General features: G+C 58.9%; 44 protein-coding genes and 2 pseudogenes (2 of these 46 running past the window's edge). 31 read left to right on the top strand and 15 right to left on the bottom strand.

The features are described 5' to 3' along the window. A protein-coding gene (locus EJ997_RS03160; protein WP_126703295.1) for a DUF6270 domain-containing protein crosses the window boundary here: on the bottom strand, positions 1–39 show its 5' end (the start). Its footprint begins 789 nt before the window's first position; 39 of the gene's 828 nt are visible here — the first part of the coding sequence; it begins with the start codon at positions 37–39; its stop codon lies off the left edge, out of view. 305 nt (positions 40–344) lie between these two features. Between EJ997_RS03160 and wecB the strand changes: the two genes are divergently transcribed. Together wecB and EJ997_RS03170 are read left to right on the top strand one after the other, a co-directional pair. Continuing rightward, positions 345–1,505, top strand: a complete 1,161-nt coding sequence (gene wecB / locus EJ997_RS03165) for a non-hydrolyzing UDP-N-acetylglucosamine 2-epimerase (RefSeq protein WP_126703296.1) — start codon at positions 345–347, stop codon at positions 1,503–1,505. Positions 1,506–1,763: 258 nt separating this feature from the next. Further along, entirely contained in the window at positions 1,764–3,851 is a 2,088-nt protein-coding gene (locus EJ997_RS03170; protein ID WP_126703297.1) for an acyltransferase family protein, read from the top strand. Positions 3,852–3,978: 127 nt separating this feature from the next. Here the strand turns inward: EJ997_RS03170 and EJ997_RS03175 are convergent, their stop codons facing one another. From EJ997_RS03175 to EJ997_RS03195, 6 genes are all read right to left on the bottom strand, one after another. Continuing rightward, the gene (locus EJ997_RS03175) at positions 3,979–5,049 is read right to left on the bottom strand and encodes a glycosyltransferase family 4 protein (protein ID WP_126703298.1); all 1,071 of its coding nucleotides are present in this window, start codon (positions 5,047–5,049) and stop codon (positions 3,979–3,981) included. After that, positions 5,046–5,510, bottom strand: a complete 465-nt coding sequence (locus EJ997_RS03180) for a hypothetical protein (protein ID WP_126703299.1) — start codon at positions 5,508–5,510, stop codon at positions 5,046–5,048. The genes EJ997_RS03175 and EJ997_RS03180 overlap by 4 nt, the downstream gene beginning before the upstream one ends. Positions 5,511–5,536: 26 nt before the next feature. Further along, positions 5,537–5,698, bottom strand: a complete 162-nt coding sequence (locus tag EJ997_RS12845) for a hypothetical protein (RefSeq protein ID WP_164719754.1) — start codon at positions 5,696–5,698, stop codon at positions 5,537–5,539. Further along, positions 5,695–7,647: a glycosyltransferase family 2 protein gene (locus EJ997_RS03185; RefSeq protein WP_164719756.1), complete on the bottom strand. Its 1,953-nt coding sequence runs from the start codon at positions 7,645–7,647 to the stop codon at positions 5,695–5,697. The genes EJ997_RS12845 and EJ997_RS03185 overlap by 4 nt, the downstream gene beginning before the upstream one ends. Further along, complete coding sequence (locus EJ997_RS03190) at positions 7,644–8,147, bottom strand: hypothetical protein (RefSeq protein WP_126703301.1); 504 nt, start codon at positions 8,145–8,147, stop codon at positions 7,644–7,646. Before EJ997_RS03190 ends, EJ997_RS03185 begins: the two co-directional genes overlap by 4 nt. 104 nt (positions 8,148–8,251) lie before the next feature. Further along, positions 8,252–10,942, bottom strand: a complete 2,691-nt coding sequence (locus tag EJ997_RS03195; RefSeq protein ID WP_164719757.1) for a glycosyltransferase — start codon at positions 10,940–10,942, stop codon at positions 8,252–8,254. 1,217 nt (positions 10,943–12,159) lie between these two features. Between EJ997_RS03195 and wecC (EJ997_RS03200) the strand changes: the two genes are divergently transcribed. Genes wecC (EJ997_RS03200) through EJ997_RS03210 form a run of 3 tightly spaced genes read left to right on the top strand, consistent with a single transcriptional unit; the run spans position 12,160 to position 17,099 of the window. Continuing rightward, on the top strand, positions 12,160–13,413 hold the full coding sequence (wecC, locus tag EJ997_RS03200) for a UDP-N-acetyl-D-mannosamine dehydrogenase (RefSeq protein WP_126703303.1): 1,254 nt from the start codon (positions 12,160–12,162) through the stop codon (positions 13,411–13,413). A gap of 36 nt (positions 13,414–13,449) precedes the next feature. Beyond that, positions 13,450–15,582 carry a glycosyltransferase family protein gene (locus EJ997_RS03205; RefSeq protein WP_126703304.1) on the top strand — a complete coding sequence of 711 codons (2,133 nt, stop codon included), beginning with the start codon at positions 13,450–13,452 and terminating at the stop codon, positions 15,580–15,582. 8 nt (positions 15,583–15,590) lie between these two features. Then, on the top strand, positions 15,591–17,099 hold the full coding sequence (locus tag EJ997_RS03210; protein WP_126703305.1) for a hypothetical protein: 1,509 nt from the start codon (positions 15,591–15,593) through the stop codon (positions 17,097–17,099). 165 nt (positions 17,100–17,264) lie between these two features. Here EJ997_RS03210 and wecC (EJ997_RS03215) read toward each other — a convergent pair whose 3' ends face one another. The 6 genes and pseudogenes from wecC (EJ997_RS03215) to EJ997_RS03240 form a co-directional block, all read right to left on the bottom strand. Continuing rightward, complete coding sequence (gene wecC / locus EJ997_RS03215; protein WP_126703306.1) at positions 17,265–18,530, bottom strand: UDP-N-acetyl-D-mannosamine dehydrogenase; 1,266 nt, start codon at positions 18,528–18,530, stop codon at positions 17,265–17,267. Between the two features lie 21 nt (positions 18,531–18,551). After that, positions 18,552–20,459, bottom strand: a complete 1,908-nt coding sequence (locus tag EJ997_RS03220) for a glycosyltransferase family protein (RefSeq protein WP_126703307.1) — start codon at positions 20,457–20,459, stop codon at positions 18,552–18,554. 1,112 nt (positions 20,460–21,571) lie between these two features. After that, positions 21,572–23,689 (bottom strand): acyltransferase family protein, encoded by a 2,118-nt coding sequence (locus EJ997_RS03225; protein WP_164719759.1) that lies wholly within the window; start codon positions 23,687–23,689, stop codon positions 21,572–21,574. A 137-nt stretch (positions 23,690–23,826) separates the two neighbouring features. Further along, positions 23,827–24,999 (bottom strand): annotated as a pseudogene (locus EJ997_RS03230) (IS3 family transposase). 71 nt (positions 25,000–25,070) lie between these two features. Continuing rightward, positions 25,071–25,895 (bottom strand): annotated as a pseudogene (locus tag EJ997_RS03235) (IS481 family transposase); the annotation flags it as partial. Between the two features lie 496 nt (positions 25,896–26,391). Next, entirely contained in the window at positions 26,392–27,852 is a 1,461-nt protein-coding gene (locus EJ997_RS03240; protein ID WP_126703309.1) for an alanine/glycine:cation symporter family protein, read from the bottom strand. A 154-nt stretch (positions 27,853–28,006) separates the two neighbouring features. Between EJ997_RS03240 and EJ997_RS03245 the strand changes: the two genes are divergently transcribed. From EJ997_RS03245 to EJ997_RS03295, 11 genes are all read left to right on the top strand, one after another. Next, entirely contained in the window at positions 28,007–29,353 is a 1,347-nt protein-coding gene (locus EJ997_RS03245) for a replication-associated recombination protein A (RefSeq protein ID WP_126703310.1), read from the top strand. Between the two features lie 104 nt (positions 29,354–29,457). Next, positions 29,458–30,078: a 30S ribosomal protein S4 gene (gene rpsD, locus EJ997_RS03250; RefSeq protein WP_126703311.1), complete on the top strand. Its 621-nt coding sequence runs from the start codon at positions 29,458–29,460 to the stop codon at positions 30,076–30,078. Positions 30,079–30,142: 64 nt separating this feature from the next. Beyond that, positions 30,143–30,484 (top strand): DUF948 domain-containing protein, encoded by a 342-nt coding sequence (locus EJ997_RS03255; protein ID WP_126703312.1) that lies wholly within the window; start codon positions 30,143–30,145, stop codon positions 30,482–30,484. A gap of 126 nt (positions 30,485–30,610) precedes the next feature. Next, entirely contained in the window at positions 30,611–33,280 is a 2,670-nt protein-coding gene (alaS, locus tag EJ997_RS03260; RefSeq protein WP_126703313.1) for an alanine--tRNA ligase, read from the top strand. A 14-nt stretch (positions 33,281–33,294) separates the two neighbouring features. Next, positions 33,295–33,768, top strand: a complete 474-nt coding sequence (gene ruvX, locus EJ997_RS03265) for a Holliday junction resolvase RuvX (RefSeq protein WP_228201564.1) — start codon at positions 33,295–33,297, stop codon at positions 33,766–33,768. Beyond that, positions 33,752–34,984, top strand: a complete 1,233-nt coding sequence (gene mltG, locus EJ997_RS03270; protein ID WP_126703315.1) for an endolytic transglycosylase MltG — start codon at positions 33,752–33,754, stop codon at positions 34,982–34,984. Before ruvX ends, mltG begins: the two co-directional genes overlap by 17 nt. Continuing rightward, positions 34,981–35,814 carry a shikimate dehydrogenase family protein gene (locus tag EJ997_RS03275; RefSeq protein ID WP_126703316.1) on the top strand — a complete coding sequence of 278 codons (834 nt, stop codon included), beginning with the start codon at positions 34,981–34,983 and terminating at the stop codon, positions 35,812–35,814. Before mltG ends, EJ997_RS03275 begins: the two co-directional genes overlap by 4 nt. Next, complete coding sequence (locus tag EJ997_RS03280; RefSeq protein WP_126703317.1) at positions 35,811–36,359, top strand: prepilin peptidase; 549 nt, start codon at positions 35,811–35,813, stop codon at positions 36,357–36,359. The genes EJ997_RS03275 and EJ997_RS03280 overlap by 4 nt, the downstream gene beginning before the upstream one ends. Before the next feature lie 29 nt (positions 36,360–36,388). Next, positions 36,389–37,591 (top strand): chorismate synthase, encoded by a 1,203-nt coding sequence (gene aroC / locus EJ997_RS03285; protein WP_206501779.1) that lies wholly within the window; start codon positions 36,389–36,391, stop codon positions 37,589–37,591. Next, a complete protein-coding gene (gene aroB, locus EJ997_RS03290) occupies positions 37,588–39,144 on the top strand; it encodes a 3-dehydroquinate synthase (protein ID WP_126703319.1) in 1,557 nt (518 codons plus the stop codon). Before aroC ends, aroB begins: the two co-directional genes overlap by 4 nt. Then, positions 39,141–39,656 (top strand): shikimate kinase, encoded by a 516-nt coding sequence (locus EJ997_RS03295; protein WP_126703320.1) that lies wholly within the window; start codon positions 39,141–39,143, stop codon positions 39,654–39,656. The genes aroB and EJ997_RS03295 overlap by 4 nt, the downstream gene beginning before the upstream one ends. Positions 39,657–39,842: 186 nt before the next feature. On the opposite strand, the gene EJ997_RS03300 is transcribed toward EJ997_RS03295, so the two are convergent. Beyond that, positions 39,843–40,226, bottom strand: a complete 384-nt coding sequence (locus EJ997_RS03300; RefSeq protein WP_126703321.1) for a hypothetical protein — start codon at positions 40,224–40,226, stop codon at positions 39,843–39,845. A gap of 583 nt (positions 40,227–40,809) precedes the next feature. Here EJ997_RS03300 and efp point away from each other — a divergent pair. The 14 genes from efp to EJ997_RS03370 all read left to right on the top strand — a co-directional run bounded on the left by efp (position 40,810) and on the right by EJ997_RS03370 (position 55,993). Continuing rightward, positions 40,810–41,373 carry an elongation factor P gene (efp, locus tag EJ997_RS03305; protein WP_126703322.1) on the top strand — a complete coding sequence of 188 codons (564 nt, stop codon included), beginning with the start codon at positions 40,810–40,812 and terminating at the stop codon, positions 41,371–41,373. Beyond that, positions 41,373–42,092, top strand: a complete 720-nt coding sequence (locus EJ997_RS03310; protein ID WP_126703323.1) for a transcription antitermination protein NusB — start codon at positions 41,373–41,375, stop codon at positions 42,090–42,092. The genes efp and EJ997_RS03310 overlap by 1 nt, the downstream gene beginning before the upstream one ends. A gap of 154 nt (positions 42,093–42,246) precedes the next feature. Further along, positions 42,247–42,783 carry a bifunctional pyr operon transcriptional regulator/uracil phosphoribosyltransferase PyrR gene (gene pyrR / locus EJ997_RS03315; RefSeq protein WP_126703324.1) on the top strand — a complete coding sequence of 179 codons (537 nt, stop codon included), beginning with the start codon at positions 42,247–42,249 and terminating at the stop codon, positions 42,781–42,783. Next, on the top strand, positions 42,780–43,736 hold the full coding sequence (locus tag EJ997_RS03320) for an aspartate carbamoyltransferase catalytic subunit (RefSeq protein WP_126703325.1): 957 nt from the start codon (positions 42,780–42,782) through the stop codon (positions 43,734–43,736). The genes pyrR and EJ997_RS03320 overlap by 4 nt, the downstream gene beginning before the upstream one ends. Then, positions 43,733–45,019, top strand: coding sequence for a dihydroorotase (locus EJ997_RS03325; protein ID WP_126703326.1), 1,287 nt, complete (start codon positions 43,733–43,735; stop codon positions 45,017–45,019). The genes EJ997_RS03320 and EJ997_RS03325 overlap by 4 nt, the downstream gene beginning before the upstream one ends. Then, the gene (carA, locus tag EJ997_RS03330; RefSeq protein WP_126703327.1) at positions 45,016–46,188 is read left to right on the top strand and encodes a glutamine-hydrolyzing carbamoyl-phosphate synthase small subunit; all 1,173 of its coding nucleotides are present in this window, start codon (positions 45,016–45,018) and stop codon (positions 46,186–46,188) included. Before EJ997_RS03325 ends, carA begins: the two co-directional genes overlap by 4 nt. Continuing rightward, a complete protein-coding gene (gene carB / locus EJ997_RS03335; RefSeq protein WP_126703328.1) occupies positions 46,188–49,472 on the top strand; it encodes a carbamoyl-phosphate synthase large subunit in 3,285 nt (1,094 codons plus the stop codon). Before carA ends, carB begins: the two co-directional genes overlap by 1 nt. Beyond that, entirely contained in the window at positions 49,469–50,275 is an 807-nt protein-coding gene (pyrF, locus tag EJ997_RS03340) for an orotidine-5'-phosphate decarboxylase (RefSeq protein WP_126703329.1), read from the top strand. Before carB ends, pyrF begins: the two co-directional genes overlap by 4 nt. Positions 50,276–50,370: 95 nt before the next feature. Beyond that, on the top strand, positions 50,371–50,682 hold the full coding sequence (gene mihF, locus EJ997_RS03345; protein WP_126703330.1) for an integration host factor, actinobacterial type: 312 nt from the start codon (positions 50,371–50,373) through the stop codon (positions 50,680–50,682). Beyond that, the gene (gmk, locus tag EJ997_RS03350) at positions 50,682–51,233 is read left to right on the top strand and encodes a guanylate kinase (RefSeq protein WP_126703331.1); all 552 of its coding nucleotides are present in this window, start codon (positions 50,682–50,684) and stop codon (positions 51,231–51,233) included. Before mihF ends, gmk begins: the two co-directional genes overlap by 1 nt. 31 nt (positions 51,234–51,264) lie before the next feature. Next, positions 51,265–51,534 carry a DNA-directed RNA polymerase subunit omega gene (gene rpoZ / locus EJ997_RS03355; protein WP_126703332.1) on the top strand — a complete coding sequence of 90 codons (270 nt, stop codon included), beginning with the start codon at positions 51,265–51,267 and terminating at the stop codon, positions 51,532–51,534. Continuing rightward, positions 51,534–52,775 (top strand): bifunctional phosphopantothenoylcysteine decarboxylase/phosphopantothenate--cysteine ligase CoaBC, encoded by a 1,242-nt coding sequence (coaBC, locus tag EJ997_RS03360; protein WP_126703333.1) that lies wholly within the window; start codon positions 51,534–51,536, stop codon positions 52,773–52,775. The genes rpoZ and coaBC overlap by 1 nt, the downstream gene beginning before the upstream one ends. Before the next feature lie 13 nt (positions 52,776–52,788). After that, on the top strand, positions 52,789–53,979 hold the full coding sequence (gene metK / locus EJ997_RS03365) for a methionine adenosyltransferase (RefSeq protein ID WP_126703334.1): 1,191 nt from the start codon (positions 52,789–52,791) through the stop codon (positions 53,977–53,979). A gap of 31 nt (positions 53,980–54,010) precedes the next feature. Next, positions 54,011–55,993: a primosomal protein N' family DNA-binding protein gene (locus EJ997_RS03370; RefSeq protein WP_164719760.1), complete on the top strand. Its 1,983-nt coding sequence runs from the start codon at positions 54,011–54,013 to the stop codon at positions 55,991–55,993. Between the two features lie 79 nt (positions 55,994–56,072). On the opposite strand, the gene EJ997_RS03375 is transcribed toward EJ997_RS03370, so the two are convergent. Further along, positions 56,073–56,693 (bottom strand): hypothetical protein, encoded by a 621-nt coding sequence (locus EJ997_RS03375; RefSeq protein WP_126703336.1) that lies wholly within the window; start codon positions 56,691–56,693, stop codon positions 56,073–56,075. Positions 56,694–57,026: 333 nt separating this feature from the next. Here EJ997_RS03375 and fmt point away from each other — a divergent pair, with 333 nt between their 5' ends. Then, positions 57,027–57,671, top strand: the 5' portion of a protein-coding gene (gene fmt / locus EJ997_RS03380) for a methionyl-tRNA formyltransferase (protein ID WP_126703337.1). It continues 264 nt past the right edge of the window; the window shows 645 of its 909 coding nt (coding positions 1–645); the start codon lies at positions 57,027–57,029; the stop codon falls past the right edge of the window.

Raw genomic sequence — 57,671 nt, forward strand, 5'->3', positions numbered from 1 at the left:
CCCGAGTATGGCTACTCGTGCAGGCTCGTTTGCAGTCATGGGTTATTCCTTCGAAGACCAGGTCTCAGCGAGAGCTTCTCGCGATACATCCGTTACCGTTCCGCACAGCGTTTTGGTAATCCAATTTACCCTACCAACTTTACTGCTCTGCACTGGGAAACTGCTTGGTGCGCAGGTCAACATCACCATGTATCCGAACACGTTTGCCACGGGAACGCGGCTGAGACCACAGGTTGTGGGGAACGAAGCGTGCTCGCGCGTACCTGCCGGTGAGTAGCGTAGGATCGGCGGAAGAAAGCAATCATTCTTTACCGATTGCGTGAGATGTTGAAAGGCTTGTTTGGATGAGCAAGAAGAAGATCATGGTCGTTATGGGCACGCGGCCGGAAGCGATCAAGATGGCTCCCGTCATTCTCGCGATGAAGGACTCGGACGTTCTTGATCCAATCGTTGTCTCCACCGGGCAGCACCGCGAAATGCTGGATCAAGTCAACGAGGTCTTCGGCATTACTCCCGACATGGACCTCGATATTTTCGAGCCGGGCCAGTCGCTCAACGTCATGCTGTCAAAGATCATCACCGGTATCGACACTGCGATCACCGACATCGATCCGGACGCTCTCATGGTCCAGGGCGACACCACCTCGGTGTCCGGCGCGGCCATGGCAGCCTTCTACCGCTCCATCCCCGTCATCCACCTCGAGGCAGGCCTGCGCTCTGGCGACCTGTTCGATCCCTTCCCCGAAGAAGGCAACCGCCTTATCACCGGCCAGATCTCCTCGCTGCACCTGGCACCGACCGATCAAGCCAAGCAGAACCTGGTCCGCGAGCAATTCAACCCGGACAACATTGTCGTCACCGGCAACACCGTCATCGATGCACTGCTCCATGCCACGAAGGAACCCAAGCCCTTCACCGATCCGCGCGTTGCGGAACTTGCCCAGTCCGGCAGGGACATCCTGCTCGTGACTGCGCACCGCCGCGAGAACCTTGGTGAGAACATGGAATCAATCGGCAAGGCCATTGCCGAACTCGCCACCAAGTACCCCGACAAGGCAGTGCTGTTCCCGATCCACCGCAACCCAAAGGTCCGCGAGGCCGTTCTGCCCCAGATCGAGCACCTCAACAACGTGGTGTGGACCGAGCCACTTCCGTACGGCGAGTTCTGCCATGCCCTGAAGGTCTCCCACATCATCCTCACTGACTCCGGCGGCGTCCAAGAAGAAGCCCCCTCGCTCGGCAAGCCCGTCCTTGTCATGCGCAAGACCACGGAACGTCCCGAGGCAATCGAGGCCGGCAACGCCCGCCTCGTCGGTGCACACACCGACGCCATCGTCGATGCCGTCACCGAACTGGCCCAATCCCAGGATGCCTACGAGACCATGTCCCAGGCAATCAACCCGTACGGCGACGGCAAGTCCTCCGACCGCGTGGTCGCAGCCATTGCCGCTCTACTCGGCGTGGGGGAGAGACTCCCCGAATTCGAGTACACCACAGGTCACTGATATTGAGTTGAGAAGGCCGCCGGAGACTTACGATCCGGCGGCTTTCACTGAGTAGCCGGACATGGGTTCTAGCCGATCGCATGTCTTCTCAGGAGTAAAGCACGTCAAGGAGGAGCGGTCACCCATACCGATGTAAGTTGCTTCTTGTGCTCGTCCCCTGTCTTCTCAGACACGTTTACGGGAGCGGCTTCGGCGCGATCGCGGAGCTTTGGTTAAACTCGATGAGTCCGCCAACGTAGAAATCGAGTTTTCTTTTCCATGACCCAACGTGTTGAGGATTCTAACCAGCGACTGATGAGGGGATTGCCCGAACGGCGATACCTTCCTGAACTGCACGGTGTACGCGGTGTTGCCCTGCTGGGCGTCGTTCTCTTCCACCTTTTTGGCTCGGGAAAGATCTCTGGTGGCATCGATATCTTCCTTGCGATATCGGGCTTCCTCTTCACCGGAATGCTGCTACGCGAATCCGCAGCCAAGGGCGGTCCTGTTGATCTGTTCAAATATTTTGGACGGCTGTTCCGAAGAATCGTTGCACCGGCAGCAACCGTTGCTCTCGCAACGCTTGCGCTAGCGCTCGTTATCCTGCCCGTCACGCAACACCGACAGCTGTGGACCGAGGCGCGAGCCTCGATTCTCTACTTTGAGAATATTGAGCTCATCAACTCGCAGCTGACCTATGACGCTGCTGGACCTGACACGTCTCCCTTCCAACACTTCTGGTCCCTATCCGTGCAAGGGCAGTTCTATCTGGTATGGCCGTTCGTTGCCATACTTTCGGTCCTCATTGCCCGCCTGATCAAGCGGTCCGCGGCTGGCGTCATGGCGACGCTTGCGGGGCTCATCGTTGTTGTTTCCCTGGGTTATGCCATCTACGTTGGGAGCTACAACCAGGACGAGGCGTACCTCATGACGCAAACCCGCGCCTGGCAGCTCGCCTTTGGTGCCCTTATTGCGCTGGCGGGATCAAAGATCAGGCTTCCCAGGAAACTCCGGGGAGTGGGCGGTTGGCTGGGCTTTGCCCTCATTGTTAGCTGCGGATTCCTGTTGGACGGCAGGGCTCTCTTCCCGGGACCCTGGGCATTCTGGCCGATCCTCGGGCTTACCCTCGTCCTTATCTCGGCGGGCCCAGAAGGCGGCAACAAGGATCCGAAATGGTCAGCCACGTACTTCCTTACCAACAAGGTTTTTGCCTGGATTGGTGATCGTGCCTACGGCCTCTACCTGTGGCACTGGCCGCTCCTGATTTTCTACATGGAGATTGCGGACAAACAGGCAATTAACGTCATTGATGGTCTCGGCATCCTCGCCGTTTCCTTCGTGATCGCTTCGATCATGTACAAGCTCCTCGAGCAACCGCTGTCCCGAGCGACTAAAAAGGCGAATGCGCCCGGTGGCGGACGCAGGAACAAGTACACCGTTGTTGCCGGCGTCGTCACGATTGGTCTCGTTGGTGTGGGTACGACAGCGTTTGCTCCGACACCGCCCGAGCTCAAGGTTGCGTATGAGGGGTTGGACGCGGACAAGTACCCGGGTGCTGCGCAAGCTTTCCAGGATGAACCGCCTGCCGAGGAAGAAATCTTCCCGGAAGTCGAATACGCACAAGACTATATGCCAGAGTACGTTGCACGCGGCTGTCGCCAGGAAGGGAATAACGTGCCCGGCACCGATGAGGTTCTTATCTGCGAGGACGAGGATCCGCCTGCAAATCCAACGGCCACGATTGTCCTCGCTGGCGGTTCCCATGCCGGTCACTTCGAGGCGGCGTTCAAGGCTCTGGGTGACAAATACGACTGGGAAGTCATTGTGGCAATCAAATCAGGCTGTGTCTTTGGCCTTGAAGAAAACCCGGATCACTGGATGTGTGGTCAGTGGAATGAAAACTTTATTGAATGGCTCGACACCCAAGACGTCGACCTCGTTGTCACACCCGGTAGCAGGCTCTGGCAGCCCGAGAACGTTCTGGCTGACGCCCCCTACTGGTGGGAGCAGATCACCGATACGGGTGCGGATCTTCTCCTCACACGCGGAACCCCGCGAGGCATGGAGAACGTCCCCGATTGCCTTGCGTCGGGTGGCACTGCGCAAGAGTGCGGCCTCCCCAAGGCAAACATTGCCGAGGTTAACCCGCTTTTGGAAATGGACCTGCCGGAGGGCACGCACTTACTGGATCTAACCGAGTACGTGTGCCCGGCCATTGACGATGATTCAAAGGCTAACTGCGATGCTGTTGTTGGCAATCTTCTCGTCTGGTACGACACGGACCATTTCACAGTCCCGTTCTCGCAGTCGTTGGCACCAGCGATCGAAGAAGAGCTAAGCGACACCCTTCCAACCCTCTTCAGATAGGTAAGACCCTCCGATTGACGTGGGAAGTGCCCTGTCTGAGGTGTTGTCACATGCAACAGGGACCCAGATCCGCAACGACACATCGAAGCCCTGCAGGAGCCGGCCGTCGAAAGGTTACCGCCTGGGATCAGACAATGCGTGCGAGTAGGTTCTCGAAGCTCTCGATCATGGATTCAGCCGTGTAGCACTGGCGGACCCATTCTCGTCCCTTGGCTGCTAGTTGCGCGTACGACCCTGGATTTAGGAGAAGACTCAGGTCGGCGGTGGGCTCAAAACCTTGCGGCGTGAAATAGTCGCCAAAGTTCGAGTCGGCGATCGCGTCGACGTGTGATGAGGCGAAGAGGCCAACGTACTCACGTGCTCCTACACCGATGACGGGCGTTCCAACGGCAAGGCTGTGAAGAGCAGTTCGGCCCGCGGTTAGTGACACGGTCGAATGCTCGAGCTCAGCGAGCATGTCCGGAAGACTCAGCCAGCCCGATAGTCGGTAGGTAAAGCCGCTATTTCGTTCACTCAGTTCACGCAGGCGTGAATTGAAATATCCGCGTCCACTACCGTCCCCCATGATCGTTGCGTGAACGCGCTCAACACCCTGATCAGAAAGCAGTGTCACGAGATTGTCGAGCGCTTCTAGCTGCTTAAGCTTATCGATATCGAGGCGTGACGCCATGGCGATCCGTAAGACGCCTTCTTCCATCTTGTCCTCGAAGCTAACACCCGGGCGTGCTAGCTCGGACTCCGGGACGCCGTTAGGGATAACGGCGACTTGTTCGAGCGGGACGCCACCGATTTGATGGACCATCTTTGCCAGCAACCCTGTGACTGCGACCAGGGCACCGGCTTCGTCCTTCCAGGACTGCACGTAGTCAGAATAGACCCCGTGGAATGTGGCAACGAAGGGAATTCCGGTCTTCTGATACAGGTATTGGCTGACTTCACGTGACCTCATGGGAGAGGAGACGATGACGTCCCAACCGCTCTCCTGAACCCAACCAAGGCATTCGGACAGATCGCTCTCGGCAAGATCGGAACGGAGCCCCCGGGCACCAGCTTCCTTTGCTTCGTCGATGAGCCGCTGAGTGGGTGCAATCACCCCGACGGTATACCCCTTGCTGGCAAGGCCCTGGATCAGGGTGAGAGCCCACTCCTGCACACCACCCCAGGAGGACACGGTGTGCACGATAACCAGGATTCTCACTGCCCGTACCCCGCAGTCAGCTTGAGCTGCTTCAGGGTGCTTTCGATCCGTTCGTCGAAGTCAATGACTGGTACATCGTCCCGGAGATTCAGGTGCGTCGCTTGCAGGGCGGGGGCGAAGCAACTGGCGATGGCGATTGACCCGAGTGCTTCCGAGCCTTCACCGTGCAGTCTCCTCGCCTCCATAACAGCATTCGTCGTCACCGCGATATCGAAAAGGGTGGCCAGAGTTCCATTGAACTGGTCGAGCGGCAGGACCTGGAGAACGGAATCGTTGGTTTCCCGCCGCTCCATGCTCAAACTACGCGTTGTGACTTCAAGCGAACGATGGGTTTCGGGCAGGGGCTCTTGCGTGGGGGAGAAAACAGCTGACTCCTCATTCTCCGCCACTGTGAAAGGCTGGCCCCAAATCTGTTCGGCAACGCCGCTAGTATCCTCACTGATTACAAGGTTCGTGCTCACGGGATTGTCGAGCCTCGGACCGAACATCATGAGGCTTGACCAGAAGAGGCGATCCGGGTCGAGGAGCGCGATTCTCGGGGACGGGAAAGCAGGACCTCGCCAACGGGTAGTGCTCGACCGTCCTGCTCGGTCAGCAGTTTCATCGAAAGATTGCCGTGGGTCGCTACTGCACATTCAATCCTGGTCATTCGATCTCAGCTCCGATCATCGCCATCAACTCTGTTACCGAAACGTCCTTTGACGCCAAGATACTGGGGGAAGCGATAGCTAGCCTGTCGGCTGTTGCCGTAGCTTCCCGAGCGCTACCAACTGGGACAAGTGCAGTCCATGCCTCGGTTCCGTCAAAGGTGCGAAGGTAAAGACTTGCACAACCAACGTCCGTGAAATCCGGACGAGTCGGTACATCGCCGACAAGAACCGTCGCCATTCCCATTGTCCTTTGAAGGTCCCGTAGTCGAAGCGAAACCCACTGCCGGGCCACATGCTCGAGGTCGTCAGCGGTTGACGCTTGGACTGGTTCAACGGAGTACCCGTTGAAAGCGAGATCGGCCAATGCGTCATCTGAGGGCCGCATGAGCCATGCTCGTTCGCGGACCACTTTGCCGCGATAGTCCGCTTCCGATCCGAGAATGATTTCTTGGTCGTACGTCGTGAGAATTCCGAGCTTTGAAGCGAGCGGACCGGTCACCATGATCGCCTGGGACTGCTCCTGTCCGGGAAGATACTGGGTGAAGTTCTTCTCGAGATTCGCACGCTCAGCGACCTGCGCCCACGGATGTCGCTCCTTAACACGGTGAACAGCAGTGCGCTCCGCGTCCGTGGTCGTCCCCGTGATCGCAAATTGCCGGGTTAGCAGTGCGCCGAGCTTCTGGTTCTTTACATCGACGGCGCTAACCTGCTCGGGGTGGATCCTCCGGAGGACAACGGCCTTGCCTACGTGCTTCCAGCGGACTCCGAGGAGCGCCGTGCGGGTAGCGAGGTTGTGGTCGACTGCGCTCGTCAGCCTTGTGTCGTACCGGAGCTGACGAATGATCCACGTCGGGATCAGCCAGGTGGGGTGCCCGGTTGCCTGGCTCGTTACCGAAAGCACATCAAGATTGAAGTCTTCCTTCGTCACGTGCATGATCATGTCGCCCGTGACGTTATCGAAATTCACCCACGCTCCGTAGCTAGCAATCGCGTTGTCGTGCAGCGCTTTGAGGCCAAGCTCAAGCCGGTTGGGAAGCATGAGGTCATCGGAGTCGTGCACGGCCGTAAAGTATCCGCGAGCTTGGTCCGCACCGAAGTTGCGTGCCGCGGCAATGCCGCCGTGCTCCCGCCAGAAGTATCTCACTCGCGGATCGCCGATAGATTCAACTATCTGCTGAGAGTCATCGCTACCACCGTCGTCGACGATAAGAATCTCGAAATCCTGGAATGTTTGCAGTCGAACGGAGTTGATCGCTTCTTTCAGGTAGGCCGAACGATTGCGGGTGGAGATAACAACCGAAACCAGGGGAGGAGCTCCTTGGGGCTTCTGGTTCCAGTGGGGGAGATGGGCGATGAGATCGACCCGTTCGGAAGGCATGTGGTCGGAATCGTCGTGACGGTCTTTCTCATGCTCGATGGGTTCCGCAGCGGGTCCAATGAGTGTGCAGGCAGTGCGACCAAGGTTGGCTTCCCAGCCAAGCAACTGGCAACGTAACGCAAACTCAGCCAGTGCCCTATCGAAGTTCTTGATAGCGGGATTGAAGCCTTGCACTACGCAGTACGCCTCTACTCGCAGAGCAAATGCCGTTGCCGTCTTTTCTTCATGCTCGGAGGCAGAAACATTGTCCGTCGTCTGAAAACTGCCGCCGAGAAGTGCGGACCTGGGACCCAGGCTGTTGCCGACAGTGAGGGATGTAGGCCAAGGGCCTTCGCAGACAGCAACCCATTCGCTTGTCACGTACTGCATTGCGAGCGAGAACCGGTCGGTTCTTGGGGTGGTGGGATCCACGAGAATCCAGCTGACCTCTGGTACAAATCGCTCGGAGTCGGTCTTCTGATCAGTTCTGGCGATAAGAAAAATGTCACCAATGCTGGGGAGGGATAGGTTCTCGGGTAAAGAAGCATCCCGGACTTGGGAAATATCGAGGAGCAGGCTCATTGAGGTCATGCCAGGTCCAGCCATCCTGCTACTTGCCGTCCGCTTTCTGTTGATGCGTGCCAGGGAATCCGGCTCGGTACGTCGTTCTCACGTGCGGTCTTTTGCCAGTCGACAATGCTGATCTCGACTGTTCTGACCGGCTTTGAAAATGTCAGGGGCTCAAGAACATGTGAGGCATCGTTATCGAGCCCGAGCACGTACTGGTAGTGGTTCTCGACGATTCCTGAATATGGCCACGACACGACCGTGGGTGTTTGGCCGAATGCATCCTTCGCGTCCGGCACCGTGAGGATCCAGGTTTTTTCCGGCGGCCGCCATGTGCTTGGCAAGATCAGGTAGATCTCATTCGCTTCGATTGGAAGCTTGATTGTTCCCGTGCGCTCGTGTCGCTTTGGAGGGGTCTTCTCTTCGACCGGAGGGGGCGTGGAAGTAAGTCCGACTGCGCGCAGAATCTTCCGCCACGACTGACGAGCCATACGGCGGCCCCCTTCCTCTTTGTTTATGGTCATACTCAAGATTCAACGGTTTGCTCACGTTTTCCGCCGTGAACTCTCACCATCGTGATCGTAAGTCACATTACTGGTTAGGCCCTGTGATCGGGAGCGTGAAACCCCTACAACTTCTTGCGACGTTCCCAATCTTCGATATCGGTAACCAGTCGCCGGGCTCGTGCGTCAAAGGTGTGATTGTCGATTACCTTCTGTGATGCCTCGCGGCGTCGAGCTTCTGCTTGTCCATAATCCTGCGTGATCGACTCTTCGACGAATCGGCGGATGTCGTCCGGTGTGCGATAGACGAGGACTTCCTCGCCAAACACCTTATCGAGATCCTTGACGTCGTCGGAGATCACTCGACAGCCGCTCGCCACGGCATCGAAGATCCGATTCTGGATAAAACCTTCCCGAGCCATGAGATCCCAGTGATCTGCTAGCACGAAGCGAGCATCCCGATAAACATCGGCAAGCCGGTCATTTTCAATGTAGGGGCCGCCAATCATCTCGGAGGGAACTACACCCTCCCAGCCGGGGCCATAAACCTTAAGGCGTACGCCTGATTCCACGGCATCGACCACCGACTTTCGATTGCGCTTAGCAAAATTACCGCCGACAAAAACCAGATCATTCGTGTGTGATGCTGGTGAATCTGCGTAAAAGAAACGGGTTGCGTCAGTAGCCTGTAGCAACGGACGGACGTCAATTCCGTATTCTTTGGTTGCCCACTCGGCCCAGGCGTGGGAGGCGGCGTAGACGAGGTCGAAGCCCGCGAGCTCATCGGCCGTCACTTTGTCGGGATGGCTAATGATCCACAGAACATTGGTTGCCCCCGGAATCGGGACGGTGCGGTGCAGTCCGCGGACAACGAGCGAGACATCATCGAGCACTCCGCTTGCGGAAGCGTGCGCCCCGTGCCGCAGCGTGACGACTTCCTGGTCGAGTTGTCTCAGGCTTGCCGCAAACGAGTTGATGAAATGTGTATCTCCCCATTCGTCGCCGCGCGCGCCTGGATCAGCTGGGTTCTTGATCGACCAGCGTCTGGGGGATCCGGCCTTACGTCCAAGCGTGACAGCTGCGGTGGGAGCTTCCGGCTTGAGGAGGCTACTATCAGGACCGACCCGAACGGCTTCAAACGTCGAAGTCGAGAAGAGGTCAAGATCAGTAGCGGGAAGCTCGTTTCGCCACGCTTCCATGAACACTCGCCCGTCAAGGACCAGTTGCTGATCGCTACTGTTTTGATTTCCTTTCAGGTGCGCCATGGCAACGCTCGGGACTGTACGGAAACCACCCGGTCTCAGCTTCGCGGCTCGCAGAGTAAGATCTATGTCGTGCATAGCGCTCACGTATGAGGCATCAAAGCCATGAAGAGCACGGAAGTCAACCGCCCTCATGAGAAGCCCCGTGGCGGATGCTGCGGCGAAAGTATGGTCGGTACTGTAGCGAGCATCCTCCACTGGGTGCCCCTCGAGGAACTGCAGGGGGAGGGTGCCCGGTGCAACCCAAACAGCACCGGCGGAGTGAATCGTGTCGTTCCGTTTTAGGATGACGGGATTCACGCCTGCAATGCTGTCATCGCGAAGCTTGTTAACAAGGTCAGCGATCGTTCCGCTTCTCATGCGCGTCTTATGATCGACGAAAAGCAAGAACTCCCCGGACGACTCGAAGTAGCCGTAGTTATTTCCTATGGAGTTGTAGAAATTCCGGGCAAGCCGGACGAGCCGTATGTTGTCGCGGCAGGAGAAGTACTGGATATAACGGCGGGCGTGCCGCTCAGTCGATCCACCATCAACAACGATTACTTCTATATCGTCATACCCACAGTTATCAAGGATCGATTCAACGGCATCGATTGTGCTTTGACTGTTTTCATAGGCAGGCAGAATGACAGATACTCGGCCGGGAACCCGCTCCTTTGCCTCGTCTCGCTCCCAGTCAAAGATGTTCTTCGCGAGGACAACTCCCTGCCATCTGCTGGACTCCTTGACCGTAATTCGGTCCGGCTGAATCATCGAATGATCGTAGTTGCAACCAATGAATGGGAAGAGAACCGGTGTCGATCTGGTCATGAGCCTCATGACCAGATCGAAATCCACCCAGCGCTTGATTGTCTCGTCGAATCCGCCTGCTCTTCGAATAAGGTCGGCACTGATGACCATGACATTCATGTCGATGTGGTTGCGGATGAGAAGATCCTCAATTCCGCCTTCGTAAGCCATGTATTGAACATCATCCGGGGTGTTTCCAACAAGCCGGTTACCGGAGTAGGCCCAGACGATATTTTGGGACAGCATCCCGCGGATCATGAGCTCGAGGTAGTCCGGTGTCCAGGTATTGTCCGAATCGAGAAAGGCGATGTAGTCACCGGTTGCCGTAGCCAGTCCGGTATTGCGGGCAGCTGAAACTCCCGAGCCGGTGTTCGTTAAGACGGTGATGCGAGTGTCGATGTTCGCAAGCTCTGCGAGGACCTCCGGGGTTTCATCCGTTGAGAGATCATCGACGATGAGCAATTCCCAGTTGTCGTAAGACTGCTCCCGTATCGATGCCACAGCATCCCGTACGAGGACGGGACGGTTCTTGACCGGCATGACAACCGAGACGCGTGGCCGCAACGTCTCTGGGGAGCTGAGAATGGTTTCCTTCCACGCGGCTTCGCCCGCGTGATCCCAGGTTCTGGTGAGCCGGGGGCGATTGACACGCTGCTCATCGAACAGGGCCTGGAATTGGTTCGTGACGGTATCCGCATACGATTGGGCGGTTACGCCGTGCAGTGGGGAATCAGCCGGGACTGGAAGGAGCGTCGAGGAGTCCATCCGATCCAGGAACTGCCGCAGGGGGGAGACTGGGCTTTCGGGGTCACTCGACACGAAGCTGGGGAAAAAGGCTGGGCCGAGACTATTCGACTTCTGTGAACCAAGGCAATCAAGAACGGGAAGTATCTGCCCACGCCGGATTTGATCCTGGATTTCTTGCGGGAACGTGTGGAAGTCAATAAATGGATTTGGTGGCGTCAGCTTTTGAAGGTAGTACGTGAGGTAATGTGCGGCCGCCAAATGAGCGGAGTCAAAGCTCTTTCCGCTCAGCCGTTCATAGAAGGTTTGCGAAAAGATGCGGGACTCAACAAGTGCCTTTGCTTGGGGATGATCCTTCCATGTGGGTGAGGGTTGCCTCGTGACTCCTGTCCCACTGTCTGTATCGAGCTGGCGTCGGATCCGATTGACCTGACTGATGAGCCTCCTAGCCCACTGGCGGGAAAGAATGAGGAGAATAACCGAAGAGCAGAGGGTAACCGCTACCACAACTGGAACCACGACCCGCGGTTTCCAGACACCTAAGGCAGCGACGAGCCCGATAACTACCAGTGAAGCCACCGCCCCCAGCATCGTGACTGACCGTCGGTTTCTGCGCGCTCGGGAGCTCACACATCGCCCTTTCATCATCCGACATACTTCCAGGCTCAACTGTATCTTGAACTCGCCGATTCCATGATTAAGTAGCCCCCATGTTCACGCCCCAAAGATTTCACGGTCACATGTTGGCAGGTGGCTCAGTTGGCTCCCCTCGGGGCACGGCCTAACCGCATAAACCAAGAGACCGAGAAGTAACTCCGGTGACGACACAGGCTTCCTCGGAAGCTCCTTCGCTTTGCGCACGTGCCCATTCATCGCCCGGAAATGGAGTTGTGCACAGGTAGCCCATACCTTGATTTATGTACTCTCTTTGAAGGTTCCCGAGAGGACCGGTTACTCGGTGTTACGATTTACGTGTTACAAAAAGGTTAACTAACGAGCCTTGGGTGGCGGAAGCGTGCCCTCCCTTGGCAAAGCAAAGGCGATATTTTGACAGCTGATTTCCTGTTTCAGGAGATAGGTACGACTGGCAGGTGCTCCGGAATAGTACACACTGACTTTGCCCAGCTGTCGACGAGCGATTGTGGCAACCCGGTTCGCGCAGCGGACTGTACATTTGCCTGGACTGCTACCATGATTCGCTTGATCGCTTCTCCTCCTCGTCAACGAAAGGCCTCGCAATGATGGCAACATCCACATTTCAGAGCGTCTGTGTCATCGGCCTGGGATATATCGGCCTCCCGACCGCAGCGTTTGTGGCTTCCAAGGGCATCAACGTTATCGGCGTCGACGTCAATGAAAAGTTCGTCAACCGGATTAATGCTGGGGAGGTCCCGTTCTTTGAGCCGGACTTTGCGGAAACACTCGTTGATGTCGTTGGTAGGGGCCTGCTGACGGCGACGACCGAGACCCCGGCCGCAGACGCCTACATCGTGGCGGTGCCGACCCCTTTCAATGACAAGCACGAGCTTGACCCGTCGTACATCAAGTCCGCTGCGGAAGGCATCGCCGACAAACTGTCCGGTGGTGAACTCGTCGTTCTGGAGTCGACCTCCCCGCCCGGAACGACGGAAAAGCTTGCCGATTACCTGATCTCCCTGCGTCCCGACCTCACGCTAGAGGATGGTCAGCCGAACTCGCTTTACTTTGCGCACTGCCCAGAGCGCGTCCTGCCGGGACGCATCATGGTCGAGCTCGCGTCGAATGATCGAATGATCGGTGGTCTCACGCCGCACGGAACCGAGATGGCGAGGGAGCTTTACGCAACGTTCTGCACGGGTGAGCTCCTCCTAACGGATGCGAAGACGGCGGAGATGGCGAAACTGACGGAGAACTCCTTTAGGGACGTCAACATTGCGTTCGCGAACGAGCTCTCTGTCATTTGCGACAAGCTCGGAATTGATGTCTGGGAGCTCATCGAGCTCGCCAACCACCACCCACGGGTGAACATCCTCCAGCCCGGCCCCGGAGTGGGGGGACACTGCATCGCGGTCGACCCCTGGTTTATCGTGGCTGCGGCTCCCGAAGAGGCAAAGATCATTAAGGCTGCCCGCAACATCAACGACGCGAAGCCCGGCTACGTCATCGACAAGGTGCTTGCCAAGGCGTACCGCATCAAGAACCCGACTATCGCTGCGCTTGGCATCGCCTTCAAGCCCGACATCGATGACCTGCGCGAGTCGCCGTCGCTGGCAATCGTCGAGCGGCTGGCCGGTGAACTTGAAGAAGGCGATATTCGTGTTGTTGAACCTCATGTCTCCGAACTACCGTCGCGCCTTGCGCAGTCCTCGAACGTACGGTTGCAGGGCACCCTCGAGGCCATCAACGAGGCCGACATCGTTCTGGTCTTGGTTGACCACACAAAGTTCAAGTCGATTGATCGTGCGTTGTTGGAAGAGAAGATCGTTATTGACACCAAGGGCCTGTGGCGCTGAGCCGACCGCGCTGAACTTACCTAAGAAAGGCATGTCGTGAACAACATCGTCCGCACGCTCAAGTCAAAGCGAGGACTGCTCTACACGGGGCTGGTTGGCCTTGCGACCCTGATCGCTATCATCGTTGTCGCTATTGCTGACCACGCAGAGCTGATCGCGGCAACGCTTCTGATCGGCCTTATTGGCTGGTTGATCCTCATTGCCCTCGAGCTTGTCCGCATGTGCGTGGAGACGGTTCGCAAGGACATGCGACAAACCAAGCAGCAGGTCGGCAAGATTGATTACCGCGTTGGCAACATAGCCCAGGATACGCGCAACACCGCGGGCTCGGTCGGTAAGGCCGTTCCCATGATCCGTACCGTCCACGAGGCTGCCGTGCACATGTATGCATCCGGCTTCGACGGTGAGGACGTGGGGGATTCCGGTGCCGGAATGTCGGCGCGCCCGTTCCTTGACACAAATATGATCCCCGAAAGCACCATGCCGGATGTTGCTCCGAAGCGCACGACGAAGGCCATGGTCATCGCCGATGAATTTACCCTCGCCGCATTTGCTCCCGAGTGGATTCAGTTGACTCCGACCCCGGACACCTGGAAGCAGATCATTGACGACGAGAACCCGGATCTCTTCTTCATTGAGAGCGCCTGGGAAGGTAACGACGGATCGTGGCGCTACCACCTCGTGGGAACCTCTGCTCCTCGACCCGCGGTCGTCGACGCTATTGCTTACGCAAAGTCGAAGAACATTCCTGTCGTGTTCTGGAACAAGGAAGATCCGCCGCACTTCGAGGACTTCCTCGATGTCGCAAGACTTGCCGACTATGTATTTACGACCGATGGGGATCTGGTGCCCGAGTACACGAAGCGTTTGGGCCACAACCGCATTGGACTGCTGCCCTTTGCCGCGCAACCGCTCATTCACAATCCCGTGAAGGTGAGCCGTTTTGGCAGGGCACGAAACATTGCTTTCGGTGGCATGTATTTCCGGGACAAGTATCCCGAACGTCGGGCACAGATGGACTACCTTCTTCCTGCCGCGCACGACTTCGGGCTGGAAATCTTCTCCCGTCAGCTTGGCAAGGATCCCGCCTACCAGTTCCCGGCTCCCTATGACTCGGCCGTTGTTGGCTCTCTTGCCTACCCGCAGATGATCACGGCTTATAAGCTGTACAAGGCTGTTCTAAACGTCAACTCGGTCGTGACCTCGTCAACGATGTGTGCCAGGCGAATCTTTGAGGCCACCGCGTGCGGTACGGCAGTGGTTACACCCCCGAGCCCAGCAATCGACCACTTCTTTGGCGATGCTCTGTCCGTCGTATCCGATCAGGACGAGGCGACCAGGGCGATTCGCCTTCTCACGCGCTCGTCGGAGTACCGCGACCGCAAGGTCCACGAGGCGCAGCGAATCGTGTGGGAGAAGAACACCTACTCCCACCGTGTCGATACGATCCTCGAAACAATCGGACAAGACGTTCAGGATGTTAGGGGCACCGTCTCCGTCTTCATCTCGACAAATGTGCCCGGTTCCGCCGCATATATCTCCGAGAACCTGCTCCGACAGGTCCGTCAGCCAGAGGAAGTTGTCATTGTCAGCCACGGTTTCGACTTCGATGAGAGCGAATTCGATGCTGTTCGCGAAGCAGGCATTATCGTCAAGCTGATCTTTGCGGCTCCGGAGAGTTCGCTCGGCCAGAATCTCAACCTTGCGATCGAGAACACGACCGGGGATGTGCTTGTGCGCATGGATGACGATGACTGGTACGGCAAGAACTATGTCCGGGACCAGCTGCATGCCCTCGACTTTTCGGGAGCAACCCTTGTCGGTAAGGCTGCGAGCTACATTTATTTCGAGTCAACGGACTCCACCGTCCTCACCTATCCGCAAAAGGAAAACAAGATCGACGATTTTGTTCGCGGCGCGACTTTCGTAGCCAAGCGGGAGGTCTTCCTCAAGTACCCGTTTAGTGATCAGAGCCTAGGGGAGGACTCGGCTCTCCTCCAGCAGATCCGCGCTGATGGTGGGAAGATCTATAGCACCGACCGGTTCAACTTCATTGTGAATCGTTGGGAGGACAAGGGACGCCACACCTGGTCCGTTGCCGATGAAGAGCTGTTCTCCACCGGGATGCTCCAGTACATGGGGAACGCTCAAGACCAGCTGGAGGTCTAGTAGCTACCATGACAAGCCCTTCAGATAATACGCTCCAGCAGGCATGGGACCGCTACCACGCTCGTCACAAGCGGTCTGCCACGGTTGCCGACAAGTACAGGTACGAGAACATCTTCGCCAAAGGATATATTGTCGCGAACGGTGTTATCGGAGACTACGTACCCGCGAACTGGACCCGACTCGAATTGCAGCGAGGTTACAACCTGGCGGTAGCTCCCGACCTGGGATACTCGTACCTCTCAGAACCGAACTGTGCCACTCTCATTCTCGGTCATGCCTTCCACAAGAATTCAGGAACGATGACGACAGTTGACACTGCCAGGGTGCTCCACGAAAGGTTCCTGGAGGCACGCTCGTTCGATTCGTTCGAGAAGATAATTCTTGAAATGAGTGGACGATTCGTCGCTATTGCGATTCTTGGTCGTGAGTTACGCGTCTACACGGATCCGATGGCAAGCCGAACATGCTTCTGGGGGCAAACCGGGCGTTGGAAAAGGACAACCTACTTAGCGTCACATTCGGCGCTGATTGCTCATGCGACCGGTAGCACCGAGGTGACTGAAAACCGCTGGATCATGAGGCATCCAGATTACTCAAATCCCGGTGGTAAGACGCTCCCGGCACTCATTGCACCGCACGATTGCACCACAGAAGTGATCGCGAATTGTTATTTGAGTATTCAAGGCTCGAAGGTCACCCACGTACGGTATTTCCCAAAGCACGAACTAGAATCCTTGAGTCTCGACGAGGCGACCGATGTTTTCATGGACGAGATGCGGTTCAACATGGAAGCATGGCTTGGCGTCGCCGATCATTCTTATCTGGCTCTCACTGCGGGGCAGGACTCGCGTGCAATTCTCTCAGCCAGTTTGGATCTTCTGAATCACAAGAGCGAAGACGTCACCCTGATGACGTACCATTTCTTTAAGAAGGGCGCCGCAACCACAGCGACCGACCTTTTGAAAGCGAACCAGATGGCGTTGGATGCTGGGCTCAGGTTCAAGGTGATTGATATTGATGGAGTGGCGAAGGAAGTCGGCCCACTCTACAACGCGACCTTCCCAGCGTGGGCACGATTCCCGACGCTCACTTCCTCTTTCTATGAGCAATTGCAGGCAGACTCCGCGTTGTTTATTGGTGTCGGCGGTGAAATTGGAACCGTGTTCTTCACGGGTCGAGAACAGTCGACAATCACACCCGAGTGGCTCGCGAAAAAGTACGCATATTCGAAGGTCTCAGAAGACCCGGAGCTCATCAAGAAGTTTCAGGACTACATCGAGTACACACAGTTCACGGATGACCGGCTCCACGGATACGATCTGCACGACTTGTTCTACTGGGAGCACCGACTGACGAAGTGGGCGGGAGCTTCCTACGCAGAATACGATCTTGCGGCAATCGTTGCACTACCGTTCAACTCGCGTCGGCTCATCCTCGCCATGCTGTCTCTACCGTATGAGCAACGAGTGGGCCGGGCTATCTATGCCGAAATTGTCAAGCGGTCCGGCATAAAATAGGCAACCCACGAGTCACGTGCCGCGATTAAGATTCGGCTCTCTCATAGTTAGAGTGTTCTTCAGAGTTGACATGGCGGCGAGAAATCAGTGGAGGGTGGTTCCAAACCAATCGGTTCGAATCACCCTCCGCGTCTGAGAGCTGTTTGCTCAATGAGAACTATATATTTAGCGCCACAGGCCCCTTGTGTCGATGATGACCTTGTCGCCCAGCTTTGCTCGGTCGAACTGCTTGAACGGCTTATGGTCGACAAGGACAAGAACAATGTCTGCGTCGGCAATTGCCGTTTCGAGGTCCTGGAGCTGAAGGCTGTCGAGATCTTTAAGCTTGGGCGGGAGCTCCTTGATGTGAGGCTCGACAACGCGGATGTCGCCATCTTCGAGAATCGTTGCGAGCTCACGGACGATCTCGAGCGAAGGGGATTCGCGCAGGTCGTCGATATCCGGCTTAAAGGCAATGCCGAGGGCTGCAATCGTCGGGTTCTTGATCCGAGCGGCCTTTGCTAGCACCTTGTCGATGACGTGCTCGGGCTTGCTGTCGTTCACGTTACGGGCCGCCTGAATAAGCTTCGACTCTTCCGGTGCTGCCGAGACAATAAACCAGGGATCGACCGCGATGCAGTGTCCACCGACTCCGGGGCCGGGTTGGAGGATGTTGACCCGTGGGTGGTGGTTGGCGAGCTCGATGAGCTCCCAGACGTCGATGCCGAGCTTGTCGCAGATAACGGAGAGCTCATTGGCAAAGGCGATGTTAACGTCGCGGAATGAGTTCTCGGTTAGCTTTGCCATTTCGGCCGTTGTTGCGTCGGTAAGCAGGAGCTCACCCGTGCAGAACGTGGCATAGAGAGCTCGTGCCAACTCGGTGCCGCGAGGGGTGAGGCCGCCGATGACCCGGTCATTTGCTTCCATCTCAACCATGATCCGGCCGGGCAGAACACGCTCGGGGCAGTGGGCGAAATAGACGCTGTTGGGCTTGCCGTCCTCGAGCGTCAGGTCCGGCCTCATCTCGATCAGGTGCTCCGCCATCTTCTTCGTCGTTCCGGGCGGGGAGGTGGACTCGAGAACAATGAGTTCGCCACCCGTGAGGTGGGGCGTGATCGACTCTGCTGCCGACTCGATGTAGGTGGGGTCGAGCTCGTGGTTGTCGTTGAACGGGGTGGGTACCGCAACGATGTAGGCATCGGCGTGGGGCACCTCGGAGGAAGCCTTGAGTGAGCCCTCGCTGACGACGCGAGAAAGGGTCTCCTCGAAGTCGGGCTCGAAGAACGGAACCTCGCCGGCATTGATCCGGTCAACGTAGCTCTGGTTGGTGTCCATGCCGGTGACTGCAATGCCCTTGGAGGCGATGAAAGCAGCGGTGGGAAGCCCGATGTATCCCAGCCCGATCACGCAGAGGCTCTGGAAAGAGTCCGTGGGGGAGAAGGTTTCAGTCATTTCTACCTTTCAGTTGCCGGGTTAGGCAACGACGAAGTCTGGGTTGTAGCCGGTCCCGATATACTCGCTGTTGGCGAGGAACTCGAGATCGTGGCTCTGCCACGTGTGCTGCGTGTTCCCGCGCACTTGAAGGAAGTTGAACCGGTCGGTCGAGTAGGTCTTGCCGCCCTGGTCCGCAACAAGGCGGAGGAAGGCACTGTCTTCGCCGTGGGTGCGGCTTTCGAACGGCGCGGTCCTGAACGTCTCGGTGGGGCCGAGAAGGGTAGGGCCCGCCACGAAGGTGGTCCATCGGTGCTCGCGTTCCGGGAACCGAAGAAGTGTAGCGCCCATGCTTCCCAGGTACAGATAGCAGGCCTGCTTACCAACCAGATCCGCGCCTGAATACCAGAGCGCATTGATCTGGTCACGCAAATACTGGGGTGCATAAATGTCGTCATCGTCGACCTTGGCCGCAAAGTCTCCATCGGCTACCTCGACCAGCTTGTTGAGGCAGTCGCCGAGCTTCCACGATTCATCTCCGCGGAACACCGTGACATTCTCCAATCCAAGTTCCTTTGCCTTGGACTTGAAGGCCCCAATGTCGGTGTCGAATCCGTGTGTGCACAGGGCCAACTGAACATTAACATCCCGCTGCTGAGATACCTGGGACAGGATGTGATCGAGTTGCTGGGGCCTGTTGGTGGAGACCATGGCCGTAATGGACGGCTTATTTAGAATGCTGTTCTCGACAGGCAGGCTGGCGGCACGGAACACCTGCTCGGCGCGATGCGTGTAGGTGTGGTTCTGCCAGATCCGGCGCTGGGCTTTGTGAACCATTCGGTCGCGGAACTGGGGTGAACGCAAGAGTGCCCTGATCGTCCATTCTGCTTCCTCGGTATTGTCGACGAGCGGGACCTCGTCGTGCGGGAAGAACTCCTGTAGCGCAACGGAGGGGGTCGAAACAACGGGTGTTCCCGAGGCTGCGATCTCGAAGACTCGGCGTGCGCACATGCTCGGACTATCAACAACCGAGTTCACGTTGAGGAACACCTTGTTGGTGCGGTAGGCCGTCAGCATCTTGTCGTAGGGGAGTGAACCCACCACGTGCTTATCGAGCGGTGCGGGGAACTGGTAGTTTTCGTCTGCACCTGCGAACCGCGAATAGATCGTAAAGTCGTATCCGCGTTTGCTGACCTTCGAGGCGGCGCCGAGAAGCAGATCCATCTGTTCGCGGCGCTCCGGGTACTTGTGCGCAAAATACATGCCGCCAAATGCGATGTCACCGATCTGGTGCAGCTCGGGGCTCCGAACCGGATTGTGAATCGAGGGCTGAGCGGCGAAGCTCAAGGAGTCAACGCGGTCGTGTCCGAGCTCCCGCTTGTAGTCTTCAATCTTGTTCGAGTCCGAGGTGAAGACAACGTCGAAGAGCTTGGCGGTGTCGAGAAAATCATTAAAGTGGGGCGGGTCTTCCTTGTTCCAGAAGACCGTGGGAATGTTCTTGTCCTTGCAGGTGCCAACGAGTTTCCGAAGCGGTTCGGTCGGTGCCTTCGAACCGGTGAGCTGGTACTGCCAGGCCCCACCGTTGCCGTTCCAGGCAGACTCGACAAAAAGGAGGTCGACGCCCCTATCGAGTTCGGCCTGCCAATTGTCTGGTGTCACTTGAACAGTGGTGAACTCGTGGCCCCAGGCTCGCAGGGAGAAGTCGTCCATGATGACGGCGACTCTCATGCCCTCAAAGGCGCGGGGGCGGTCAAGGTCTTGGTATTCGGGTATATCGAGCGGATCAAAAGCCGCACCCTTACGCCGTGCTCGTCCCGATCCGGGGCCCGCCAGAGAGTAGGGGCCGGAGAGCTTTTTCCGGCTCTGCCACTTCTTCAGCTGCTCCGGGCCACCGTTGCGCAGGTGCCAGAGTCCCGTGCGTACCTGCTTCGCAACAGACTTGAGATTCACCGATCAACTCTTATTCCCGCTGAGACTCGAGCCGGAGTTCTCACGGAGATGACCTGCCGGGCGGCGCTCAGCGAACGCTTATCAATAACACAGGCGAGTCTATCCCAGGTCGACACCTGATTGTTGTCGACAGACGGCTGTGATCTATGAGTTAACAGGGTTTCCACAGCCACGTTGCTACGACCGGGGCTAATACTTCTCACAGCGTATATGCGATCAGGAGTGAAATACCTTGGCCCTGTGTTGACGTGGTCTACAGGGCCAAGGATTGTCATCGTTCACCTTGGCAGGGTCAGCTCAGGTGGCCTCCGGACCCGCGCTTTAGGCCTGACATTAAGGTTCTACATGGTTGAGAAACTAAATGGATGATACTGAGGGTGTCTAGGTGTCCTATCGAATAATTTTGATGACTTGAAGGGCTAAAATGTAGTGGAGTTTATGTAGGTGATTAATAATCAACTCGGGTTGGTGCTCCTTCGAGAGACCGATGGTTTTCAGCTGTCGCTGACTCTTGACTCGTTGAGAGTCCCAAGAGAATTCGGCCGAGTCCCGCATCCCGCTGGCAAACCGGTCCACTGATGAGTTGTTCTATTCGTTCATGCATTTCCGCCCACACCATTGCCGCTGCGCCCGGATTCACCTGAGCACGAGCTTTAGTCTTAGCCTGGGTTTCAACTGCCTGCGCCCTGATCTCATCGGTCGCTGTTAGGCGATGGGCACCAAAACTAGCCCGAATCTTGCTTTCAGGGGTACGAAACGACGAGAGTATTTCGGATAGTGTGTTCAAGCATTTCGCGAGCGTCGTGAGCTCTATCGTGACTTCGGTGTCTGCCGACATCGGGTCATCGTGAAGGTCGACAATGGAATGAACGAATCTTTAACGAACAGCTCCGGCTTCTTGGAGGACGTCAGATGACTCACTGTTGGTGATGGCGGGATCGCCGCTCTCCATGGAGCCCTACAGGAATTTACCTCCGTCGCACATTCGGATAGCGGCATTCGTTAAAAGTATGAGCTAGGTACCGATTGTGGCCTGGGACGGCGAGAAACTGGTCGATTGAGATTCGCAAACGCGGACCGGCTACCATCTTCACGGCGTCTAAGCCGCCAGTTCATTCGAACAGCCAGGCGGCCTGTTGTTTGAGCTGTTCTTCAATGAGAGGTGCAAGAGTGCGGGCAAACGTGTTGGTCAGGTGCGAACCGTCGTACCAGACGACAACGTTCCCGACCACAGCCGTGCACGTGTCAGCCCCGTTCCTTCCGTCAGGGCATACACTGTCGGTCACATCGACGGTGTAGACTCCGTCCGGGAGATCGAGACCAGACAACGGGTTTGTGTCAGCGATATGAGCGCTTGATGCCCCACATTCTTCCGGTGTATTCCCGCTGGCAAGGCAGTCATTGACCATTTCCCCTGGGCGTGGGGTGCCCCTCATGAGCACGAGGTCAGTACCGGTATCGGTAATCTGCTGCCAGCGCTCGATTGCACCGTCTTCAATCTGTTCATCACTAGCGGCGAGGATGCGGGTGCCGGCTGTAACCACAAGGTCGACATCGTTTTCCTCCAGCCACTCGATGTAGTTCCCAATCCAGGCCTGGCAGTCTTTCGTGCCTTCTGAATCGCTGATTGAGAAGACGCATGCGTCCTTATTGACGACGAGAACTTCCCAGCCATAGATCGCGCCAAGCGTTTTATAGGCTTCGTACCAATGGGCGGAGTGGGAGCCGCCGGAGATCACGATCCGAGCAGTTGGGTCCTCTGGTGCATCGGGATCTTCGCACACCTTGACTTTGTCGAGTCCGGGGCCGTTGGCCATCGCGGTGACACAGCCCGTGCGATATATGTCGGCTAATTCCCGTTGGAGATCTTCCACCGCTGGCAGATAATTGGCTGCTTCTGGGGTGTCAGCATATTCGGGGGTGGTGATGAGGGCGCCGGGATAATGATCCCAATCCCAGTCAACGAAATCAGTCGCCGGACGGCTGCGCTCTTCATGAAGCACAAGTGTTGCCCCCGTTCCCGCAACCGCGAGAGCCGCGGCGGCGGCTGAGACAACAATCTTGTTGGCTCTGCGAGCGGTGTCCTGGGGGCGGCTCTGCTGCCGGTTCTTGAGCGGCAGCTCAATAAATCTGTACGTGAGCATTGCCAAGACCACGGTGATAGCGAGAATAATGACCGCGCCGCGCAGACCGAAAGAATCCCGCCCGCGAAGCTCGAGGTAGAAGATGATGAGCGGCCAGTGCCACAGGTAGAGACCATAGGCGTGGTCGCCGATCCACGACAGTGCCCTGTTTGAAAGAAAGTGTGTTGCTGACCCGACCGGATCATGGTTACCGCCCTTCTGCCCCGCGGCAATGAAGACGAGGGTGAGGCCGATCAGGGGCCACAGCGCCCATGGGCCAGGGAAGAGCTGGCGGCCATCGAGGACGATGCCGCACGAGACGATCATGGCCAGCCCAATCCACCCGGCCGGGAAGCGCAGTGGCTTTGGTAGGCGGATTGATCCGGCAGTCAGGGCTAGAAGGCCACCGAAAGCGAGCTGCCAGACACGCGTTGTCGTGAGGAGATACGCTTCGTCCTGGTTGTAGCTGCCCACATAGATCGCGTAAGCGAACGAGGCGATAAAGACGATACCGACAAGGACAGCCATGACCCGTGCCGCTGAAGTCTTGACCAGACGCGCGGCAAAGACGGCGACCATAGCCAGCACCGGCCACACGATATAGAACTGGCCCTGCACTGACAGCGACCAAAAATGTTGGAACGGTGACGTCTCAGGCCCCGCGGCCCCGTATGCGAGCTGAGAGCTGATGAGCTCCCAGTTCTCGAAATACAGGAGAGATGCGCGAGCTTCAGCCCAAAGCTGGCTATGCCGCGTCACTGGGAAGAGTGCTAGACCTACAGCAAGGGTGACAGCAATAACCAGGGCAGCAGGGACGAGGATGCGGCGTGCGAGACGACCGTAATACCTCAAAGGATCAATACGACCACCGTGCGTTGCGGCTTCCCGGAGAAGCATTCCTGTGAAGAGGAATCCGGAAACGGCGAGGAAGATATCGATACCACCAGAGACTCGCCCATTGCCGAACAGGTGGAAGACCACCACGCCGGCCAGGGCAAGACCGCGTACCCCATGGAGTTCGGGTAGGTAGCGGCGCTCGGGTAGCCGTCGTGCCAGAACGTCCTGAGAATCTTCACAATGCGGGGAAAGAGACGTCGTTCGGGCCAAGGACATTCCTAAGTGTTAAAGAATAGCAACTCATAAATTTTAGTCCAATGCACCTCTGAGCTAGTTGGAATCAACTATGACAAGTCATGCACGATTGGAATTTAGGGACTGCTGAAGGTTTGGTTGACGGTGGTGTTTCATGCTGCCAGGGTGGCGACGGGTTTCATTATGGTCATGAATTCGATCGGTGTCAGCTTGCCCAGCGCCCGCTGGTGACGCTTGCGGTGATAGATCTCTTCGATCCAGGACACAATCGCCAGGCGCAGCTCCTTGCGGGTATTCCAGATCTTGCGGTCCAGAACATTCTTCTGCAACAGAGCAAAGAACGATTCCATAGCTGCACTATCGCCAGCAGCACCGACTTGCCCCATCGACCCACACAGCTTGTGCTCGTCCAGTGTTTTCAGGAATTTCTTTGACCGGAATTGCGATCCCCGATCAGTATGGACCACCACCCCTTCGGGATGTCCCCGATGGGAGAGCGACTTCTTTAGGGCATTCACCGCCAGGTCGGCTGTCATAATGGAGTCCATGCTGTAGCCGACGATCTCGTTGCTGAACGTGTCCTTGAACGCACACAGATACAGGGTTCCCTCCCGGGTGGGGTGCTCGGTGATATCGCCCAGCCACAACCGATTGGGGTGATCGGTGCGGAACTGGCGGCGCACGAGATCATCATGAGCAGGCGGCCCGGGAACAGTATATTTCCGCCTGCGGGTCGTGATCACCGACCGGATTCCTGCGATGTGACACAGGCGCCACACTCGCTGCTCGGAGACCCGGTAGCCCAGATCAGTGAGGTCATCAGCAAGGACTCGGTAGCCGCCCTCGGGGTCCTTCTCGTGCAGGACTCGTAGGACGTTGATCAGGTGCAGTTCTTCTTCTTGCCGGGCACAGAGCGGCTTCTTTTTCCATTTATAGTACGCCTGGGTGGAAAACCCCAAGGACCCGGCACGTCACTGCGACCGGCACCCGAACAGGGACACTCGTTGCAGCAAGCTCACCAACGAGCGGGTAGATCATTGTGGGGGCGTGATGTGTGCCTGGGAGAGATAGGCGGCAGCCCTGCGTAGGACTTCGTTTTCCATTTCGAGCTCACGGATACGTTTCAGCGCAGCTACGTTCTCCTTGACCTCACTGGCATCGGCAGGCACGGTCAGGCCGCGGGAGTGGAGACGGTCGTGATTGACCCAGTTCTGCAATGAGGAGCGCGAGATCCCCAGATCGGTACAGACCTGGCGTTGAGTCATCCCTGAATTCACGAGTCCAACGGCGTCGCGTTTGAATTCCTCGGAATACATTTTCGGCATAGTTGTCATCCTTCCAGCACGACTAGAGAAAGTCATGCAATCAAAGTGACAACCAAACCCTCAGCACTCCCGTTGAATCTTTCGACCTTGCCATTGGTTTGGGGTCGGTATGGCTTGGTCCGCTCGTGCTTGATACCCTCACCGAGTGCCTGGGAAAAAGCGGCTGAGCGGTAGCAGGCACCGTTATCAGTCATGACCGCTTTGACAGTGATTCCCAGGTCGTTGAAGAATGCGTTAGCTCGCTTCCAAAAGCTGGCTGCGGTTTCTTTCTTCTTATCATCTAAGATTTCTGAATACGCGACTCGGGAGTTGTCATCAACCGCGTGGTGAAGATACCGGTATCCGCGAACTGGCACGGTTTTACGTGCCTGTAGCTTGTTCCGTTGGGCCCCATGGTGCCCCTCGCTTCCTCGGCCGTGGACCCGCCAGCCACCACCGTCTGGGATCCGGCCCTGCTTCTTAATATCGACGTGAACCAGCTCCCCTGGAGCCGCAACCTCGTAGCGTTTAGGTTTGGGCTTGCGGACGGGAAGTCCGGTGGCCTGGTCGATATCGCAGAGCCTGGGCATGTTGTAGCGCTCCAGGACATGCCCCACAGTCGAGCGTGGGATTCGCAGGTGGTAGCTGATCCGGTGTGGTCCCCACTTGCGGTTAAACCGCAGGTTAATGATCCGTCGTTCGGTCTTGGCTGGAAGTTGGTTCGGAGAGGTGTGGGGCCGGGAACTACGGTCTGTCATGGGAAGTCCGGCCCGGTAACGGTCTGCCCATCGTTTGGCGGTAGCCGGTGAGCATTGGAAGCGTTCTGCGGCTCGGCGTATCGGTAATCCACCATCAACAATGAGAACGGCGATGCGCCGTCGCCCCACCAGGCTGAAAGGTGCGTTAGCGTGAGTCATGAAGACCTCCGGGTCTGGTAGGAGTTGTGGTAACCCCATACTGCCCGGAGGCCTTCCCTAAATCACACCCCGTTCACAACCTCCCAAGGAAGTACACCTAGGGCCTTTTCCATCAGTTTTTGATGGCTAATGTGCTGAAATCCGCTGGCGTTCATGAGGGTGTTTAATGAACTCATAGAGTTCTTGCTCCTTTGAGTGGCCCATGGTCGGGTTCTCCACTGCCCGGCGCAGGTTTTCATATCAGTGCACGTCATTGACGGTCGCGCACGATGACACCGCCGGCACACCTATCGCGACTTATGGAAAACCACCGCTATTTACTAGGACGTTCCAATGTTGAAGGTGGGTGCGAGAGGCTGGGTGCTGCAAGCCGGGCGCTAGAAGCCGGGTGGAGAGCGTAGCCGTCGATCTGTGCGCCGAGGGCTCCCCTACGTAGGGGAGCTATCTCTGGTCGCTTCTCACTCGGCACCCATTTGGTCGACACCCAACCGTTTCCCTATTCGGTGAGGACCCAGCCGTTCGTGGGGAGGCGTGACGGCAGGTCAGCAGTGTCTTCGTTAAAGACCGGCTCGTTGCCCTGCTTGTGTTGCTCGTCGAAGTCTTTCAGAGCACCGGTGATCCACCGCGTTAACGCGAGGACGCCAATGAGGTTGAGAACTGTCACGAATGCCATGGCGGAGTCCATGAGTGTCCACACGAAGGGTACGGCGAGAATGGCGCCGACGCCGGAGGAGAGGACGGCAAGCGCTTGAGCGCCCCGTTCCCAGATCTTCGATGTCCAGCCGAGGAAGACCATGTTCGCATCCGCATAGGCGTAGGCACCCAGGATCGACGAGAAAGCGAAGAAGAAGATCATGATCGAGAACGGCCACGCCATCCACGTCCCCAGTGATCCCATGACGGCCTGGGATGTGAGGTAGGAGGAGGCCGTGGAGTCAAGCCCACTCAGATCCACCACACCCGAGGTGAGAATGATGAAGCCCGTCGCGGTGCTGACGATCACCGTGTCGAGGAAGACGCCAAGTGCCTGGATAAGTCCCTGAGACACCGGGTGGTCAACCGTTGCCGTTGCCGCGGCGTTCGGGTTTGTTCCCATACCGGCCTCGTTGGAGAACAGGCCGCGGCGGGTGCCGTTGAGGATGGCGGCAAAGATGCCACCGGCCGTGCCGGCGAGCGCCTCATCGAGACCAAACGCGGAACGGAATACCGCGCTGAAGAAGTCCGGAAGAGCATCGAGGTTGAGGACAATAATTGCCAGTGCCGTGACGATGTAGACGAGCGCCATAACGGGGGAGATGATCTCCGTTGCCTTGGCAATGCCCCGAACGCCGCCGATAAGAACCGTTGCCGCCGCGATCGCAATAATGGCGCCGGAGATCCACAAGGGAACATTGTGGCTGGACTGAAGCACGCCCGAGATGGAGTTCGCCTGGACCATGGGCATGGCAACAACCATGCAGAAAACCATGAACGCGGCGAAAAGCTTTGCGAGGAACGGCGACTTTGTGCCGTGAAGAATATACGTGGCGGGTCCGCCACGGAATGTGCCATCCGGGTGCCGCTGCTTGAATAGCTGGGCAAGCGTTGCTTCGGAGAACGCAGTGGCCATGCCAAAGAAGGCAACCACCCACATCCAGAACAGGGCACCCGGCCCGCCAAGAATCATGGCAAGAGCCACGCCCGTAATATTGCCGATTCCAATGCGAGTAGCCATGCCGATCGCGAAGGCCTGGAATGAGGTGATCCCGCCCTTGGCGCCCTGCCGCGAGCGCTTCAGGTGCTGGAACATGGTGCGAACGTGCCGGAACTGCACGCCCTTGGTGACGAAGGTAAGGAAGATGCCGGTGCCGACGAGGGCAATGATGACAATCCAGCTGTAGACCCAGTCGTTGACGGTGGTCAGCCACGCCGTGATCGGGTCCGTGACACCGTTGAGCCAATCCTCGAACTGTTTCATGCATTCTCCTTATAACGACAAGGGATTTTCCCACAGGGGAACCGGGACCTCGTTCGCCCTTGGTCCCCCGTATCGAAGCGTGGAACGAGTGACCTGAAGCGGGGTGTGGTTTGTGCGACGCGAGCCGCGAAAGTGTAGGGGCTACACTGACATCGTGGATTTGTTCGATAACGCTGGTATGGAAACGGTTGGTATTCCGAATGATAGCCGCGGGCCTCTTGCCGTTCGCATGCGGCCCCGTACCATCGACGACGTGCTGGGGCAGGACCATTTACTGGCTCCCGGAGGTCCGCTACGCCGACTCATCGAGTCCGACTCCGGTGACTCGGGACCGTCCTCGGTAATTCTCTGGGGCCCTCCCGGCACCGGTAAGACGACACTGTCCTATTTGATTGCCCGCTCGGGTGCCCGTAAGTTCGTCGAACTCTCTGCAGTTTCCGCTGGAGTGAAAGAACTCCGCGCGGTTATTGCCGAAGCGCGTCGGCACCTGACGACATCGGGTGCGGAGACGGTTCTCTTCATTGACGAAGTGCACCGCTTCTCAAAAACGCAGCAGGATGCTCTCCTGCCAGCGGTGGAGAACCGCTGGGTCATCCTTGTTGCCGCCACAACGGAGAATCCGTCGTTCTCGATCGTTACTCCGTTGCTGTCCCGTTCAATCATGCTGACCCTGCACGGCTTGGGACCCGAAGATATTGGGAAGCTTCTGGAACGGGCTGTGAGTGACGAACGTGGGCTGGCAGGGAAGTTCAGTCTCCCGGCGGAGTCGAAAGACATGATTGTCCGGCTGGCCGGATCGGATGCTCGCAGGAGCTTGACGGTTCTTGAGGCGGCTGCCGGCACGACCGAGGCACGCGGTGAATCCGAGATCACGGTTGAGGATGTTTCCGAAGCGATTGACGTTGCGGCAGTAGCCTACGACCGCGATGGTGATGTTCACTACGATGTAATATCCGCCTTCATTAAGTCCATTCGCGGTTCGAACGTTGATGCTGCCATGCATTACCTGGCGCGAATGTTGGAGGCGGGGGAGGATCCCCGGTTCGTTGCCCGCAGGCTCATGATCTCCGCCGCCGAGGATATTGGGATGGCTGACCCGTCTGCCCTGCAGACCGCCACGGCCGCAGCCCAGTCGGTAGCCCTGGTCGGCATGCCGGAGGCCCGGATCATTCTCGCCGAGGCAGTTGTTCACCTGGCAACCGCACCGAAGTCGAATGCGGCGTACAACGCGATCAACGCGGCGATCAAGGATGTACGGGACGGCAAGGTTGGTTCGATCCCGAATCACCTGCGCGACGGTTCCGTGTGGGCATCCCGCCAAACGGGTGCGGGGGAGGGCTACAAGTATGCTCACGACTTCCCGGGTCACGTTGTGCACCAGCAATACCTGCCGGATGAGCTGGCGGGCACCCGGTACTACGAGCCGACGGAGAATGGCTACGAGTCGCAAATCACGCCGCGTTTAGCCAAGTACCGCTCCATAGTTGATGGCGAGCAGTGATACGCTAGTTCGGTTGCTTCGGCGACATCCCTGGGGCCTTAGCCACGAGGTGGCCCCGCAGCCTCGAGATCTCGAGACTGTGCAACTTATTCGACAGGAGAAATATGTCTAACTCTCGTTCCCGCAAGCAGGTGCGCCTTTCCCGCGCCCTCGGCATCGCCCTGACCCCCAAGGCTGAGCGCTACATGCAGCGCCGCCCCTACCGTCCGGGTGAGCACGGCCGCGGCCGCACCAAGGATTCGGACTACTCGGTCCGTCTCAAGGAGAAGCAGCGTCTGCGCGCCCAGTACGGCATTCGCGAGGCACAGCTTGCCACGCTCTTCAAGGAAGCACACCGTATTGAGGGCCAGACCGGTGAGAACCTGGTTGAGCTTCTCGAGATGCGTCTTGACGCTCTCGTCCTCCGCTCCGGCTTTGCACGCACCATCGCCCAGGCTCGCCAGGCTGTTGTGCACCGCCACATCCTCGTTGACGGCAAGATCGTCGACCGTCCTTCCTTCCGTGTGAAGCCCGGCCAGACCATTCAGGTTAAGGCCAAGTCGCAGGCCTCGGACCAGTTCCTCATGGCTGCACAGGGCGTTCACCGCGACGTCCTGCCGGACGTCCCGGAGTACCTCGATGTTCAGCTTGAGAAGCTGAACGCCACCCTCGTGCGTCGCCCCAAGCGAGCCGAGGTCCCGGTTGCCTGTGACGTGCAGCTGGTCGTCGAGTTCTACTCTCGCTGATATTCAACGCAACTCCCCGGGCACGATATGCTCGGGGAGTTCGTTCTATCCGAAAGAAGCAGCCATGGAGATCACACTCGGCGGAATCGCCGCCATTATCGCCGCCCTCGCCTTTGTGGGACTCGTCGTATTCCTGGTCCGCCCGCTGACGAAGCTTGGTAAGACCTTCGACGAGCTGACGAAGTCGGTAGAGAAACTCACCGACGAGACAATTCCGGCCCTGACGAACGCGGCGGAGACCGTGGCACGGACCAACACGCAGCTCGAACGCATCGACACGATCACCACCGCTGCGGCCCGTACCGCGGAGGATCTTTCGGCCACGACGACACTCGTCACCTCGACCGTGTCGGCGCCGTTCCTTGCGGTGCGTAACGCTGTCGGAAAGCTTCGCGGAAACCGCTAGAATATTGGGCAGTCACGCGTCGCGTGAGCAGGCCCCGGAGCATTGCTCCACATCATGACAACCGCCCGCTGATCGAGTTCACTGGGCGACCATAATCCGCCCCCTCGGGCATAACGAAGAGGAACCATGCGTACTGCTGAGATTCGCACCCGTTGGCTTGACTACTTCCGCAAGCACGACCACCACATCGCCGATTCGGTGCCGCTCGTGTCGCCGGATCCGTCGATCCTGTTCACGATCGCCGGCATGGTCCCATTCATCCCCTACATCGTGGGAACCGAGAAGGCACCTTGGCCGCGTGCCGCCTCCGTGCAGAAGTGCATCCGCACCAACGATATCGAGAACGTGGGACGCACCACGCGCCACGGCACGTTCTTCCAGATGAACGGCAACTTCTCGTTCGGTGACTACTTCAAGGAAGGCGCCATCGATCTCGCATGGGGTCTGCTCACGTCGCCTGTCGACGAGGGCGGCTACGGTCTCGATGGTGACCGTCTGTGGGTGACCCTATGGGAAGAGGACGCCGAGTCCTATAACTATCTGACGAAGAACATTGGTGTTGATCCCAAGCACCTCGTGATGCTCACCCGCGAAGAGATCTTCTGGTCGACCGGCCAGCCCGGCCCCGCCGGTCCATGCGCCGAGATCCACTACGACCGTGGCCCCCAGTACGGCCCTGAAGCGGTCGGAGGCAACGTCGATCCGGGTGGCGACCGCTACCTGGAGATCTGGAACCTCGTCTTTGACCAGTTCTTGCGCGGCGAGGGAACCGGTAACGACTACCCGCTCCTCGGCGAGCTCGACCAGAAGGCCATTGATACTGGCGCCGGCCTCGAGCGCATCGCGTACCTTCTCCAGGGCAAGGAGAACATGTACGAGATCGACGAGATCTTCCCCGTCATCTCGACTACGGAAGAGATGACCGGCAAGAAGTATGGTGCCGATGCGGAAGACGACGTGAAGATGCGGATCATTGCCGACCACGTCCGTTCCTCACTCATGCTCATCGGCGACGGCGTCCGCCCCGGTAACGACGGTCGCGGCTACGTTCTGCGCCGCCTGATCCGCCGCGCAGTCCGCTCCATGCGACTTCTCGGCGTTGACGAGGTATCCCTGCCGACCCTCCTTCCTGTATCGAAGGATTCCATGGCGGCCTCGTATCCCGAGCTCGAGAAGGACTTCTCCCGGATCTCCGACATCGCTTACGCCGAGGAGGAAGCCTTCCGCAGGACCCTCGCTTCGGGCACGACGATCTTCGAAGGCGCCGTCAAGAAGCTCAAGGACTCCGGCAAAAAGCCGATCCTGACTGGATCTGATGCCTTCACCCTGCACGACACGTACGGTTTCCCGATCGACCTGACGTTGGAGATGGCGGAGGAAGCCGGTGTCGAGGTCGACGCCGACGGCTTTACTCAGCTCATGCAGGAGCAGAAGGACCGTGCCCGCGCTGACGCACAGGCGAAGAAGACCGGCCACGTCGACGTGCACGTCTACAACGAGCTGCTGGGCGACGCCGGCAAGACCCAGTTCCTCGGTTACACCGAAACCCAGACCGATGGTCGGGTTCTTGGCATTCTTGTCGACGGCCAGCCCGTACCTGCCGCTGAGGCGCCCGCCGATGTCGAGGTCATTTTGGACCAGACTCCGTTCTGGGCGGAGCAGGGCGGCCAGCTTGCCGACCACGGATTCATTTCTGTTGGCGGTGGCGGCTACGTGGACGTTCAGGATGTTCAGTCACCGATCAAGGGACTGATCGTTCACCGCGGTACCCTGACCGAAGGATCGATCGCTCTGGAGGACACCGTTCACGCAGAGATTGATGTGGACCGCAGGGGCCAGATCGCCCGCGCGCACACAGCCACTCACATGGTGCACAAGTCGCTCCACGAGTTCCTCGGTGACCAGGCTACGCAGGCCGGTTCCGAGAACTCTCCGTCGCGCCTACGCTTCGACTTCCGCCACGGCCAGCAGGTTCCCACTGACGTTCTGTCCGACATCGAGGGCCGTGTGAACGCTCGCCTCCAGGAGAACCTCCTTGTCACCGATGAACAGATGAGCCTGGACGAAGCCAAGAAGCAGGGCGCGACCGCGCTGTTTGGTGAGAAGTACGGCGACGTGGTTCGCGTCGTCTCGATCGGTGGCGACTGGTCGAAGGAGCTGTGCGCGGGAACCCACGTTCCCGAAACCGGCACCATCGGTCTCGTTTCCGTTCTTGGCGAGGCTTCGATCGGCTCCGGAGTGCGCCGCATCGACGCGCTTGTCGGCCAGGGAGCCTACGCCGAAGGCGCCAAGGAACGCGCGCTTGTCTCGCAGATCTCCTCGATTCTCGGTGCACGCCCGAACGAGCTGCCCGACCGCATCGACTCCCTCATGTCCCGCCTCAAGGCGGCAGAAAAGGAACTCCAGTCCATGAAGACGGCACAGCTCATGGCGGGTGCCGATGACATTGCGAAGTCCGCAACCCGCCACGGCCAGGTGCTCTACGCGTTCAAGGACCTCGGTGACGGCGTAAGCGGAGACGACCTGCGCACGCTCGCTCTCGACGTCCGCTCGAAGATCGCCGAGTCCGAGCCCGCCGTTGTTGCCATCTTCGGGCAATCGAAGGGGCGCCCGCTCGTTGTTGTCGCTACGAACGAGACCGCGCGCGAGAGCGGCGTGAAGGCCGGTGCCCTTGTCAAGGTTGCATCGGGTGTTCTTGGCGGCGGAGGCGGCGGCAAGGACGATGTTGCGCAGGGCGGTGGCCAGGATGCCACGAAGATCTCCGCGGCATCGGATGCGATAGCGAGCGCGCTCTGAGTAAGCGCCCGGGTGTGCGCCTGGCCTTTGACGTGGGCCGGGCGCGCATCGGCGTCGCTAGTTGCGATGAGCAGGCAATTCTCTGTACCCCGGTCGAAACGATCTATCGAGACAAGAGAGGTAACGAACACCTCTACGATGTGGATGATCTCATTGATGAGTATCAGCCCATGGAGATCATCGTTGGCCTGCCAAAGAACATGGACGGAACCGAGGGAATTTCTGCGCGCGACGCACGCAACTTTGCTCGCCAGGTTTCGTTACGACATCGTAACATTGGGGTACGTTTAGTAGATGAAAGGCTGACAACCGTCAGCGCACACCGCACGCTGCACGAGGCCGGGAGAACGGAACGAACCCATCGCTCCGTCGTCGACCAGGTCTCTGCCATCCTGATTCTCGAACTGGCGCTGGATATCGAAGAAACCACAGGCCACCCGCCGGGTGAACAGGTGAGCAGAAAGGGACCCCATGGGGGACATATTTGATGCCTTTAGCGAGGACACTGACGAGGCCCAGGAGAGCTCGAAGGCTCAACCGAAACGCCGCAAGAAGCGCGGCCGTGCCGCAGCTGTCATCGTGCTCGTCTTGGCGGTCCTCGCCGGCATCACCTACACGGTCCTGCCGAACGTGCGGGACTGGATCTCCAACAATCCGGTCTCCGAAATTCTCGGTGACGAAGTTGAAGACTACGAAGAAGGCGAAGAGGGGGAGCCCGCCCGCGTCACAATCCCGGTTGGCTCGACCGGCTCCGACATGGCCACGGTGCTGTACGACAACGATGTCGTGAAGTCGACCGAGGCATTTATCGAAGCATTTAATGCCGACACGGGCGCCGGCTCTATCCAGCCGGGCACCTACGAGCTGCCCACGAAAATCCCCGGTCAGCGGGCCGTTGAACTCTTGCAGGACTACGAGAACCATCGCGTCGACGTGACGATCACAATCCCCGAGGGGTTCACCGCCCAGCAGGTGCACGAACGGATCGCGAACCTCATGGACGTTCCGCTCGACGATGTTCTGGCTGCGGCAGACGATTCCGAGGCCATTGGGCTTCCAGAAGAGGCCGAAGGCAACCCCGAGGGCTGGTACAAGCCCGGCCAGTACCTTGTGTCACCGGACGCCGAGGTTGAATCTGTTCTGCGTGAAATGATTTCGGCACGGGTGAGCCAGCTCAACTCGCTGGACATTGCGGATGAGGATCGTCAGGAGCTGCTCATCAAGGCTTCGATTCTCGAGCGCGAGGTCAACACGGAACAGTACTATTCGCAGGTAGCACGGGTCATCGAAAACCGGCTTGTCGACACAGCCTCCGTGAACGGCAGACTGCAGATGGACTCCACGGTCCTGTACGGCGTGGGCAAGTCCGGTGGCATCCCCACCGGGGAGGACCTTGCCAACGACAACCCCTACAACTCGTACATGTATGCGGGACTTCCACCCACCCCGATCGGCAATCCCGGCATCTCCGCCATCGAAGGTGTGCTTAACCCCGCGGACGGCGACTGGTTGTACTTCGTCACGGTCGACCTCCACACGGGCGAGACACTGTTCGCCGCGACCCTTGAGGAGCACAACGCAAATAAGGCGCAGCTCGATGCGTGGCTGGAAGAGAACCCTAACTACGGACGCGAGGACGTGTCCGAGGTCGGGGGCGAAACCGATGGCGCCGAGGAGACTGAAGGAACAGAAGGAGAAGAATGAAAGCCGGAATAGCGGGATACCCCGTTGACCACTCGCTATCTCCCCAGATCCATAATGCTGCTTACCGGGATCTCGGGGTCGATATCGAGTACGGTCGCTACCCGACCAAGCTTGAAGACCTCGACTCACTGATCAAGAAACTGGATTCCTCGTGGGCGGGCCTGTCGCTCACGATGCCGCTCAAGCAGGGCGTCATTGAGAAGCTGGACTTTGTCGACGGCCTGGCAAAGACCGTCGGTGCGGTCAACACCGTCTGCGTGCAACCGACCGGTGGCCAGATCGTCGGTTTTAACACGGATGTCTACGGCATTGCGCAGTCGGTTCGCGAGGCTGGCGACCTGTCCACTCCTTCGGCCATGATCCTCGGTGCGCGTGCGACTGCCTCTTCGGCACTCGCTGCCTGCGTCGAATTGGGCGCGAAGGAGCATCTGACGATCGCGGCACGGAACCATGGCGGTCCCGGTTCCGCGGTAGCCGCGGCCTCCCGCATGGATCTGAGCCCCTCGCTTGTGAAGCTCACGGACAACCTTGTCGGCGCACTGCCGGGTACCGGCCTCCTGATCTCGACCCTGCCCGCAGGCGTCGCGGATGACCTGGCGGACCGGATCGACGAGGCTGCTCCGGACCTGTCGGGCCTGACGGTCCTCGACGTGATCTACCATCCGTGGCCCTCGAGGCTCGTGGAAGCAACCCGGGCCAGGGGAGCGAGAATCGTTCCGGGATGGGCGATGCTACTGCACCAGGCCGTTTCCCAGGTCCGGCTCTTTACGAATAGGACCCCGAATTTCGATGTCATGGCGGAGGCGCTTCACAAGGCACTGGCCGAATGAAGTGGACTCGGGGCGTCTCGGTCCTGTGGATCGCGGTCGCCTGCCTGGTCGGAGCCGTTGCCGGCCTGATTGTCGGATGGGGTCACCTGTTTCCGGCAACCACCGTGTTCTCCACACTCTTCTTTGGAGTGCTCGGAATCTTGTTCATCATCGATGCAAAGACGATGTACTTGCCCGATCCATGGCTGATCATCGCCGGGGCTCTCGCGCTACTCCACCCGATAACGATTATGGCGACCAGCGATCTTGTTGCCGGCGGATTTATCCTTCTTCTCGCGGCCGTTGGGGCAAGCATTGGCTATTGTGCCTTTGCGATCACGCGGATCCTCTCAAATAACCAGCTGGGCCTCGGAGACGTCAAACTAGCGGCGGTTCTCGGAGGCTGGTTGCTTCCCATCAGTTGGACGGCGCTGGGACTCGCCCTTGTGTTCGCCGTCGCAATCGGTGCGGTGTGGGTGCTTGCCGCCGTCGCGACAGGCAAGAAGACCGCCTCGTACGGTCCCGCCATGGTCCTAGGGGCGATACTGGCAACCGGGCTGTCCTGAATCTCTGGCAAGATAGTCCCATGTTGTGGATGACTGCAGGAGAATCGCACGGCCCCGCACTCGTCGGAGTGGTGGAGGGCTTGCCCGCCGGTATTGAGGTTCAGAGTAAGGATATTAGCTCTGCCCTTGCCCGCCGCCGGCTCGGAGCCGGCCGCGGCTCGCGCCAGAAGTTCGAGCAGGACGAGCTCGAGATACTCGCCGGTATCCGCCACGGTAAGACCATGGGTTCCCCCATTGCCCTTGTCATTCGCAATAGCGAATGGCCGAAGTGGACCGCTGTCATGAACCCCGACCCCGTCGATCCCGCCGAGCTTCTCATTGATGCTGGAACGGGTGACGAGCGGGAGATCTCCCGCAACAAGAAACTGACTCGCCCCCGCCCGGGACATGCCGACCTGGTCGGCATGATGAAGTACGGCTTCGACGAAGCCCGGCCGGTGCTCGAGCGCGCCTCCGCCCGAGAGACCGCAACCCGGGTTGCTCTCGGCGAGATTGCTGCTCGTTTCCTCGATCAGGCTGCCGGTATTCAGCTCGTCTCCCACGTTGTAGGAGTCGGCTCGGTCGAAGTTCCCGAGGATGCTGACAAGCCGTGGCCGGGCGACGTGGAGAAGCTCGACGCCGATCCTGCCCGTTGCTTTGATGCCGAGACGTCGGAGGCCATCCAGGAGGAGATCCGCCGGGCAAAGAAGGACGGGGATACTCTTGGCGGCGTGGTTGAGGTCCTTGCCTACGGCATGCCTCCCGGCCTCGGCTCCTACATTTCCGGCAAGGCCCGTCTGGACAGCAAGCTCGCTCAGGCCCTCATGGGGATCCAAGCAGTAAAGGGTGTTGAGGTTGGCGACGGCTTCACCACCGCAACGCGCCCAGGTTCCGAAGCCCACGACGAGATCGTGGTCAAGGATGGCCGTATCGTTCGCAAGACGAACCGCGCAGGTGGAACCGAGGGCGGCATGTCCAACGGTGAGGTGTTGCGCGTCCGCGCGGCACTCAAGCCGATCTCCACAGTGCCGCGTGCTCTTGCCACGATCGACACGGAGACCGGTGAGGCAACGACCGCTATCCACCAGCGTTCCGATACCTCAGCGGTTGTTCCGGCAGCCGTTATCGCCGAGGCCATGGTTGCACTGACTCTGGCGGAGGCGCTTCTCGACAAAACAGGGGGTGACTCCGTCGCTGAAGTTCGGCGTAACCTTGCCGGTTACTTGAGCAACCGCGCGGAGCACCTTTCATGAGCCGCCCATACGCCGTATTCGTCGGCCTTCCAGGGTCAGGAAAGTCGACGATGGCGAGGCATATTGCCGAAATCATTGGCATTGAATCCGCCGACACCGACGACCTCATCGTCGCGGACCAAGGGAAGTCAATTCCCGAGATCTTTGACGACGTGGGGGAGCCCGGCTTCCGCGCCATTGAAGAGCGCGTTATCACGGACGCACTCACCTCCTTCGGGGGCGTTCTCGCCCTGGGCGGCGGCGCCATCACGTCCGCCAAGGTGCGCACCGCGCTACGCGGACACCGGGTTGTTCTCATCACCGGCTCCCAGGAGATACTTCTCGAGCGAGTCACACGGAACCCGTCGCGCCGGCCCCTCCTTCTGAATTCGCCGGACGAGAATCTTCGGAGGCTTCGCTCCGAGCGCGAACCTCTGTACGAAAAGGTCTCGACCCTCACGGTGGAAACCGACACTCGGCCGCCCATTCATCTTGCTCGTGAAATCCACGCACAGCTGGCCCAGGACGCAACGGTTATCGACGTTAAGGATTACGCGGTTCACGTCGGAAACCATCTGGATCACCGGGTCGCCCAGGCAGCGTCCGCCGCTTCGTCGGCGCTTGTCGTGCACCCCGAGGCGCTCACCGAAAAGGCGGAGCGCATCGTTCGGGAGATTGAGTTGAGGGGCGTGCCTGCCGAACGGCACGTCGTTCCCTCAGGTGAGGAGCAAAAGCACTCTTCGGAGCTCATCCGTGCCTGGGATCATCTTGGCCAATTGAAAATGGCACGCGACGGTGTCGTGATTGGGCTCGGCGGCGGAGCAACTACCGACCTTGCTGGCTTTATTGCCGCCACCTGGTTGCGCGGAGTCGAGCTGATCCAGGTTCCCACCTCGCTGCTGGGCATGGTTGATGCGGCCGTGGGCGGCAAGACCGGAATCGATACCCCGGCGGGCAAGAATCTCGTTGGAGCCTTCTACAAGCCGCTCACCGTCATTGCCGACCTCGAGTCGCTGTGGACCCTGCCAGCGGATGAACTGCGCGCGGGGCTCGGCGAAGTCATCAAGTGCGGCTGGATCGAGGATCCCCGCATCCTCCAGCTCACCAAGGAGCCGGAGAAGCTCTTGGATCCCAGCAGTGCGGAGCTGCGCGAGGCGATTATTTCTTCGATCTCCGTCAAGGCACGGATCGTTACCGAGGATTTCAAGGAATCCGGTTCGCGCGAGTTCTTGAACTATGGCCACACCCTTGCTCACGCGATCGAGAAGGTCGAGAACTTTACGGTGCGTCACGGCGAAGCCGTCGCCATCGGATGCGTCTTCGCGGCCGCATTGGCTCGCGAATGCGGGATGGGGGACAGGGTCGATGAGCACATCGAGTCGTTTTCCGCGGTAGGACTTCCCGTCACCTATGAGAAGGGCAACCGGCAAGCGCTCGTGGATGCGATGTTCTCCGACAAGAAGATTCGTGCCGGCAGGCTACGCTTCGTCCTTCTTTCCGCGCAGGGGAAGCCCACCATTGTTGAACCAACGCCGGAGCAGATCGAACGCTCCTGGGAGGCAGTCAAAGCATGATCATTCTTGTCGGTCCCGTCGGTAGTGGAGCACACGAACTCGCCAATGAACTGAGTGGGCGCGGCCTGACCGTTGCCGACGCGAACAAACACGTCGAAGAAAAGTCGGGTTTGTCCCTGTCGGATATTTCCATCACCCGCGGTGCGGAGGCCTATAACAAGGCTGAACGGGAAAGCTCGCTCGCTGCCCTTGAATCCGGTAAGGACGTCGTCGTGCTGAGCTCCGGGGCTCTTGGCAACTCCCTCGAGGACGAGAAGGGAACCGAAGTACGGGCCAAGATCTCCGAACTCGTTGCCAGCGGAGCGACGAAGTACTTCCTCACCGCCGAGGCAAAGGTGTTGATGGAAAGGGCCGGTCTCAACGTTCCCCGGTCCGTAGCGATCGGCTCGCCCCGCTCCACGTTCCTCACTCAGCTCAAGGCCCGCGAGGCCGTCTACGCTGCCGAGGCTGAGAAAGTCGATACGAGTTCAGGCGACTGGGAAGCACTGGCATTGCGCATCACCGGCCAATAGAGGCAGGTTAGGGCTCTGAAGAGGTCCGCCGAGTAAATACGTGCCCATAACGACCTAATCCCGCGGTTCAAATCGCGGGATTAGTTTGGTTAGATACTGCAGGTCACCGGGTGCGTACCTGCTCCTCAGCTTTCGATTGGCCCAGTTCCGAGTGAGAAGTCTGTCCGATGAAGAAGACTGCCGGACTCAGCGCTCGTAGTCCTTGAGCAGATTGGCGATCCCGTCTGCAAAAGCCTTTTGGAGTGAAATGTTCATGGGGAAACCGTCTTTAGAGTGCAACAGGTACAGGCCAAGTTTGGATCTCCAATCTTCGCGGAGAAACTTATCGAGCCCGAACCGTCGATGCTCGTAGGTCATGATGAACGGGGTGCCGTATTCCAGTCCCGCCATCCGCAGGTTCTGATGGATTGGCTTGTCGGTAACGTAGTCCCTGTGCGCGATGAAGAAGCGCGATCCCGAAGTGTTCATCGCAATATAGCCGTTCTTTGGGCTCCGCTCTAGACAGGCGCACACGAGCCACCCGGGCTCGTCCCACAGCGTGACGGTTGCGCCGTGGGAAGCCATCGGCATGGTTGGAACCCCGGAAAGCAGAAGGGTGTCGGCGGACTCTGAAACCTGGCAAGGAGCTTGCTCAAGTCTGCTTGAAGACGTCGCTTTGTTCTGGCTTCCGCCTGTATGCGCGCCTCGTCCGATTGCATACGCTGGAGCAGGGCACGTTTAGCCAGCGAAAGCTCATTTATAAAATCCATAGAAGATGAATACTATGTGGCAAACTTGTCTGTCAACAGTGCCGAGTTTCGGTGGCTATTTCCCCAATATGCGCCCATAAAGCCATGTGTTGAACGTATACATTACAAAACTCAAAGAGGTGCATAGGTATGCAGTGTGGATTCGTATGTTACATCAGACGTGCGACCTGCGGACATGGTCTGGCGGCAGTGAAATCGATGAATGAATAGCCTCGTCAAGGTGAGTTATATACGACTTGCATAATTCCGTCCGATTTAGTTCTTTTGGTGACAATGTTCGATTAATTCCCTTGCGGGGGAGGGAAGTCACTATTTCGGCCTACTCGCTCACATCAGCCCGGTGCACTTGGGCGGGCTTATCCGCACGCGGTATTGTGTGGACTGACTGAACTTAAGGAGTTTTTGTGGCAACCTCGAACGATCTCAAGAACGGCATGGTGCTCGTCATCGACAACGGGCTCTGGTCCGTTGTCGAATTCCAGCACGTCAAGCCTGGCAAGGGTCCGGCCTTCGTCCGCACGAAGCTGAAGAACGTCCTGACCGGCAAGACTGTCGACAAGACGCTGAACGCCGGCGTCAAGGTTGAGACCGCGACCGTTGACCGCAGGGACATGCAGTACCTCTACAACGACGGTACCGACTTCGTGTTCATGGACATGGAGACCTACGATCAGCTGCCGATCAGCCCCGAGGTCGTTGGCGACGCCAAGAATTTCCTGCTCGAGAACCAGATGGCGATTGTTGCTCAGCACGAGGGCCAGGTTCTCTTTATTGAGCTTCCCTCGTCCGTGGTCCTTGAGATCACCTACACGGAGCCCGGCCTTCAGGGCGATCGCTCCTCGGCAGGTACAAAGCCCGCTACCCTCGAAACCGGCTACGAGATCCAGGTTCCCCTGTTCCTCAACGAGAACACCAAGGTCAAGGTCGATACCCGCACGGGTGAGTACCTCGGTCGCGCCACCGACTAGTGGCACGACACCTCGAAACCCAGCGTAGGCGAGCTCTCGATGTCGTCTTCGAGGCCGAGCAGAAAGATATTCTTGTGCCCGGCCTGCTTCGAGAGCTTCTTGCCGAGCGCCAAGAAGTCTCCACGGCCCAGGTACCGATTCAGGCCGCTGGAGCAGATCTCGTCAACCTTGTTGCCGACCACCTGTACGACCTGGACGGCATGATCGAGGACTACTCTGCGTGGGGGCTTCGCCGCCTCGCGTCGCTGGACCGTTGCGTTCTCCGTCTCGGCCTTGCCGAGATCTGCTTCGCGGGCCTCCAGGTCGCCGTTGCCGTCAAAGAGTACTCCGCCATTGTTCGCGAACTCGGTGACGAGAAGTCGATCCGCTTCATCACGGCCATCTTTAACCGCGCCGGCAAAGAGATGAAGGCCGATGCCGCAGAAGCAGTATCAGCGCCTGAGGAACTGACGGCAGCCGATGCTTCGGCGCTTCCTGAGGCTACGTCAGTCTCCGATTCCACGCTGGAAAGCTCCGAGCGTTCGACAGACGCTGACGTGTCGGAGCGCAAGCCAGGCTCGACAGAGCCCTCGGTCTCCGAGTCCACAGTTTCCACCTCACACGATTCGTCCGCCGGTGACGGACTCGGCGATGCTGAGAGCAACTATTCGTTTGTATCCTCGGGAGATGATGCGAACGACGAACTTCCGGTCGATCAGTCGATCGACGAGGAGAAATAGAATTGGCAGGCAGGAGATCGCATGGTTCCCTGCCTGTCGTGTCGAGAGCGGACTTTGCGGTCATTCTCTCGACGTACAATTGAATATCGGGTCCGGCCTAACCGGGTCGGATCTCCTTTAACTACCGCACAGAGAGGCGGCAAGGAGTCCCATTATGACTGGAAGAATGGTTATGGATGGCGGGGATATTACCCGCTCCATCACGCGCATGGCGCACGAGGTGCTGGAAAGGAATCACGGAGCTGACTCCGTCATTCTTCTCGGCATCCCGTCCCGCGGAGTGCCGATCGCAGAGCGTTTGGCAGCCGCCATTGAAAGGGCCAGCGGAGAGCAGGTGCCCGTCGGATCGCTCGACGTCACCATGTACCGCGATGATCTGCGCCGGAACCCGACGCGAGCACCATCCCCAACACGCATTCCCGAGGGTGGGATCGACGATCGCATTGTCGTGCTCGTCGATGACGTGTTCTTTTCCGGCCGCACCATCCGTGCGGCACTCGATGCACTGACCAATATCGGTCGTCCCATCTCGGTTCAGCTCGCCGTCCTTGCGGACCGCGGCCACCGCGAACTTCCCATCCGCGCCGACTACGTGGGCAAGAACCTGCCCACGTCCCGCTCCGAGCGGGTGGTCGTGCAACTGGCTGAAGTGGACGAGACCGATGGCGTCATCATCGAGGATCCCCGGTGAGGCATCTCCTTTCAGCAGCTGACCTGAGCCTCGATGAGGCCCTCATGATTCTCGACACTGCAGAGACAATGAGGGATACGAACAAGCAGTCGATCCGTAAACTACCGGCACTTGCCGGGCGCACGGTCGCCATCATGTTCTTCGAGGACTCGACGCGCACCCGTCTCTCTTTCGAGGCGGCAGCCAAGCGGCTTTCAGCCGATGTGCTCAACTTTTCCGCCAAGGGTTCCTCCCTGTCCAAGGGCGAGTCGCTCAAAGACACGGCCCAGACCCTGGCCGCAATGGGAGCCGAAGGTTTCGTTATCCGGCATTCTGCTTCGGGAGCCGCGCAGCGGCTTGCCGAATCCGGCTGGATCGATGCTCCCATCATCAACGGCGGCGACGGCACCCACCAGCACCCCACGCAGGCGCTTCTCGATGCTTTCACGATGAGACGGCACCTGATCGGTGAGGGCAGGCTCGGAAAGGACATGAGAGGTAAGAAAGTTGTCATCGTGGGCGACATTCTGCACTCCCGCGTGGCCCGCTCGAACCTTGATCTCCTGACAACGCTGGGTGCGGAAGTCACTTTCGTGGCGCCCCCGACGCTCCTTCCCGTGGGAATTGAAAACTGGGCTTCCAAGATCTCCTACAGCCTGGACGAGGCCATTGACGATGGTCCGGATGCGATTATGATGCTCCGCGTGCAGCACGAGCGGATGACCGGCAGCGGGGGAGGCTTCTTCCCATCACCGGAGGAATACCACCGTCTCTACGGGCTCAACATGGAACGAATGGGTCGTCTTCCCGATCACACCATTCTGCTTCACCCCGGCCCCATGAACAGGGGACTTGAGATCTCCGCCGAAGCGGCGGATCAAGATCGATCTGTTGTTCTCGAGCAGGTCGAGAACGGCGTGTACGTGCGGATGGCCGTGCTGTACCTGACACTTGCCCATAAGGAGGCAGCATGAGCACCCTCTTCACCGGAGCCAGCATTCTCGGAACAGAAACCGCCGACATCCGCATCGCAGACGGCCTGATCACCGAGATCGGAACAGCACTTGAACCGGGAGATTCCACCGTTGTTGATGCTACGGGCATGATCGCCCTTCCCGGTCTTGTTGATCTCCACACCCACCTGCGGCAACCGGGCCGAGAGGATGCCGAGACCGTCCTTTCTGGAACGCGCGCCGCGGCCGCCGGTGGTTTTACTGCCGTCCACGCCATGGCAAACACGACTCCTGTCCAGGACACCGCCGGTGTCGTTGAGCAGGTAGCGAAGCTTGGGGCAAAGGCCGGCTACGCCTACGTTCAGCCGGTTGGTGCCGTCACGGTTGGCCTGGCAGGGGAGAGGCTCGCCGAGCTTGAGGCCATGCACGAGTCCCGTGCGAACGTCACGATGTTCTCTGACGATGGCCAGTGCGTATCCGATCCCGTTCTTATGCGCCGCGCGCTCGAATACGTGCGGTCATTCGGCGGGATCATTGCGCAGCACGCTCAGGAGCCCCGTCTCACCGAGGGCGCGCAGATGCACGAGGGCAACGTGTCGGCAGAGATTGGACTGGCCGGATGGCCGGCGGTCGCCGAAGAGTCCATCATTGCCCGGGACTGCCTGCTTGCCCAGCACGTCGGTTCCCGCCTTCACATCCTCCACGTCTCCACCAAGGGCTCCGTTGAGCTGATTCGCTGGGCAAAGGCGCAGGGTATTAAGGTCACGGCCGAGGCAACTCCGCACCATATCTCGCTCGATCATGCGCTAGCGCGCTCCTATGATCCTCGCTACAAGGTGAACCCGCCGCTGCGGACCGCCGCGGACATCGAGGCGCTCAAGGCTGGCCTTGCCGACGGGACGATCGACACGATCGGCACGGACCATGCTCCGCACCCCACCGAGGCTAAGGACTGTGAGTGGGCAGCCGGTGCTTTCGGTATGACGGGGCTGGAGACTGCCCTTGCCGTGGTCCACAAGGAACTTGTGGAGCCGGGTCTGCTTGACTGGGCCGACGTTGCTCGCGTCATGTCGACCAAACCCGCAGAGATCTCCGGTATGACGGATCAGGGCCAGCCGATTGACGTTGGTCAGCCTGCGAACCTCTGCTTCTACGACCCCGAGTCACCTGCTACAGTGAGCGGTCGCCACCAGGAGACGAAGTCTTCTAACACCCCCTACGAGGGGATGACTCTGCCGGGCAGGGTCATGCACACAGTATTCCGGGGCCGGGTCACGTGCCTCGGCGGAAAGGTAGCTGAATGAGAGAGCCAGCACTCCTCGTGCTCGAGGATGGAACAATCTTCCCAGGCAGGGCATGGGGCAAGCGAGGCAGAACTACGGGCGAGATCGTCTTCTCCACGGCCATGACCGGTTACCAGGAGACGTTCACCGACCCGTCTTACCACAAGCAGATCATTGTCATGACGGCTCCTCACATCGGCAACACCGGTGTGAATGAGGAGGATAATGAGTCGGACAAGGTATGGACCGCGGGCGTTGTCGTGCGCGATGCCGCGAGGCGCGCGTCGTCCTGGCGTGCCACCGGTGAGCTCGAAGATTACCTCGTCGAGAACGACGTTGTCGGTATCTGCGAGGTCGACACCCGCGCCGTTACCCGCCACCTGCGGGACCGCGGCGTCATGAGGGCCGGTATCTTCTCGGGTTCTGCACTACCGCTCGGCGCCGACAACGGCAACGAACAGGCTCTGGACATTCTCATTGGCCTCGTCAATGACTCGCCTTCGATGGCGGGAGCCGACCTTGCTGCGGACGTGACAACCCCTGCACCTTACGTTGTGGAGCCCCGCGGCGCCTTCGAAGGCAAGGACCCCGTCGCGCACATTGTCGCCGTTGATTTTGGTATCAAGAACCGGACCCCTTGGCAGTTTGCCGAGCGCGGTGTGAAGGTGACGGTCGTTCCCCAGTCGATTTCGCTTGCCGAAGTGCTCGCCTTCGAACCCGATGGTGTGTTTTTCTCGAACGGCCCCGGCGATCCGTCGGCCGCCGACCACGAAATCGATCTCCTCCGCGGCGTGCTCGAAGCTGGGCTCCCGTACTTTGGTATCTGCTTTGGCAACCAGCTCCTTGGCAGGGCCCTCGGCTTTGGTACCTACAAGCTCGAGTACGGGCACAGGGGAGCGAACCAGCCGGTTCTCGACAGGGAAACCGGCAAGGTAGAAATCACGGCCCACAACCACGGTTTCGCGGTTGACCTGCCGATTGACGAAGCAACTGTTGCCCCGTACGGGGATGGTCGCTACGGCAAGGTTGCGGTCTCCCACATCGGTCTCAACGACGGTGTCGTTGAGGGCATTCGTTGCCTGGACATCCCTGCCTTCTCGGTCCAGTACCATCCGGAGGCAGCTGCTGGCCCGCACGATGGCGAGCACCTCTTTGACCGCTTCATTACTCTCATCAAGGAGGCCAACTGATGCCACGCCGCACAGATATTAAGTCCGTTCTCGTTATCGGTTCCGGCCCCATCGTTATTGGCCAGGCCTGCGAGTTTGACTACTCGGGCACCCAGGCATGCCGCGTCCTTCGCGAAGAGGGTCTGCGAGTCATCCTCGTGAACTCGAACCCGGCAACGATCATGACCGACCCGGATATGGCGGATGCCACCTACGTGGAGCCAATCCGCGCAGATGTTCTCACCTCGATCATCGAGAAGGAACGCCCCGACGCACTCCTGCCCACCCTTGGCGGTCAGACCGCCCTCAATGCGGCCGTGGAGCTCTCCGAGCTGGGAGTTCTCGACAAGTACGGTGTCGAAATGATCGGTGCCCGCCTCGAGGCCATCCAGGCCGGGGAGGACCGCGAAGAGTTCAAGAAGGTAGTCGAAAAGTGCGGTGCCGCGTCGGCACGTTCCGCCATCTGCAACACCTTGGACGAGTGCTTCGACGCTGCCGATAAGCTCGGCTACCCGGTTGTTGTTCGCCCCAGCTTCACCATGGGCGGGCTAGGTTCCGGCTTCGCTTGGAATAAGGAAGAGCTCAGCCGGATTGCCGGTGCGGGACTGCACTACTCGCCGACCAACGAGGTTCTTCTCGAAGAATCCATTCTCGGCTGGAAGGAATTCGAGCTCGAGATCATGCGCGACCAGGCCGATAATGCCGTGGTTGTCTGCACGATCGAGAACGTCGATCCCGTTGGTGTTCACACCGGTGACTCGATCACGGTTGCCCCGTCGTTGACTCTCACGGATCGCGAATACCAGAACTTGCGCGATATCGGCATCGCGGTAATCCGCGAGGTCGGTGTTGATACGGGTGGCTGTAACATCCAGTTCGCTATGGAGCCGGAGACCGGCCGCGTCATTGTCATCGAAATGAACCCCCGCGTCTCACGTTCCTCGGCTCTTGCCTCGAAGGCCACGGGCTTCCCGATCGCCAAGATCGCAGCGCGATTGGCACTCGGATACACGCTCGACGAGATCCAGAACGACATCACCGGCTCGACCCCGGCGTCGTTCGAGCCCTCGATCGACTACGTCGTATGCAAGATCCCGCGCTTTGCCTTCGAGAAGTTCCCCGCGGCGGACAACCGGCTGACCACCACCATGAAGTCGGTGGGCGAAGCAATGGCCATTGGCCGTAACTTCACCGAGGCTCTCCAGAAGGCCATGCGGTCCATCGACAAGAAGGCAACGGGATTCTCCTGGAACATCACTCGTTCGCTTGACGAGCTTCTCGCGGCCGCAGCCATTTCGACCGAGGACCGCCTCCAGGCAGTCCAGCAGGCACTCCACCTGGGTGCCACCGTTGATGAGCTGTATGAGATCACGAAGATCGACCGCTGGTTCCTCGACCAAATAGTTCTCATCAACGAGATCGCCAAGGAAATCCAGGAATCCGGTTCGCTCAACACCGATCTGCTCGGCTACGCCAAGCGCCACGGCTTCTCGGATGCTCAGATCGGCGAGCTGAAGGACATGAGCCAGGAGGCCGTTCGGGAGATCCGTACAGCATACGGCCTGCACCCTGTCTACAAGACAGTCGACACCTGTGCAGCTGAGTTCAAGTCGGATACTCCGTACCACTACTCGACGTACGAGACTCACACCGAGGTCACAAAGCGCGAGAAGCCCGCAGTGATCATTCTTGGCTCCGGCCCGAACCGTATCGGTCAGGGAATCGAGTTCGATTACTCCTGCGTGCACGCGACACTCGCACTGCGTGACGAGTACGAGACCGTCATGGTCAACTGCAACCCGGAGACCGTGTCAACGGACTACGACATGTCGGACCGGCTCTACTTCGAGCCGCTCACGCTCGAGGATGTCCTCGAGGTGTACCGCGCCGAATGCGAAGCGGGACCCGTCGCCGGCATGATCGTCCAGCTTGGCGGTCAGACCCCGCTCTCGCTCGCAGCCGACCTGAAGGCGGCAGGCGTACCGATTCTCGGCACGTCGCCCGAAGCTATCGATGCTGCCGAAGATCGCGGCATTTTCGGTAACGTCCTCGAGGCCGCGAATCTTCCGGCCCCGGCGTACGGAACGGCAACGTCTGACCAGCAAGCTCTCGAAACGGCTGAGCGGATCGGCTACCCCGTTCTCGTTCGTCCGTCGTATGTTCTCGGCGGACGCGGCATGGAGATCGTGTTCGATCGGGATCAGCTGGTCGACTACCTGTCGCGACGCGACCACGAGGGGAGCGATGCGACTCGCAAGGCCGCACCGCTCCTTATCGACAAGTTCCTGGATGACGCGATCGAGATCGACGTCGATGCCCTCTACGACGGCACCGACCTTTTCCTCGGCGGAATCATGGAGCACATCGAGGAAGCCGGGATTCACTCCGGTGACTCGGCTTGCGTCCTGCCCCCGCTCACCCTGGGCCAGCCCATGATCGACCGCATCAGGCAATCGACCGAGGCGATCGCGAAGGGCGTGGGAGTCCGCGGACTCATCAACATCCAGTTCGCACTCGTCTCCGAGGTCCTCTACGTCATCGAAGCAAATCCCCGCGCATCCCGCACGGTCCCGTTCGTTGCTAAGGCCACCGGAATCCCGCTCGCCAAGGCCGCCACTCTGATCATGACCGGCAAGACCATTGCCGAGCTCCGTGCGGATGGCATTCTGCCCGAGCAGGATGCTGCGATCATCGAGACAAATCCGGTCACGGCAGTCAAGGAAGCCGTCCTTCCGTTCAAGCGCTTTGCGACAACCGATGGGCGAATCGTTGATTCGCTTCTCGGCCCGGAAATGCGGTCGACGGGTGAGGTCATGGGTCTCGATTCGACTTTTCCGCTCGCCTTCGCCAAGGCGCAGGCAGCCGCCTATGGCGGGCTCCCCGACAAGGGAACGGTGTTCGTATCCGTTGCCGATCGCGACAAGGGCTCGATCATCTTCCCGGTCATTGGGCTCGTTGATCTTGGCTTCGAAATTTGCGCTACCACTGGCACAGCGGCACTCCTTCGCCGGTACGGCGTTCCCGCAACCGAGGTGCGCCGCAACTCGGCGGGCCGCGGTCCCAACGGTGAGCCGACGATCTCCGATCTCATTGAGGCTGGCGAGATCGACATGGTGATTAACACGCCGTCTGGATCGGGAACACGCGCCGACGGATACGAGATTCGTGCAGCCACAACGGCAGCAGATAAGCCGATCATGACAACCGTCCAGGAGTTTGGAGCCGCTGTCCAGGCACTCCAGGCGAGCGGCGCCGGCTTTAGTGTCACGAGCCTCCAGGAGCACACCGCAAGGCGGGGCCTGTGACCTTCGCGCAGCGACTCGCGGACCAGCAGGCGGCCTTCGGGCCGATCTGCGTCGGAGTGGATCCCCACGCGTCGATCCTTGAGGCGTGGGGCCTGCCCGACAATCCGGCGGGTCTCACACGGTTTTCGGAAATCTTGGCGCAGGCCTTCGCGGGACAGGTTGCTTCGATCAAGCCTCAGGTGGCCTTCTACGAACGGCACGGCAGTAGGGGAATGGCGGCACTGGAAGGACTAATCGGAACCTTCCGGGAGGCTGGGACGCTCGTGATCTCCGATGCGAAGCGCGGCGATATTGGTTCGACTATGGCGGGGTATGCGGATGCGTGGCTGGGGGACGGTCCCTTTGGATCGGATGCTGTCACGCTCAGCCCCTACCTCGGAGTAGGAGCACTGAAGCCGGCCTTTGAGAAGGCTGCTGAGAACGACCGTGGAGCATTTGTTCTTGCAATTACATCCAACCCCGAAGGCACATCCGTGCAAGGTGCGGGAGATCCCGCGGCCGCACAATGCGTGCTAAACGAGCTGGGGGAGACCAATGGCAGGTACTGGCCGGGGCAGCCCGGCTCGCTCGGCGCGGTCATTGGAGCCACCGCGGGAGAGCGGATTTCCTCCTGGAGCATCGATGTGAACGTACTGGCAGGGCCGGTGCTAGCCCCGGGCGTTGGCGCCCAAGGCGCCACTGTCCAGCAAGCTCAGGTGGTAGCGGGGAGCAATCTGCTGTGCGTTCCTGTTTCGCGTGCGATCTTACGTGCAGGACCGGACGTGACCGGATTAAAAAATGCTCATTCGGCACAAAACTTGTGAGACCTAGTTACTTTCATTTGGTAAGGTAACCCCGGTTGTTCCTCAACTATTGATGAGACAAACCCCGCCAAAATTATAGACATGGAGTAGTTGTTATGGCACTTCCTTCCCTCTCGCCGGAACAGAGACAAGCTGCTCTTGAGAAGGCTGCGATCGCACGGAAGCGACGCGCTGATCTCAAGAAGTCACTGAAGGCCGGAGAGACCAGGTTGTCCGAAGTCCTTACCCTCGCTAAGGAAGACGAGATCGTTGCGAAGCTCCGGGTCTCCGCTCTTCTGGAATCAATGCCCGGGATTGGCACCGCCAAGGCCCGCCAGATCATGGACCGCACCGGTATTTCGCCGTCCCGCCGCGTCGGCGGCCTCGGCCCGCACCAGCGTGAGGCCCTCATTACCCTGTTCTACTAATGAAGGCTTTCGTCATTTGCGGGCCGACGGCAGTCGGCAAGGGGACAATCATCCGGGAACTCGTCGCGAAGGAGCCCGCCATCTGGCTCTCCACATCGGCGACCACGCGGTCCCCTCGCGAGGGCGAAGTCAATGCCCAGCACTACTTCTTTGTCAGCCCCGGGGAGTTTGACGAAATGGTGGAGCAGGGCAACATGCTCGAGTGGGCAACCGTCCACGGCGTTCACCGATACGGAACACCGCGCGGCCCGGTTGAGAAGGCTCTCGCCGACGGCGGGATTGTTCTTCTCGAGGTGGACCTCGCGGGTGCCCGCCAAATCCGCGAGTCTCTACCCGAAGCTCTCCAGATCTTCATCGCACCCCCGGCCTTCGATGACCTTGCGGTCAGGTTGGAGATGAGGGGCACCGAGGGCCCGCAGGAACGGGCCCGCAGGCTCGACACTGCGAGGGTGGAGATGGCGGCGGCGGAAGAGTTTGATCGGGTCGTCATTAATGACGACGTGGCCAGGGCCACGGATGAGATCCTGTCAATCATGGCTTCCGTCAAGTAGACTGAGTCGTTGAGTTATCTGAAAGGCTGACATGTACGGAACTGTGCCAGAGCCGGAAGGCATCACCTACCCGCCGATCGACGATCTTCTTGAGAAGGTCGATTCGAAGTATGCCCTCGCGGTCTACTCGGCGAACCGAGCCCGACAGATCAACGACTACCGTCAGGAGCTTATGAGCGCCGACGGTAACGTCGTCCACGTCGGACCGCTTGTTGCCTCCGATCCGGAGGAGAAGGCGCTGTCGATCGCGCTGCGCGAAGTAGTTGAGGACAAGCTCGTCCTCGAACCCACCGAAGACTAATGTCTCTCATTGAGCCTGGGGCCCACGGTCAAACCGCGGGCCCTTCGCGCATTGTTTTAGGCGTGACCGGGGGGATTGCCGCCTACAAGTCGGCGATCCTGGCCAGGCTACTCATCAAGGCGGGTCACGACGTCCAGGTCGTGCCGACCGAATCCGCGCTGAACATGGTAGGGAAGTCGACGTTCGCTGCGCTATCCGGTAATCCGGTGCACACCTCGGTGTTTGATGACCCGGAGGGAGTTGAGCACGTTCAGGTTGGCGATGAAGCAGACCTCCTCGTTATTGCTCCCGCGACCGCGAACACGATCGCAAAGCTTGCCCACGGTATCGGCGACAACCTGCTGACCGCTACCGCACTTGTCGCAACATGTCCGGTTCTCATCGCGCCCGCCATGCACACCCAGATGTGGAATCATCCGGCAACCAGGGCGAACATTCAGACCTTAAAGAACCGCGGCGTTATCGTCATCGAGCCCGCCGAAGGCAGGCTCACCGGAGCGGATTCTGGCGTCGGACGGCTTCCCGAACCGGAACAGATCGCCCAGACGGCACTCGGTCTGCTCGAAAAGCAGGACCTCGAGGACAAGCGCTTTGTGATCTCGGCTGGCGGCACGCGCGAGCCGATTGACCCCGTGCGGTTCCTCGGTAACCGTTCGACGGGTAGGTTTGGAATCAATCTTGCACTCCAGGCAGCTCACCGCGGCGCACATGTCGACCTTGTGGCCTGCAACATCGACGGCGCCATGCTTCCGAACCACCCTCGAATCACCGTTCACCCGGTTGGTTCAGCATCTCAGTTGCAGGAGGCCATGGTGTATTTGGCCGATGGGGCGCAGGTCCTGATCATGACTGCCGCCGTGGCTGACTTCCGACCCGCAACGTCCGGGGAGTCGAAGTTCAAGAAGGACGGACACTCCACTCCGGACATCACGCTCGTCGAGAACCCGGACATTCTTAAGGGCCTGGCGTCAGATCGCTCTCACGGAGCATTCGTCGTTGGCTTTGCTGCCGAGACGGGTGACGAGAATGGCAGTGTTCTTGATTACGGCCGGAAGAAGGCCAAGACCAAGGGCGCGGATCTTCTCGTCGTCAACAAAGTCGGCGAAACCGCCGGATTTGGTGATGTTGACACGGCGATCACGATCCTCGATGGAGATGGTGAGATTCAGACCGAGGGAGCTGGAACAAAGTCTCAGATGGCGGGAATAGTTCTCGACAGCATTTCTTTGTCCCTGTCCTAATTAGACTGGTTCCGTGCAACCTTTTACATCAGAATCTGTGACTGCCGGACACCCCGATAAAGTCTGCGATCTTATCTCCGACCGAATCCTCGACGCGATCCTTACCAAGGACCCGAACGCTCGAGTTGCTATCGAGACGATGGTGACAACCGGTCTCGTTCACGTCGCCGGAGAACTGAACACCGAGAGCTATGTGGAGATTCCTCAGATCGTCCGCCAGGCTCTTCTTGACCTCGGCTATTCCTCCTCGGAGGTAGGGTTCGACGGACGCTCCTGCGGCGTCTCGGTCTCAATCGGCCAGCAATCCCAGGACATCTACGACGGTGTCCACAACTCGCTGGAAGCACGCGAGTCCGATAGCGAAGTCGAAGAATACGAACGTGAGGGTGCGGGCGACCAGGGCCTGATGTTCGGTTACGCAACAAACGAGACCGACGTTCTCATGCCCATGCCGATCTTCCTCTCGCACCGCCTTGCGGAGCGGCTTGCCGAGGTCCGCCAAAAGGGCATTGTTGCCGGTCTGCGCCCGGACGGCAAGACCCAGGTCACCGTCGACTACGACGATGCTCATAAGCCGGTCGCTATCAACACGATTGTGGTTTCCTCCCAGCACGACGCCGACGTTACGCAGGAGCAGCTGAGGGAGACGTTGACCGAGCAGGTCATTAATCCGGTTATCGAGAAGTACGCCTCGCACCTGAAACGTGACGGCATGAAGATTCTCATTAACCCGTCGGGACGATTCGTTATTGGCGGCCCCATGTCCGATGCTGGATTAACGGGACGTAAGATCATCGTCGACACCTACGGTGGTATGGCACGCCACGGCGGCGGTGCCTTCTCCGGTAAGGATCCGTCCAAGGTTGACCGTTCCGCCTGCTACGCGGCCCGCTGGGTTGCAAAGAACATTGTTGCCGCCGGCCTTGCGGAGCGTTGCGAGGTGCAGGTTGCCTACGCGATCGGCCAGGCCAACCCCGTATCCGTCCGCGTTGACGCCTTCGGCACGAACAAGGCACCGCTCGATGCCATTGTCAACGCCGTGAATAAGGTCTTCGACCTGCGTCCCCTCGCCATTATCGATGAGCTTGACCTCAAGCGCCCGGTCTACGCGAAGTCGGCAGCCTACGGCCACTTTGGTCGCGAGATTCCCGAGTTCACGTGGGAGCAGACCAACCGCGTTGAGGATCTCCTTGCCGCGATGTGAATCTGACCGAATAACGTGGTGAACTAGGAGGGTGCCCCACGCTCTCTTCGATCTTCCAAGCCAGCCCGCCCTGTTACAAGCAGAGCGGGCTGTGCGCACCGTCGAATCGGAGCACCCTGACCCGGTCGCGAGAGTTGTGCTCGATACCCCATTCTCATGGCCGGAAAAGTACTACGACTACCTGATCCCCGAGAAGCTTCACGAAAAAGCCCTCCCCGGTGCACGCGTACGGGTTGAGTTTGGATCCAAGCGTTTGACCGGCTTCCTGAGGGAGCGAACAAACACGACTGATTCGCCCAGACTCAGACCCCTCGTTAACGTCCTCGGTGAGCCGGTTGTCACGGAGGAGATCTTTCTGCTGGCAGAGCAGGTGGCCCGCGACAATGTCTGCTCAGTACATGATTTCCTGCGGGGCGCCGTTCCACCCCGTCATGCGCGTGCGGCCAAGACCATTCTCGAGTTGCCGGCACCGGTCTTCGATGAAATTGAGATGCAGGGTGGTGCTTTCGACAGCACTGATTCATCAAGTGATGCTTCCTCTTCGACAGCATTGCCCACCTACGATCTCCTTGATGGACATGAGAAGCTTCTGCTGGCAGGCCGGTCGACGTGGCAGCGGGTAGCTGCATCCACTCAACTGGCGCTGTCGAAGAACGTGAAGGTTCTGATCGTCTGCCCGACATCCCTCGATGTGAAGAAGTGCCGCCAAGCAGTTGTGAATCTTCTTCCCAAAGAACCCATTGCACTCCTAGAAGCTTCCGCATCGGCGGAAACCCGCTACCGGCATTACCTGTCCGCGCTGCTGGGGCGCACTCGTATCGTCATTGGTACGCGGGCCGCTGCGGCAACTCCGATCAATGCTGGTCTGCTGATCGTTGTCGACGAGCAGAACGGCGCCATGAGGGACAAGAGGAGCCCGTACCTGTGGGCAGATGACGTCCTCCGGGCACGGAAACAGATCGGTGAACATCTGGGCATGGGGGAGAGGACGCTACTGCGGTTCAGCTACCCTCCCAGACTCACGCTGAACGAGTCCGGGGTTGTCACCGGCGGTGAATGGCCCAAGGTGACTCGTGCCGAACAGTGGGCCGGGGATCAGCGGGGCATTCTTCCCAATGCGGCCTTCGAGACCATTCGTAAGGGCCTCGAGTCGGGTGCTGTTCTGATCGCGGCACCCCGAGCAGGCTACGTTCCCGCCCTCGCGTGTGCCAGTTGCGGGAAGCGAGCCGTGTGCCAAGACTGCGGCTCCTCCATCGCAGTGCCCAAGGCAGGAAGCAACGCATCATGTACCCGGTGCGGAACAGGGCAGTGGCGGTGTTCCTGCGGCTCAACCAAACTCCGTGCCGTAGCTCGTGGCTCCCAGCGTCTTGCCCAGGAAATTGCGCGTGCTTTCCCCAGTGTTGAGGTCGATTCGATCCGATCGGGAACCGAATCATCGGGGTCCCCGATTGTCATCGCCACCCCGGGAGCCGAACCCGACCGGGAGTTTTCGGCCGGCGTGATTATTGATGCTGGGGCACGGCTCGCAAGCCTGTCACTCGATGCTGAAATTGAGACAATTGGACGTTGGTCCCGGGTTGCGATGAAAGTTTCGGATCATCTCTTGCTAGCTGGGGGAGTACCCCCGCACCTGGCACATGCGCTCGCCAATAGGGACCTTGGGTTTCTCATGCCATTACTGGAAGAGCGGGAAATTCTTGGACAGCCGCCGTTCCACCGGTGGTTCCACGTATCCGGCAAGAAACCCGATATTCAGCGGCTGCTTGGAGAAGTAGCTGCGAGGCTCGAAGGAGAAGCACCACCGGAGCAGGGCATCGCCGCACTACTTTCTGGCGGAGGCCGCCAAGTCTTCGCAGAAGGTATTCACCTCGTGGGCCCTACCGAGGATGAGACCGGCCTCAGCCTCTACCTGCATGAGAGAACGCCATCCAAGAGACTTGCCCGCGCACTCAGGGACTCATTCCAGCACCTCGGACAGCTTGCGGTTCGTGTGGAGGCGGATCCGATTCTGTAGAAAACTGGTGATGTTCAGCAGGCCCGAAGTGCGGTATCACGAGAGAGCCGCTTTGCGGATGTACTTTGTATGGCTTGTTTCAGTCGGCCCGGGTGGGATCAGCGAACTCAAATATGATCTCAATTTCAGGATCAACTGAATGGATGATCCCCGTGTAGAAGACACGTGCCTGCTCTTCGAGAAGGTCCCGGTTGTCATTCACGTGCTGATACATGACATCGTCATTCAACAGTTCAGTGATGAGGTCTGGAGTGTCAATATCGGGCGTGACCCAGCTGATCAGGCCATTGTCTTCGAGGGCCGTCTTAAACTCGACTTGGTCGTGCCCGATGAACTTGAACTCGGGGATACGGACGAGCAGGACATCCTCACCTTTCTCTTCAATTACGACTTCCTGACCGTCTAATCCGAGCTTGGCTCGGTAGTTGTACTGAAGAAATAGCGTTCTTCCCGTGCCGGGAATATCTTGTCCAAATACCTGTCGAGTTTCTCGCCGCTCGTCGATGCCTTGGATACCGAGGCTTAGCAGAACAACCTCTTCCTCGCGGTCGAGAGAGTGAACAACCTGAGTGTTATGCGACTCTTGGCCAATCCCGAAGATGTTCCTGACACCGGTGTTGACGGCGAAACCGAGCAGTAGGCCGAGGATGATCAGGCCCGCTCCGATCGGGACCCAGTACTTCGCCAATGCTACTTTCATTTCCCTGGACTCCTTTGACGCTGAGTCAGTCACAGCGGCCCCCTCATTAGACTTTCTCGCCCGGACTAGGCTTCAACTCTCGCCTCGTTGCGATACGCCAAGATTATCCCATTTGGAGGTGCTATCTAAGTCAGAGGTGAGACTTGCTCGATCGGATATCTTCGATGCATTCGGAGCTTGGTGAGTTACGCAAATTTATGCTGCGGAATGGCCGGTGTTGCGGAGATTGCTTCGGTGGACAATCATGACTGGGCAGGTGTTTCAGCGGCTCTTGCACCGCTTGCCAAGAGCGGCAAAATGTTTCGAGTTGTGAACGCCCATTAGACTTAACTCATGCGCATCATCTTTGCCGGTACACCTGTTACCGCCGTTCCATCGCTAGATCGGCTTGCCTCTGAGCACGAGGTTATTGCTGTTTTGACGAGGGCGCCTGCTCTTGTTGGACGGAAGCGTGTTCTCACGCCATCTCCCGTTGAGCAGCGCGCTCGTGAACTCGGCGTCGACGTGCTCACTCCCAAGTCTCTCCGTGATGAGGAGATTCAGGAATCCATTAAAGAACTGGCCCCTGATGCTGTGGCAGTTGTGGCTTACGGTTTGTTGATTCCACCGGCATTGCTCGAGGTGCCGACTCACGGCTGGGTGAACCTACACTTCTCGCTTCTCCCGCAGTGGCGCGGTGCCGCGCCGGTCCAGTACGCGGTTGCCGCCAGCCAGTCCGAGACGGGCATAGCGACCTTCCAGATCGAGAAGGGCCTAGATACTGGTCCGGTTTTCGACATGGAGAAAGTTGAGATCGGTCACCGAGAGACCGCTGGAGATCTGCTGGAAAGGCTTTCGGTACAGGGCGCCGATCTGCTGTCGAGGACGATGAAGAGCATTGAAGACGGAACGGCAAACCCGGTTCCTCAGGAGGGGGAGCCGACTCACGCACCGCAGCTGAGGGCAGCCGATGGCAGGCTTGATTTAACTCGTTCGGCT

It is taken from the genome of Flaviflexus ciconiae, from assembly GCF_003971195.1.
Classification (GTDB): Bacteria; Actinomycetota; Actinomycetes; order Actinomycetales; family Actinomycetaceae; genus Flaviflexus; species Flaviflexus ciconiae.

Coding starts and splice junctions, on each gene's coding strand:
- carA (WP_126703327.1), top strand. CDS start 45,016: ATGAGAGAGCCAGCACTCCTCGTGCTCGAGGATGGAACAATCTTCCCA.
- EJ997_RS03325 (WP_126703326.1), top strand. CDS start 43,733: ATGAGCACCCTCTTCACCGGAGCCAGCATTCTCGGAACAGAAACCGCC.
- EJ997_RS03275 (WP_126703316.1), top strand. CDS start 34,981: ATGAAAGCCGGAATAGCGGGATACCCCGTTGACCACTCGCTATCTCCC.
- mihF (WP_126703330.1), top strand. CDS start 50,371: ATGGCACTTCCTTCCCTCTCGCCGGAACAGAGACAAGCTGCTCTTGAG.
- EJ997_RS12845 (WP_164719754.1), bottom strand. CDS start 5,698: ATGACCAGGATTGAATGTGCAGTAGCGACCCACGGCAATCTTTCGATG.
- coaBC (WP_126703333.1), top strand. CDS start 51,534: ATGTCTCTCATTGAGCCTGGGGCCCACGGTCAAACCGCGGGCCCTTCG.
- EJ997_RS03295 (WP_126703320.1), top strand. CDS start 39,141: ATGATCATTCTTGTCGGTCCCGTCGGTAGTGGAGCACACGAACTCGCC.
- carB (WP_126703328.1), top strand. CDS start 46,188: ATGCCACGCCGCACAGATATTAAGTCCGTTCTCGTTATCGGTTCCGGC.
- gmk (WP_126703331.1), top strand. CDS start 50,682: ATGAAGGCTTTCGTCATTTGCGGGCCGACGGCAGTCGGCAAGGGGACA.
- alaS (WP_126703313.1), top strand. CDS start 30,611: ATGCGTACTGCTGAGATTCGCACCCGTTGGCTTGACTACTTCCGCAAG.
- aroB (WP_126703319.1), top strand. CDS start 37,588: ATGAGCCGCCCATACGCCGTATTCGTCGGCCTTCCAGGGTCAGGAAAG.
- EJ997_RS03375 (WP_126703336.1), bottom strand. CDS start 56,693: ATGAAAGTAGCATTGGCGAAGTACTGGGTCCCGATCGGAGCGGGCCTG.
- pyrR (WP_126703324.1), top strand. CDS start 42,247: ATGACTGGAAGAATGGTTATGGATGGCGGGGATATTACCCGCTCCATC.
- EJ997_RS03210 (WP_126703305.1), top strand. CDS start 15,591: ATGACAAGCCCTTCAGATAATACGCTCCAGCAGGCATGGGACCGCTAC.
- EJ997_RS03195 (WP_164719757.1), bottom strand. CDS start 10,942: ATGGACTCCTCGACGCTCCTTCCAGTCCCGGCTGATTCCCCACTGCAC.
- EJ997_RS03255 (WP_126703312.1), top strand. CDS start 30,143: ATGGAGATCACACTCGGCGGAATCGCCGCCATTATCGCCGCCCTCGCC.
- rpsD (WP_126703311.1), top strand. CDS start 29,458: ATGTCTAACTCTCGTTCCCGCAAGCAGGTGCGCCTTTCCCGCGCCCTC.
- rpoZ (WP_126703332.1), top strand. CDS start 51,265: ATGTACGGAACTGTGCCAGAGCCGGAAGGCATCACCTACCCGCCGATC.
- wecC (WP_126703306.1), bottom strand. CDS start 18,530: ATGACTGAAACCTTCTCCCCCACGGACTCTTTCCAGAGCCTCTGCGTG.
- mltG (WP_126703315.1), top strand. CDS start 33,752: ATGGGGGACATATTTGATGCCTTTAGCGAGGACACTGACGAGGCCCAG.
- wecC (WP_126703303.1), top strand. CDS start 12,160: ATGATGGCAACATCCACATTTCAGAGCGTCTGTGTCATCGGCCTGGGA.
- EJ997_RS03185 (WP_164719756.1), bottom strand. CDS start 7,647: ATGACCTCAATGAGCCTGCTCCTCGATATTTCCCAAGTCCGGGATGCT.
- EJ997_RS03170 (WP_126703297.1), top strand. CDS start 1,764: ATGACCCAACGTGTTGAGGATTCTAACCAGCGACTGATGAGGGGATTG.
- EJ997_RS03240 (WP_126703309.1), bottom strand. CDS start 27,852: ATGAAACAGTTCGAGGATTGGCTCAACGGTGTCACGGACCCGATCACG.
- aroC (WP_206501779.1), top strand. CDS start 36,389: ATGACTGCAGGAGAATCGCACGGCCCCGCACTCGTCGGAGTGGTGGAG.
- EJ997_RS03190 (WP_126703301.1), bottom strand. CDS start 8,147: ATGACCATAAACAAAGAGGAAGGGGGCCGCCGTATGGCTCGTCAGTCG.
- EJ997_RS03280 (WP_126703317.1), top strand. CDS start 35,811: ATGAAGTGGACTCGGGGCGTCTCGGTCCTGTGGATCGCGGTCGCCTGC.
- EJ997_RS03300 (WP_126703321.1), bottom strand. CDS start 40,226: ATGCCGATGGCTTCCCACGGCGCAACCGTCACGCTGTGGGACGAGCCC.
- wecB (WP_126703296.1), top strand. CDS start 345: ATGAGCAAGAAGAAGATCATGGTCGTTATGGGCACGCGGCCGGAAGCG.